Origin of the sequence: Streptomyces lancefieldiae, from assembly GCF_031845825.1 — a bacterium.
In the GTDB taxonomy this organism is placed as follows: domain Bacteria; phylum Actinomycetota; class Actinomycetes; order Streptomycetales; family Streptomycetaceae; genus Streptomyces; species Streptomyces lancefieldiae.
In genome coordinates this window covers 112,962-168,044 of sequence record NZ_JAVRFH010000014.1, presented here as the reverse complement: position 1 = coordinate 168,044, position 55,083 = coordinate 112,962, and the positions used below count along the sequence as shown (strand labels likewise).

Sequence of the window (55,083 nt, the reverse complement as noted above, 5' to 3'; positions counted from 1 at the left end):
TCGGCGGAGCTTCAGGTGCAGCAGGAGGAGTTGCAGCGCTCCAACGCCGAGCTGGAGGAGAAGGCGTCCCTCCTGGCGGCGCAGAACCGGGACATCGAGGCGAAGAACCTGCAGATCGAGCAGGCCCGGCAGGAGCTGGAGGCCCGGGCCCAGCAGCTTTCGCTGGCCTCGAAGTACAAGTCGGAGTTCCTGGCGAACATGAGCCACGAACTGCGCACACCGCTCAACAGCCTGCTGATCCTGGCCCAGTTGCTGGCCCAGAACCCGTCGCGCAACCTCACCCCGAAGCAGGTCGAGTACGCGGGCATCATCCACTCCGCGGGCTCGGACCTGCTCCAGCTGATCAACGACATCCTGGACCTGTCGAAGGTCGAGGCCGGGAAGATGGACGTCTCCCCGGAGCGCGTGACGCTGCGGCAGCTGATCGAGTACGTCGAGGCCACCTTCCGGCCCATGACCACGCAGAAGGGCCTGGAGTTCACGGTGTCGACGGCCGCCGGAGCGCCGGCGGACCTGCTGACCGACGACTCCCGGCTGCGTCAGGTGCTGCGCAACCTGCTGTCCAACGCGGTGAAGTTCACCGAGCGGGGCGGTGTGGAACTGACCGTCGAACCGGCGCCGGACGGCGAGGTGCCCCGGGGCGTGGTCCGGGGCGGTCCCGTGGTGGCCTTCCGGGTGAAGGACACGGGCATCGGCATTCCCGAGCAGAACCTGGAGTCGGTCTTCGGCGCCTTCCAGCAGGCGGACGGCACGACGAGCCGCAAGTACGGCGGCACCGGACTCGGCCTGTCCATCACCCGGGAGATCGCCCAGTTGCTCGGCGGCGCCGTCACGGTGGACAGCGCCCCCGGCCGGGGCAGCACGTTCACCCTGTTCCTGCCGGTGGCCCGCCCCGACTTCGAGGACCTGCTGCTCGGCCGGGGCACGGAGCAGGCACCGGCCGAGTCGCCCGCCGACGTGCTCACGCGACCGGCGCCGGCGCCCGAGCTCGCGGACGGTCGCCGGCGGCGTCCGCGACGCCTGCTCGTCGTGGAGGAGCGGCCGCGCGGACTGCTGACCCTCGTCGCGGAGAGCGTGGTCGCCGACCTGTCGCACGGACGGGACGACACGGGCGACCGGCCCCCGCTCGACGTCATCACGGCCGTCGGGGCGCAGGAGGCCGCGGGCGCGCTGGCGGCCGAGCCGTGCCACTGCGTCGTCCTGGACCTGGGCATGCCGCACGCCGAGGCGTCCCGCTTCCTCCAGGCCCTGGGGGGCGACCCGGCGCCGGCGAACGTGCCGGTGCTCGTGCACAGCGGACACCGCGCGGACGCGGCCCTGGAGGAGCGCCTGCGCTCCGGCGCGGCGGGCGGGGCGCTGGAGTTCCTGTCCGGCCTCGACGAGCTGCGCGAGCGCATCGCCCTGCACCTGGCCGCCGAGGAGCCCGGGGACGTGCTCTCCCTGGTCCGTCACGAGGAGCCGCGGCGCCCGGCGCCGCGCCCCGCGGACGAGCCGCGGGCCGGGCAGACCGTCCTCGTCGTCGACGACGACGCGCGCAATCTCTTCGCGCTCAGCGGGATCCTGGAACTGCACGGGTTCCGGGTGCTGCACGCGGAGAACGGGCGCCGGGGCATCGAGACGCTGGTGCACCACCCGGACGTCGCGCTGGTCCTGATGGACGTGATGATGCCGGAGATGGACGGCTACACGGCGACGGCCGAGATCCGCCGGATGCCGGCATACGCCGAGCTGCCGATCATCGCCGTCACGGCGAAGGCGATGCCGGGCGACCGGGAGAAGAGCCTCGCCTCGGGCGCCAGCGACTACGTGACCAAGCCCGTCGACACGCAGGACCTCATCGCCTGTGTCCGACGGTGGCTGCCCGCATGAGCGCGCCGCCCGTCCCGTACCCCGGTGGGCCGGGCGGTGCGCCGCGCGTCCCGTCGCGCACCGTGGCGGTCCCCAGTCGAGGAGCGTTCCCATCGTGACCATGTCCGAGCACACCCGCGAACCGGGCGACGGGGAGCCGCGGGACGCGTCCGCCGCGCCGCCCGCGGTGTCCGGGCCGCCGCAGTCCTGCGGGGTCGACGGTCCGGCCGCCGACCTGCGGGGGATGACTCCGCCGTCGCCCGTGGGCCGGCTGGCGGCCACGGTGGACCGGCTCGGCCGCGAGGTGCGGGCCGCCCAGGCGGAGGCCGAGGGCCGGGCGCTGGTCGAGCTCGCCAAGGGCGTCCTGGTCGCGCGGCTCGGGTGCGGCCCGGCGCAGGCCGCCCGGCAGCTCGCCGAGCTGGCCGAGCAGTCCCGGGTGACGCCCCTGGAGTTCGCGGTCGACGTCATCAACCAGGCGGCCCGGGACCGGATGTCGGAGGTGACGGACGCGTTCCTCGCGGCCACCGCGGCCGTGCGGGCCGCGGAGGCCGAGGACGGCACGGACGGCACGGGCACCCCGGACGGCACGGGCACCTCGGACGCCGGGGACGCGGTGGCCGGGTCGGCCGCCGTGCGCCTGCGGGCCGCCGAGAGCGGCGCGCTGGCCGCGGACGACACCCAGGCCGTCGCCGACGCCCTGCTGGAGCAGGCCCTGCGCCCGCTCGGCGCGGTCGCCGTGGCCATCTGGGCGGCCGGGTCCGACGGGTCGCTCTCGCTGGCCGGCAGCGCGGGGTTCGCGCCGGCCGAGGCCACCCGCTGGCGCTACGTGCCGCCGGACGTGGCGACGGTGGCCCGGTGCGGACTGACCGAACGGGCAGGGCAGTGGATCACGTCCCTGGCCCGGACCGGGCTGCCCAGCGTGGGCCGGCACCAGTACCCGGACGGCGGCAGGGTGGCCGTGCCCGCCCGTGCCGGGGGACGCGTCCACGGGGTGCTGGAGATCGCCTGGCCGACGCCCCTGGCCGCGCAGCCGCCCCAGGTGGTGCGCCAGGTGGAGGCCCTGGCGGAGCTGTGCGCGCACACCCTGGAGTCGTACACGCCGCCGCACGGCGCCGGGCAGGAGCCGCGGGTCGTGCCCGACGCGGCGGAGCTGATGGACCTGGCCGACGGGCTGCACGATCCCGCGCTGGTCCTGGTGCCGCACCTGGACGCCGCCGGGCATCTGGCGGACTTCCGCATCCAGCACGTGAACAAGCGCTTCCTGGACCCCGCCGGACGGCCGCGTGCCGTCGTGGGCGGTGCGCTGCTGCTGGAGGCCTATCCGATGGCCGCCGGGGACAGCGAGCTGTTCCAGAACGTCGAGCGGGTGTACGCGACAGGTGAGCCGTTCCGGGCCCGGCGGATGAACCTGACCGCCCTGGTGGACCAGGTCCCGCTCTCGGCGGTCGCGGACATGAGCATCAGCCGGCACGGCAACGCCGTCCTGCTCATCTGGCGCATCGAGGACGAGACGGCACGGCTGGCCGGCCTGCTCCAGCACGCCCAGCGACTCGGCCGCATCGGTGGCTTCGAGGAGAACCTGCTGACCGGCGACATCACGTGGAACGGGCAGCTCTTCGACCTCTACGGGCGTCCGCGGACGAGTGTCCCGGTGCCGCTGGAGGAGCTGACCGCGCACGCCCACCCGGACGACTCCGTCACCATCGGCCGGTTCCTGCGCACGCTCCTGCACCAGCGGCGGCCGGCGTCGGCGGCGTTCCGTCTCCAGCGGCCCGACGGGGTGACCCGGCACGTCCGGGTGGTGGCCGAGCCGGTCCTGGACACCGACGACCGTCTCCTCCTCGTACGGGGGGCCTACCAGGACATCTCGGCCCAGCACTGGACGGAGGTGGCGCTCGCCGCGACGCGCGACCAGCTGGCCCACACCGAGCAGCAGGCCGTCGAGCGCAACCGCCTGACCCTGCAGTTGCAGCACGCCATCATGCCGCCCGCCCAGACCCCGCTGAAGGTGCCCGACCTCCAGGTGGCCGTCCGGTACCGGCCCGCGGAGACGGAGCAGCTGGTGGGCGGTGACTGGTACGACGCCGTGATGCTGCCGAACGGGCGGGTGCTGCTCTGCGTGGGGGACGTGGCCGGGCACGGCATAGAGGCCGCGACCAGCATGGTCGTCCTGCGCAACGCGCTGCGCGGCCTGGCGGTGACCGGTGCCGGGCCGGGCCAGCTGCTGTCGTGGCTGAACATCGTGGCGCACCACCTGACGGGCGGGGTCACCGCCACGGCGGTGTGCGGCCTGTACGACCCGGAGCGGCGCACACTGCGCTGGGCCAGGGCGGGCCATATGCCGCCGGTGCTGGTGCGGGGTGGGGAGGCCGAGCCGCTGCCGCTGGTCAAGGGCCTGCTGCTGGGTGCGGCGGCGGAGGCGGCGTACGAGGAGGACGAGCTGCAGCTGGCCGGTGAGGACACGCTGCTGATGTACACGGACGGTCTGATCGAACGTCGCGACCGCTCGGTGGAGGAGTCGCTGACCCAGTTGCTGAGCACCGTCGGCCCGACGCCGCGCACCCTCGACCAGCACCTGGACCGGCTGCTGACCTACAGCAGGTCGGACACGGACGACGACACCTGTCTCGTGGGCATCCGGGTGGGCTAGGTCCTGTCTGACCATTCCCGCCTGCCTCGCGGGCGAGGACGGGAATGGTCAGAAAGGCCCTCTAGGGACACCGCGGGAGCCGGAGGCGGCCGGACAGGTATGGCGACCGGATTCGGGGGTATCCGCCCGGCGCGGTGGGACATCACGGTCCACCGCGCCGCCGCATTGTTGGAGGTACACGTGCCCATTGCCCAGAATCCGCTGTCCGTCGAGGTGACGCTGCCCCGGGAGGAGGTCGCGCTGCTCAAGGTGGAGGGCTATCTGGACGTCGACACCGCGACCGAGTTCCAGCACCACCTGGCCAACCAACTCCACCACGGCCGACGGCACTTCCTGCTGGACCTGTCCCAGGTCCCGTTCATGGACTCCTCCGGCATGAACATCATCCTCCGGGTCTACCAGGAGGCCCGCGAGCTGCCGGGCAGCGTGCACATCATCTCTCCCACCCCGGCGGTCCGGCGCATCCTGGACCTGACGGGCGTGAGCATCACGGTGCCGGTCTCGGAGAGCCTGGACGAGGCGCTCTCCCGCGTCGACGCGCAGCCGGAGGGGCCGCGGACACCGGACGCCTGAGGCTCCCTCCTCCCCGGCGCTCGTCCGGACCGCTCGTGCGGGAGCAGGTGTCGTACGAGGTCGACGGGTGGTTACAGTTGACGCCCGGCAAAGTCACGTCGCCCACACGTTGCCCACGGGTTCGGTGCGGCGCTACGCGGATGAGGAGTGGAACAGGTGCCGGATCAGGCGGAGGGAACAGCGGGATCGCCGACGCAGGAGGTCAGGGACTTCCTGCGGCGCCGCCGTGAGCAGATCGCCCAGCGATGGGCGGACGAGCCCTTGTTCCGGGCCGTGTTCACCGTCTCGCGCGACGAGGCGGTCGAGGCGGGCAAGGCCGTGGTGGACGCGCTCGCCCAAGTCGCGGACGCGGCCCGGGTGGAGGATCCGGACGCCGCCGGATTCACCACGGTGCGCGAACAGTTGGCACGGATGGGTGCGGCCCGCTCCCGCGCCGGACTGAGCACCGCGCAGGTGTCCAGCGAGCTGGCCGCCCTGCGCCCGCCCGTCGAGAACCTGCTCCTGGCCGATCTGCCGGATGCCCCGGCGGATCACGCCCGGGCCTGCGCGACCACGCTGAGCGTGCTGCTGGGCACCCTGCGGGTCGTGGTCATGCAGACGGCGCTCAGCGAGGGGCAGGCGCTCATCGACCGCCAGCGGCTGCAGCTGCTGGAGGTGGCCACCCCCGTCATCAAGCTGTGGGACGGCATCGTGGCCGTTCCGTTGATCGGAACGCTGGACAGCGCCCGCAGCCAGGTCGTCATGGAGACCCTGCTGGAGTCCATCGTCGAGCAGCAGGCGCGCTACGCGATCCTGGACATCACCGGGGTCCCGACCGTCGACTCGCTGGTGGCCCAGCACCTGATGAAGACGGTCGCGGCGGCCCGGCTGATGGGCGCCGAGTGCATCGTCTCCGGCATCCGGCCGGCGATCGCGCAGACCATGGTCCACCTCGGTCTGGACCTGGGCACCGTGGTCACCCGGGCGAGCCTCGCCGACGCGCTGGGGTACGTCCTGCACCAGCTGGGGGTCGGCATCGTGAACCCCGTCGCGAACGGCCCGGTCGCGCGGTGAGCGAGGTGTTCCCGGGGCCCCAGGGGGGTTCCGTGACAGGCCGTGTTCCCGTCCTCCGGCTCGGCGAGGTGCTGCTGGTCACCCTCCAGGGGGACCTGCACGACAGCACGGCGCAGCAGCTCCAGCAGGACCTCGCCGAGACCATCTCCCACAGTGGGGCCACCGGTGTGATCATCGACATCTCCGGTGTGGAGATCGTCGACTCCTTCCTCGGCCGGGTCCTGGCCGAGATCGCCGGGCAGACCGAGCTGCTGGCCGCGCGGACCGTGGTCGTCGGCATGCGGCCGGCGGTCGCCATCACCCTGGTGGAGCTGGGTCTGACGCTGCCGCGGGTGCACACCGCGCTCAGCACCGAGGTGGCCATGGAGCTGCTCACTCGGCACGCCCCGTCGTCCCGCTACGGCGGCCTGCGCCCGGAGCGTCGGTGATGCACACGGCCGCGGGCGCGCAGGCCCGCCTGCCGATCCGTTCGGACATGGATCTGGTGTGGGTGCGTCAGCACGTGCGGCAGGCGGCCGCCCAGCTCGGCTTCGGTCTGGTGGACCAGACCAAGCTGGTCACGGCGGCCAGTGAACTGGCCCGCAACACGCTCGTGTACGGGGGCGGGGGAACGATGGAGACGGAGGCCCTCACCGAGGGCGGTGCACGGGGACTTCGGCTGACCTTCAGCGACGAGGGGCCGGGCATCGCGGACCTGGAGCAGGCGCTCAGCGACGGCTTCACCTCGGGCGGCGGGCTGGGCATGGGACTGGGCGGCGCGCGGCGCCTGGTGCACGACTTCGCGATCGAGAGCAGTCCGGGGGCGGGCACCACCGTCCGGGTGACCTCCTGGGCGGGCCGGACCCCTCGCCCGCGTGAGGAGTCCTGATGCCTCGAGTGTGGGATGTGCCGGTGCACGACTCGACCCGGGTGCGCGACGCCCGGGTGGCCGCGGAGCACGCCGCGGCCCTGGCCGGGCTGGACGAGCAGCGCACCGCCACCGCGGCGCTGGTGGCGACCGAGCTGGCCACCAACCTGCTCAAGCACGCCGGGGGCGGCCAGGTCCTCATCGACGTCGTCCCTCCGCCCGTCCTCGCGGCAGGCCGGGAGGAGACCCTGCTCGTGCAGGTCGTCACGGTCGACCACGGCCCCGGCATCGCCGACGTGTCCGCCGCCCTGCGCGACGGTTTCACCACGACGGGCTCGCTGGGCGCCGGGCTCGGCACCTGCGCGCGCGTCGCCGACGACTTCGACCTGCACAGCGTCCCGGGCCGGGGCACCGTGGTGGTCGCCCGGATCGGCGCCGTGCCCGGCCGCCCGGACGCCGGGCCGGACCCGGTGGGCCGGGTGCGGGCCGGCGCGGTGAACGTCCCGTTCGGCGGCGCCGAGTACTCGGGCGACGCCTGGACCTGGGTCCGGTCCGGGGACCGGGTCACCCTGATGCTGGCCGACGGGCTGGGCCACGGCCCGGAGGCGGCCCGTGCCTCGACCGCCGCCGTGGAGGCGCTGCGCGGTGCGGCGCACCTCGGGCCCGCCGAGGCGCTGCGGCGGCTCGACACGGCGTTGACCGCGACCCGCGGCGCGGCCGTCGCACTGGCCCAGGTCGACACGCGTGCCGGAACACTCAGGTTCGCCGGCATCGGCAACGTCGGGGCGCGGCTGTGCGAGGGCGGCACCTGGCGGCACCTGGTGTCCCGGCCCGGCATCGTCGGCACCCACCGGCCCACGACACTGCGCGAGGAGGAGGCGGCCTGGGCGGACGACCGGGTGCTGGTCCTGCACAGCGACGGCCTGCCGAGCCGCTGGACACCGGCGTCCGACACCTGCCGCACGGCGACCGACCCGGCGGTGACGGCCGCCGTGACCGTCCGTGACGCCAGCAGTCCGGCCCGCCCGGTACGGGACGACACCGCCGTCGCCGTGCTGGCCCCGACCCCGCCGGACCGCCCATGACCCGAATCTGGCAGATCACCGACGTCCTCGACGCGGCGCGGGCGCGCATCGCCACGGCCCGCCTGGCCGCTGCGTACGGTGTGCCGCCCCTGGAGCGCACGCGGCTGGCGGCCTCGCTCAGCGCTCAGCTGCGGCTGTGCCTGGCCAAGGGCGGCACCTGGCGGCTCACCCTGGAGACGGGCGCGGCCGGCCGCGGTGCTCCGGCGGTCGGGGAGGGCGGCGTGCTGCACGCCGTGGTGACGCCCTCGCGCGACACCGCTCCCGCGGGGGAGCCGCCGTGGCGGGTCACCGTTCCCTGCCCCGAGGCGGCACCGGGCGCCGACGCCGACGCCGTGACGGACGACCCGGCCGCCCTGGCCGAGGCACTGCTGGGTGCCGACGAGGACACGGCGCTGGTGCTGGACCGGCTCGCCGAGCAGGAGAACCTGGTCGACTTCCACCGGGAGGAGCTGCAGCAGACCAACCAGGGCGTCGTGGCGCTGCACGCCGAGCTGGACGCCGCCGGACGGGCCCAGCGGGAGGCGTTCGCCGCCGAGCGCAAGGCGCGTACGGAGGCGGAGAACGCCCGTCGCAGGCTGACGTTCCTGGCGGATGCGAGCGCGGTGCTGACGGCGTCGCTCGACCACCACGAGATCGTGCGCCGCCTGCCGGAGCTGCTGGTGCCGGAGTACGCCACGAGTGTCGACGTCTGGCTGTTCGACCAGGAGGGCGACCGGCGGAGCCCCGCCCACCCGGCCGCCGCGGTGGTCGCGGCGCGCACCGGGCGGCCGCAGTACGCCGCCGCGCACCCGGGCGGCCTGCCCGGCGTCGACGACCAGCCGCCGTCGGCACTGGACCCGGACCGGCCCCTGCTCTGCATCCCGCTGCCGACGCGCCAGGCACCCCTGGGCGTGGTGACCCTGTCCCCGCCCGGCGAGCGCTGGGACCCGGACGACGCGGTCATGCTGATCGAGTTGACCCGGCGGGCCAGCATCGCGATCGATCACGCCCAGCGCTACCAGCACAACCGTGACATCGCCGAGACACTGCAGCGCGCCCTGCTGACGGAGCTGCCCGCGCCGCCGGGCCTCGCCCTGGCCGCGCGCTATCTGCCGGCCACCCACGGGCTCAACATCGGCGGCGACTGGTACGACGCGTTCCGCCAGCCCGACGGCGGTGTCATCGTCGTGGTGGGCGACGTGACCGGGCACGGGCTGCGGGCGGCGGTGATGATGAGTCAGCTGCGCACCGCGCTGCGCGCCTACGCGGTCGACGGCGGCAGCCCCGGCCGGCTGCTGACCCGGCTGCACACGTTCCTGCACCATCTCCAGCCCGATCTGTTCGCCACCGCCGTCATCGCTCGTTTCCACCCCGACGACCCCACCATGACGTGGGCCGCCGCCGGTCATCCGCCGCCGGTGCTGCGTACCCCGGACGGGCGGGTCCAGACCCTGGACGCCAAACCCGGCGCGATGCTCGGCATCCCGCTCCAGCAGGAGATCGCCGACCACACGGTGCGGCTGGCGCCCGGTTCGACCCTCGCGCTGTACACGGACGGCCTGGTGGAGCGGCGCGCCCGGGGCATCGACCCGGGCATCGCCCGGCTCGCCCGGGCACTCGGCTCGTTCGGCTCCGCGGAGCTGGAGGCGGACCTGGAGGGTTCCGCGGACGGGATCCTGCGCCCCCTGCTCAGCGACTCCGAGCGCGACGACGACGTGTGCCTGCTGCTGTGCCACCTCCGCGGTCCCGGGCGCGCCTGACGCGCCGGGTGTCCGGGGGAGAGTTCCGCGCCGTCGCCCCCCGCCCGGTGCGATCCGGGCCGGGACGGGGCATGGTGGTGATCAGGGTGTGTCGCCTGCCTGCCGCGTCCGGCTCGCCGGATCGCCGTGGGCGCGATGGGATCGGCAAGGTGCGAAGCAGCGATCCCCGGGCAGGCGAATGGCGTTCGCGGCAGACCGCCCGGAGCCGCAGAAAGGGATGAACACCGTGACACGACCCAGGATCCTGGTGGTCGGCGCAGGTTTCGCCGGCGTGGAGTGCGTCCGCCGTCTGGAGCGCAGGCTCTCCCCCGCCGAAGCCGACGTCACCCTGGTGACACCGTTCTCCTACCAGCTCTATCTGCCACTGCTGCCCCAGGTCGCCTCCGGGGTGCTGACGCCCCAGTCGATCGCACTGTCCCTGCGCCGCAGCAGCAAGTACCGGACCCGGATCATCCCGGGCGGCGCGATCGGGGTGGACCTCAAGGCGAAGGTCTGCGTCGTGCGCACCATCACCGACGAGATCGTCAACGAGCCGTACGACTACATCGTGCTGGCCCCCGGAAGCATCACCCGCACCTTCGACATCCCGGGGCTCACCGACAACGCGTTCGGCATGAAGACGCTGGCTGAGGCCGCGTACGTCCGCGACCACGTCATCTCGCAACTGGACCTCGCCGACGCGAGCCAGGACCCGGCGGAACGCGCCTCGCGGCTGCAGTTCGTGGTGGTCGGCGGCGGTTACGCGGGCACCGAGACCGCGGCCTGTCTGCAGCGGCTGACGCACGCGGCCGTCAAGCGCTACTCCCGTCTGGACCCGAGCCTGATCAGGTGGCATCTGATCGACATCGCGCCGAAGCTGATGCCCGAGCTGGGCGAGAAGCTCGGGCGCGACGCGCAGCAGATCCTGACCCGGCGCGGCATCGAGATCTCCCTGGGCGTGTCCATCGGCAAGGCCGGCCCCGAGGAGGTCACCTTCACGGACGGCCGGGTGGTGCCCACCCGCACGCTGATCTGGACCGCCGGGGTGGTCGCGAGCCCGCTCATCGCCACGCTCGGCGCCGAGACGGTCAAGGGGCGGCTCGCGGTCACCGCCGACATGTGCCTGCCGAACCACGACGGGGTGTTCGCGCTCGGCGACGCCGCCGCCGTCCCCGACCTCGCCAAGGGCCAGGAGGGAGCGGTCTGCCCGCCCACCGCCCAGCACGCCGGTCGGCAGGGGCGGCACGTCGCCGAGAACATCATCGCCACCCTGCGCAACCAGCCGATGCGGCCGTACACGCACAAGGACCTGGGGCTCGTCGTCGACCTGGGCGGCACCGACGCGGTCTCCAAGCCGCTCGGCGTCGAGCTGAAGGGCCTGCCCGCCCAGGCCGTGGCGCGCGGCTACCACTGGTCGGCGCTGCGCACGGGCGTGGCCAAGGCCCGGGTGGCGACGAACTGGGCGCTCAACGCGGTCGCCGGCGACGATTTCGTGCGCACCGGTTTCCAGGCCCGCAAGCCGGCCAAACTGAAGGACTTCGAGTACACCGACGCGTATCTGACACCGGAGCAGGTGCGCGAGCGCGTCGGGGAAGCCGGCCGGGCGGTGTGACCCCAGGTCGGGCGCCGGCTCGCGGCATGACATGCTGAGAAGTGGATCTCGGCGCGAACCGGCCGGGAGTCGACGGTGAATCGGGAGGGTGTACGGCGGCGTGAAGGCAGCGGGGCGCTCGGTGCGGACACGACTGCGGGACCGCCTCGCCGCGTCCGACCCCGGGCTGCTGCGGCTGGCGGCGGGGCTGCGGACGGTGGGCGCCATCGCCCTGACGCTGGCCGTGCTCGCCGTGTCCGGGGTGGACGTCACCCATCTGGTGGCGGGTGCCATGGCGGCCATGGTCGCCACCTTCGCCATCCGGGAGAAGGAGCGCGGCCCGCAGGCCGTCACCCTGGCGCTGGGCCTGCCCGTGGCCCTGGCCTCGGTGTCGCTCAGCGCGCTGCTCACCTCGCACGTCGTCATCGGTGACGCCTTCTTCGTCGTCCTGATCTTCTGCGCCGTCTTCGTCCGCCGGTTCGGCGACCGCGGCACCGCGCTGGGTCTGATCGGCTTCCAGGTCTACTTCCTGTCCCTGTTCGTCGGCGTGAAGGTGTCGGTGCTGCCGGAGCTGTGGGCCGCCATCGCCGTGGCGTTCGTGTGCAGCGCGGTGGTGCGCTTCGCGGTCGTGCCGGAGACACCGGCGGGCATCCTGCAACGGCTGCGGCAGGCCTTCCGCGCCCGGCTGGCCCAGCTGCTCTCCGCGCAGATCGACCTGCTGGACGCCGGTCCGGGCGGGATCGACAAGACGCTGGAGCACCTGCGCGAGGGCACCGCGCGCCTGCACGAGACGGCCCTGATGATCCAGTCCCGGCTGGAGGACGGCACTCCCGACGAGTCCACGGCGCGTCTGGTGCAGCGGCGCATCGCGGACGCGGAGATCGCCGCCGAACGGCTGGGCCTGCTGCTGCTGACCGCGCGCAGCGCCGAGCGGGCGGACACCCTGACCCTGCATCTGCCGGGCGCGCCGGCGCCCTCGGTGGGCCGCACACCGGCGCCCGGCGAGGCCACCGAGACCCTGCGCCGCGATCTCGGGGCGCTGCGCACCCTGGTGCTGCGTCCGCCCGCCGAGGCCCGCGGTACGGCGCTGTCCCACCTGCGCAACCGGCTGCTCGGCTACCGCGACGAGGAGAACCTGCCCGAGGCGACGCCGGCCGTGCAGGACGTGTTCCGGGGCATCGGTGAGGCCGCTCGTGCGGTCATGGGCCTCAGGATCGCCCTGGACGGGCCGCAGGACGAGTCGGACGACACGCCGGCGACCACCCGCTCGCGCGAGGAGCTGGACGCCGAGGACGCCGCCATCGACGCGGGTGAGGAGAGCGCGCCGCAGGAGGAGGCCACCGGGCTGCGGCGGCCCACCACGCGTGCCGCGGTGCAGGTCGCCGTGGGGTCCTCGCTGGCCATCGTGGGCGGGGAGTTCCTGTCCTCGCAGCGCTGGTACTGGGCGGTCCTCACCTGCTGGATCGTCTTCATCAACACCGCGTCCACCGGCGAGATCCTGGTCAAGGGCTACCGCCGCCTGCTGGGCACCGTGCTGGGGGTGGTGGCCGGCATCGTGCTGGCCGGTCTGGTCGGGAACCACACCTGGACCGCGTTCGGGCTGGTGCTGCTGCTCATCTTCGCGATGTTCTACACGGCGCCGCTGTCCTACACGCTGATGTCGTTCTTCGTCACCGCGATGCTCGGGCTGCTGTACACCCTGCTGCACACCTACAGCCTGTCGGTGCTGCTGCTGCGGGTGGAGGAGACGGCACTCGGCGCGGCCTGCGGGATCGTCGCGGCGGCGCTGGTGCTGCCGATACGCACCGACCGCCGTACGAACGAACTGCTCGGGACCGTGCTGGAGCGGCTCTCGGACGTCACCGAGGGCGCCGTCGACCAGCTCAGCGGCGGGCCCGCCGCCGACCTGCTGGACACGGCGCGGGACCTGGACCAGGCGCTGGGCGACCTGCGCGCCGCGACCCAGCCGCTCACGCATCCGATCACGCCGCTGCGGGCCCGGCGCGACACGGTCCAGTACGTGGTCGCGCTGCTGGAGACCTGCGCGTACCACGCGCGGTCCCTGGCCGCGACGGCCGAGCTGCTGCCGACCCATCCCTCGATCGCGGCCGACCCCCGGCTGCGGGGGGCGGTGCGACGCACGGTGCGCAACATCGAGGCGATCGCCGCCCGCGTCGCCGACGAGGACGCCGGGGCCGAGGTGGAGACCGGGCCGAGCATCGCGTCGCTGCTGGAACCGGACGCCGCCGGAGTGCCGCGGTACGGCCGCATCACCGGCCGGGTACTGCGGCACCTGGAGCGCCTGGACGAGGCGGTGGTGGGTCTTGCCCGGCCGCTGGGCGTGCCCGTCGGGGCGCCGAAGCGGTGACGGTCAGAAGTCGCTGGGCAGACCGCTCACCTCGGCGATGCCGCGCAGTTCCTCGTTCTGCCGGTGGCGTTCCTTGAGGTAGTCGGCGATCTCGCCGAGGCGTTCGGGGTCGGAGGCGGTGGTCGCGTCGGTGACGACCCGGACCGGGCCGGTCTCGTCGGTGCTGATCTCGACGACCTCGTTGTCCAGCCGACCGGTGACCGCGGTGGCGATGACCAGGGCGGCCTCGTCCCTGATCTCCTGGGGCAGTGCCTCGGCGTTGTCGCCGTCCAGGGAGAAGTCGATGGTGGGCATCTGGTGCTCGTCGATGGCCTGGAGGACGGGTTCCACCACGCTGAGCAGCAGCTGGTAGTCGTCGGTCTCCATGCGGATGCGCAGCAGGTCGAGGTAGACGTCCACGGGACGTCCGTCCGGCGGAGGAATCTCGTGTTCGTTCATGCGCCCCGTGTTCCCCGTGCCGCGCGGCTCAGACCCTGCGCCAGCGTGCGAGGGCGAAGGAGAACACGCCGAACAGCACGAGCCCCGCGGCGACGCCGACCAGCAGCCAGGGGCCGAGCGGGGTGTCGGCGAAGGAACGGAGCGTGTCGTCGAGCCCCTTGGCCCGCTCGGGCGCGTAGTCGACCGCCGCCCGCACGGCGAAGGCGCCCGCCGCCGCGAAGACGACCCCGCGTGCGGCGCCGCCCCCGACGCCGGTGACGTCGATCAGCCGGCGGGCGCGGGGACCGAGCTCACCGAGCTTCAGCTTCCTGTGATAGCGGCGGCGCAGCGCCTGTACGCCGATCACCACGCCGACGACGACGATCCCGGCGCCGGCCAGGCCCACGATCCACCGCCCGGCGGGTACCTCCATCACCCGCGCCGTGGTGTCCCGGGACTGCCGGTCGCTGGAGCCGCCGCCCCCGGAGCCGGCCGCGAAGGCCAGGACGGAGTAGGCGACGAACGCGTAGAAGACACAGCGGGCGGCGGCCGGCAGCCGCTTCCTCGCCGTGTGCCCGTCCTTCCCCACGGCGCCGAACAGCGCCTCGGACAGCCGCCACAGGGCCATGCCGACGAGCCCGAGCCCGAGCGCCCACAGCAGGACGGCTCCGAACGGCCGGTCCGACAGCTCGGCCAGGGCGCCGCCCCGGTCCGCCTGCCGGTTTCCGGTTCCGAAGGCGATCTGCAGGGCCAGGACACCGACCAGCAGGTAGATCACGCCGCGAGCGGTGAGCCCGGCCCGGGCCGCCCCCTCGGCGACGGATCCGTCCGCCGCCCGCCGGGCCCGACCGCGGCCGGTGCGTGCCATGACACGTACGTCCATCCGGACCTCCCCTCCCGGACTCCGGATGCCCCGGCATCCCGCGCGCACACCGGGCGGCGGGCACCCTGCTCCCCCGCACCGCGCACCGCGTGCCGTCGTCGTCCGGTGCCGTGGCGGGCCCGGCGGGGTCTCGATGGGCCCGCCGGGGTCCGGTCGGCCGACTGGTCGTCCGGCAGTACGAGCGCGGGAACCGCCCCGTCCGGCCCCCACCGCCCACCACGGCGTGGCACCCGGGGCGCCTCCCGGCGGGCGGCCTCCAGGGCCCGGGCCACGTCACGCGTGCCGGTCGACACGCACAGGGTGTACGCGAGGTCCCGGGTCCGCGGGCCCGGTCCGCCCGTGCCGTCGGGCGGTTCGGTCACCGCCACCGCCTCGTACTCGTCGACGAGTCGGCGCAGCACTGCGGGGTGAGGCATCAGCATCCGTGTCGTTCCTCCTTCGAGCTGGGACCGGCCGTTGCGGGTGCGCCCTCGTACCGACCGTCAGGTCCGCGTCGGCCGGCCGGTCGGCCGGTGGCCCGTCCGCTGCCCCATCGCCTCGTCGCGGACGCGGGCACAGCTGCGGCTGATGAGCCGCGAAACGTGCATCTGCGATATGCCCAGGTGGTCGGCTATACGGCTCTGCGTCATGTCCTCGAAGAAGCGCATGTAGAGAATGGCGCGCTCACGTTCGGGCAGCCTGCGCAGTCCCTCCTTGGCGGACTCGCGGTCGATCACGGTGTCGTACGAGGCGTCCGCCGCCCCGAGGGTGTCGGCGAGGCTGTAGCCGTCGTCGCCGGCCGACAGTTCGGCGTCCAGCGACAGGGTGCTGAAGCTCTCCAGCGCCTCCATCCCGGCGCTGACCTCCTCCTCGGTGAGCCCGGTGTGGGCGGCGAGGGCGGCCACCGAGGGTTCGGGGCTGCCCGGGCTCTGGGCGAGCTCGCGCCGCGCCACCCGCACCTTGTTGCGCAGTTCCTGGACCCGGCGGGGCACCCGCAGGGCCCACATCCGGTCCCGGAAGTGGCGCTTGACCTCGCCGGTGATGGTGGGCACGGCGTAGCTCTCGAAGGCTCCACGCTCCGGGTCGAAGCGGTCGATGGCCTTCACCAGGCCGAGCGCCGCGACCTGCCGCAGGTCCTCGATGGTCTCGCCGCGGTCCCGGAACCGCCCGGCGATCCGGTGGGCCATGGGCAGCCAGGCCGTGACGAGTTCGTCGCGGACGGCGTCGCGTTCGGGCCCTTCCTCCAGGCCGGCCAGTCGGCCGAAGAGGGCCATCGTGTCGGGGGCGTCGTCGTGCCGGCGCCGGGCGGGAGCGGCATTGGTGGTGGCTGTGGCGTCGGTGGGCTCGGGGGTAGCGGGCCGGGCGGGGGGTGTTTCGATGAGCATGCGGATTCGCTCCTGAACGGGGTCTCAGGGGACTTTCCACGGGAACGGCGCGTCCGGGTCATCCGGAGGGCCGGAGCAGTCATGCCGCTCCCGCTGCTGCGCCTCCGGTCCGAAGCACGAATCTGCGACTGCCCCCACCCCGGTGGAACAAACTCCGCTTTTCGAAAAGTACTCAGGACAGCGGAACGACCACGGTGATGCACTTGCCTCCCGAGGGAAGATCTGCCACCCGTACGTCACAGGCCAGCCGACAGACGATCGGCCAGCCCCGGCCGCCGACGCGACGGCGGCCCCGCGGGTCGGTCTGCGGCACGGCCACCGGAAGGTCGTGGCTGCGGTCGGACACCGAGACGCGCACCCCCGGGCCGACGACGTCGACCTGGAAGTCGGTGACGCCGCCGCCGTGCAGGATCGCGTTGGTGGTCAGTTCCGAGGCCACGAGCACGGCGTCCGACAGGGCGCCCGCGTCGCACGAGGCGTGGCCGTCGGTACCGCAGCACGCCGTGACGACGCGTTCCACGGTCCTGCGTGCCTCGGCGGGTTTGCAGGGCCGGTGCTGCCGGTGCCGGTCCGTACCGTACGGCTCGACGACGGGTTCGGTCGTGTGCCTGTCACGCATCCGTCGGCTCCCTGGTCGGTGAGATGTGCCGGATCCGGCCGGCCGCACGCCGTGCGCGCCGTGCGGCCTTGCGTTCGGCTTGTATTCGGCTTGTATTCGGCTTACATCCGGCTGACCTCTTCGGGTCCGCCCAAACCTTCGGCCCTCCTTGCGGACCAACGGCCATCCGGGCGCCGGGCCGGGGTACGCGGAGTGCATGACGGATGTTGTGGACTCGGACGAACTGCTGCGCCGTATGCACCGCGCGAGGGCCTGCGCGGTGGAACAGGAGCGGACCTGGCGGGCTCGGGAGGAGGAGTTGCGGCCGACCGACCCGGAGGGCTCGCGGGAGGCCGCCGTGCGGACGATGGCGTACGAGGCCGTCCTGCGGGTGCTGGACGAGGTGCTGACCCCGGGCCGGCGAGCGCGATGACGGGCTCCTGCCTCCCGGCCGGTGCGCGGTCGCCGGGCCGGCGGGGTCGGTCCGGAACGGATTGCCGGGATCGCGGTGGGGAAACCGGGTCGGCATGAGCGCCGACCACTCCCGAGCACCGGTCCTGGAAGCCCTCGTCGACTACCGCCGTGAGGGACGGTTGTCGTTCACGCCGCCGGGACACAAGCAGGCGCGTGGGGCCGACCCCGCGGTGCGCGAGGTGCTGGGCGACGCCGTGTTCTACGGTGACGTGCTGGCGACGGGCGGACTCGACGACCGGCTCACCCGGGGGCGGGTGCTGCAGCGTGCCCAGGAGCTGATGGCCGACGCCGTGCACGCCGATCACACGTTCTTCTCGACGTGCGGGAGCTCCCTGTCGGTGAAGGCGGCGATGCTGGCGGTCGCGGGGCCGCACGAGAAGCTGCTGATCGGCCGGGACGCCCACAAGTCCGTCGTGTCCGGGCTGGTCCTGTCCGGTATCGAGCCGGTCTGGGTCGAGCCGCGCTGGGACACCGAGCGGCATCTGGCCCATCCGCCGTCCGCCGGGGAGTTCGAGAAGGCGTTCGCCGCCCATCCGGACGCCAAGGGTGCCCTGGTCACCAGTCCGACGCCGTACGGCGCGAGCGCCGACCTGCGGGCCGTCGCCGAGGTCTGTCACCGGCGCTCGGCACCGTTGATCGTCGACGAGGCCTGGGGGGCCCATCTGCCCTTCCACCCCGACCTGCCGTCCTGGGCGATGGACGCGGGCGCCGACATCTGTGTGACCAGCATCCACAAGATGGGCAGCGGTCTGGAGCAGGGTTCGGTGTTCCACCTGCGCGGTGACCTGGTCCCGCCGAAGCTGCTCGGGATGCGGGCGGACCTGCTGGGCACCACCAGCCCCTCGGCGCTGATCTTCGCCGGGCTGGACGGCTGGCGCCGGCAGATGGCGCTGCGCGGACGCGAACTCATGGGCGGTGCGCTGGAGCTCGCGGCCGACGTCCGCACGGCCGTCGAGCAGATCGACGGGATGCACGTCAACGACCGGGACGACTTCTGCGGCCCGGGGCTGGCCCATGGTTTCGATCCGCTGCCCGTCGTCATCGACCTCGCCGGGCTCGGCGTCTCGGGTTTCCAGGCGGCCGACTGGCTGCGCGAGCACCGGAGCGTGGTCGCGCATCTCACCGACCACCGGCGCATCGGCGCGCAGATCACCCACGGCGACGACCGGGAGACCACCGGGGAACTCCTCGCCGCGCTCAAGGACCTCGCGCGTGCCGCCCCCGGCCTGGGCCCCGCTCCGCGCGTGGCGGTGCCCTCGCCGTCCGAGCTGCGCATGCCGCAGGCGGCGCTGCCCCGGGACGCGTTCTTCGGGCCCACCGAGGACGTGACGCACGACCGGGCCGCAGGCCGCGTCGCGGCGGAGATGATCACGCCGTATCCGCCCGGCATCCCGGCCGTCCTGCCGGGTGAGCGGCTGACCGAGCCGGTCCTGCGGTATCTGCTCAGCGGTCTGGAGGCCGGGATGTACCTCCCGGACCCCAGCGATCCGGAACTGCGGACGATCAGGGTCGTCGCGGACGACGGCGACTGAGGCCGTCGAGACGTACGGCGGGACCGCGCCGCGGGAGGTGCGGCGGGGCGTGCCGCGGGCAAGTGACACCGGTCACGTGCCCCGTGTCCGGTGTCACGGAACGCCGGAAGATGGTTTAGCGTTCATCCATAAGTGGCGACGGGGTCGACCGAGCGTCCTCCGTACGTCACCGCTTACGGCCCTGGCTGGCTTCCCCCGTCCAGCCAGGGCTTTTTAACACCCGCACACCGCCGTCCCCGGATCCGGCACGGAATCCGTACAGGATCCGCGATATGTCGAGGTGCTCAGGGCGCTGACAGCGACTGAAATGGGCATAGGGAAAGCCCCGGACCGAATCGCCGGTGAGGAGCCCCGTGTCATGACCAAAGCGATCAAACTGCTGACGGCCCTCCCCCAGCCCCAGCGCGGACGCCTGACGGCACTCGCCCGGGAGGTCTCCTTCGCGGAGGACACCCGGATCTTCGAGGCGGGCGGCCGGGCCGACCGCTTCTGGGTCATCCGCTCCGGCGCGGTCTCCCTGACCCAGCAGGTGACGTCCCTCCAGCGGGTCACGGTCGCCAGTCTGGGCGCGGGCGACCTGCTCGGCTGGTCCTGGCTGTTCCCGCCCTACGAGTGGGACTTCGGCGCCGAGGCCTTCAGCCCGGTGCGCGCCTACGAGTTCGACGCGGCCTCGGTGCTCGCCCTGTGCGAGGAGGACCCGCAGCTGGGCATCGTGCTGGTGCGGTCGGTCGCCGAGATCCTCGCGCACCGGCTGGAGACCACCAGGGGCCGGCTCATGGAGCACTACGCGCTGCACGGGCGCGGCTCCGTGTGAGGGGTCCTCGCCGGCCGCGGGGCCCGCGCCGCCGCTCAGGCTCGGGCGACGAGGGAGACGCCGAGCACGATCATGGTGGCGGCGACCAGTCCGTCGAGGACCCGCCAGGCCACGGGCCGGGCCAGGAAGCGGCCGAGGTAGCGGGCGCCGAAGCCGAGCGCGGCGAACCAGCACAGGCTCGCGGCCGCGGCCCCCAGGCCGAACGTCCAGCGCAGCGAACCCCGGTCGGCGGCGACCGAGCCCAGCAGGAACACGGTGTCGAGATAGACGTGCGGGTTGAGCCAGGTCAGCGCCAGGCAGGTGAGGACCGCCCGACGGCGTGAGCCCGCGGCGTCGCCGTCCGCCCGCAGCGCGCCGGCCGGCCGGAACACGCGCCGCGCGGCCAGTGCGCCGTAGCAGAGCAGGAAGGCACCGCCGATCCAGCCGACCGCGGTCAGCGCGCCCGGCCAGGCCACCACCACCGCGCCGACCCCGCCGACGCCCAGGGCGATCAGCAGGGCGTCGGACAGCGCGCAGATGCCGACGACGGCGAGGACGGCGTCGCGGCGGATCCCCTGGCGCAGGACGAAGGCGTTCTGGGCACCGATGGCGACGATGAGCGAGAGGCCGGTGCCGAAGCCGGCGGCCGCGGCGGTGAGGGCGTTGGTCATGCCATCGACGCTAAGTGAACGATCACTCGGCGTACAGCTAAAGATTCTTATGTATCCTTAGCAATTGTGATGCCAGGAGTTACGGGAATGACCACGGCGGCCTTCGCGGATCTTCCGCTCGACCAGGTACGGACCCTGCTGGCCGTGGTGGACGAGGGCACGTTCGACGCGGCCGCCGCCGCGCTGCACGTGACGCCGTCCGCGGTGAGCCAGCGGGTGAAGGCGCTGGAGCAGCGCACCGGCCGGGTGCTGCTGCTGCGCACCAAGCCGGTGCGGCCGACGGAGTCCGGCGCGGTACTGGTGCGTCTCGCCCGCCAGGTGGCCCGGCTGGAGCGGGACGCGTACGCCGAGCTGGGCCTGAGCGGGGCGGCCGGGGAGCCGACCCGGGTCTCGGTCGCCGTCAACGCCGACTCGCTCGCCACCTGGTTCCTCGGCGCCCTCACGCGTGTCCCCCAGGAGCCGCAGCTCTGTTTCGAGCTGCGCCGCGAGGACGAGGACCACACGGCGGCCCTGCTGCGGGAGGGCGTGGTGATGGCGGCGGTGACCTCGTCGCCCGACCCCGTACCGGGCTGCACCGTCCGGGCCCTGGGACGCATGCGGTACCTCCCCTGCGCCGGCCCCGGTTTCGCCGCACGGCACCTGGACGGTCCGCTGCGTCAGGTGCTGGTCGGGGCGCCGGTGGTGGTCTTCGACCGGCGGGACGACTTCCAGGACGGCTTCGTGCGGCGGCTCGGTGAGGCCGGCGCCAGTGCCGCGCGGCACTACGTGCCGACCTCGGAGGGCTTCGTCGAGGCCGTCGCCGCCGGCCTGGGCTGGGGCATGGTGCCCGAACCGCAGGCGGACCCGCTGCTGCGCTCGGGCCGGCTCGTCGGCTTCGCCCCGGACCTGGCGGTGGACGTACCGCTGTACTGGCAGCAGTGGAAGCTGGACTCCCCGGCGCTGGCGACGGTGGCCGACGCGGTGGTGACGGCCGCGGCCGAGGCGCTGCGGAGGTAGCCGGACGCCGCGAACCGAGGCACAGCGCCGGTTTCACCCCGCTGTCGACCGGTCACCCGCAACGGAGCAAGCCATTCTCGAGGGCGCGAACGATACCGATCGCAGGTGACTTTGATGGACAACTGGCGAGAGCACGCCGCATGCCGCACGGAGGACCCCGACCTGTTCTTCCCGATCGGCACCACCGGGCCGGCCGCGTTGCAGACCGAGCGGGCGAAGGCGGTCTGCCGGCGCTGTCCGGTCCGGGAGGAGTGTCTGCGCTGGGCGCTCGACACGGGGCAGTCCATCGGTGTCTGGGGCGGGACCGGCGAGACGGAGCGCCGTGCCCTCAAGCGGCGCGAGGCGGTGCGCAGGAGGTCCGGCTGACCCCGGCACCACGCGGAGGTCCGGCGGCACCGGCGGCAGCGCTCGTACGGCCGTACCGGCGGCACAACCCGTCGGGCGGCACCGGCCACCGGGCGGCGCCGCGCCCCGGTCCTCAGGGGCCCGTGCGGCGCAGTGACCCCCAGGGCTGCTCCTGGCGTTCCACCTCGGCCCGGGCCTCGTCGATGACGCCCGGGTCGATCCAGCACAGCGGCCGGGCGTCGGCCACCAGCGGTTCGTTGTCCGGGCCGCGGCCGGCCTCCCGGCCGGTGAGCACCCAGGGCCGTACGCCGGGGCCCTTGTCGTGCGGAAGGTGCGCGTAGTCGTACAGCCGGCGGGCCGCCCACAGGCGTACGGGGCGGTCCGCCCACCACGCCTCCACGCCGAGCGGGTTGGCGGACAGGCCCGGCATGGGCACACCGGTGAGCTCGTCAGTGCTCGACACCTTGGGGAGGTCGGTCTCGGGGCCGCGCGACCAGCGCACGTACAGGCCCCGGTGCCGTTCGACGAGGCCGGCGAGTTCGTCGAGGCTCCGCACGACCGGCAGCCCGCCCGATGCGCCCATGCGCCGACCTCCCTCGTCACGTCGTCAGAGCGACGGAGTACCCGAATGGCGCAGGCGGAAATCGGCCGCCGTCCCGAACGGCTCACGTGCCGCCGCCACCCCACCGGTGCCGGACGTAGGCTCGCGACACCGCAGTCCCCGTGGAAAGGACCGGCCATGAGCGTCCGTGTGCGCCGCATCTACGATCCGCCCGAGCCGGACGACGGCGTTCGGGTGCTGGTGGACCGGCTGTGGCCGCGGGGTGTGGCGAAGGACGCCGCACACGTGGACGAGTGGCCCAAGGGCCTGACCCCGTCGGCCGAGCTGCGCCGCTGGTACCACGCGGGCGAGGGCTCGTTCGAGGAGTTCGCCGAGCGGTACGAGGCCGAGCTGGCCGCCCCGGAGGCGGCCGAGCTCGTGGACCACGTACGGAAGCTGGCGCGAGAGGGGGACGTGACGCTGGTGACCGCCTCCAAGTCGCCCGACAAGGGCCACGCCTCCGTGCTGCTCCGCCTCCTCGACAGGGCGTGAGGAGGCGGATCGGCCGACGGGATCAGGACGGGATCAGGCGGTCTCCCGGGCCGCCGCCCGGCCCGCCGCACGCCCGGAGAAGAGGCAGCCGCCGAGGAAGGTGCCCTCCAGCGCGTTGTAGCCGTGCACCCCGCCGCCGCCGAAACCGGCCACCTCCCCCGCCGCGTAGAGGCCGTCGACCGGCGTGCCGTCCGCGCCCAGGGCGCGTGAGTCGAGGTCGGTCTGGATGCCGCCGAGGGTCTTGCGGGTGAGGACGTGCAGCTTGACCCCGATCAGCGGGCCCGCCGCCGGGTCGAGGATGCGGTGCGGCGTGGCGACCCGGCCCAGGCGGTCGCCGATGTAGCGGCGGGCGTTGCGGATGCCCTGGACCTGGGCGTCCTTGGCGTAGGGGTTGGCCATCTGGAGGTCGCGGGCCTCTATCTGGCGTCGGATTCCGGCGGCGTCCAGGAGCGGCTTGTCGGTCAGCCGGTTCATCCTGTCGACCAGTTGCTCCAGGTCCGGCGCGGTCACGAAGTCGGCGCCCCTGCGCAGGAAGGCGTCCACCGGTCCCGGTGCGCCCTTGCCGAGGAGGCGTTCGCGCAGGAACCCGGCGCGGTCCTTGGCGGTGATGTCCGGGTTCTGCTCGGAACCCGACAGCGCGAACTCCTTCTCGATGATCTTCTGGGTGAGGATGAACCAGGAGTGGTCGTGTTCCGCCAGGTCCGGGGCCGTGCGCAGGTGCCGGAGGGTGCCCAGGGTGTCGTAGCCGGGCAGGCAGGGCCCGGGCAGGCGGCGGCCCAGGGCGTCGAACCACATCGCGGACGGTCCGGGCAGGATGCGGATGCCGTGGCCGGGCCAGATCGGGTCCCAGTTGCGCACGCCCTCCGTGTAGTGCCACATCCGGTCGCGGTTGACCAGGCGGGCGCCGGCCTCGGCGCTGATGCCGAGCATCCGGCCGTCGACGTAGGCGGGGACGCCGGTGACCATCTCGGCGGGCGGGGTGCCGAGCCGCTCGGGCCAGTGGCGGCGGACGGTGTCGTGGTCGGCGCCGATGCCGCCGGAGGTGACGATCACGGCCCGGGCGGTGAGCTCGAACTCGCCGATCGCGTCGCGGTTGGATGCGACGCCGCGGGGCGAGTTGTCCTCGGCGAGGACCGTGCCGCGCACGCCGCGTGCGGTGCCGCCCTCGACGACCAGGTGGTCGACGCGGTGGCGGCGGTGGAAGGTGAGCAGCCCGTCGCGCGCGGCCTGCTTGGCGTACCGCACGAACGGCTCGACGACGCCCGTGCCGGTGCCCCAGGCGATGTGGAAGCGGGGCACCGAGTTGCCGTGCCCGCCGGCCCTGAGGTCGCCCCGCTCTGCCCAGCCGACGGTGGGCAGGAAGGTGATGCCGTGTCCGGCCAGCCAGGACCGCTTCTCCCCCGCCGCCCACTCGACGTACGCCCTCGCCCAGCGCACCGCCCAGGAGTCCTCGTCCTCGGTCCGGTCGAAGGCCGCGCTGCCCTGCCAGTCGCTCCAGGCCAGGTCGAAGGAGTCCTTGACGCCCAGGCGGCGCTGCTCCGGGGAGTCGACGAGGAAGAGGCCGCCGAAGGACCAGAAGGCCTGCCCGCCCAGGTTGGCCGCGTTCTCCTGGTCGACGAGGGCGACCCTGCGGCCCCGGCTGGTCAGCTCGTGCGCCGCGACCAGGCCCGCCAGGCCCGCTCCGACCACGATGACGTCGGCATCCATGGCGACCGTCCCTTCCTGTTCCGTGTCATGGGGGTTCAAGGGGTTCAAGGGTTCAAAGGGGTGCTGCCGCCCTCGGTGAGCAGCGCGGTGAGCAGGCGGCCCAGCCAGGCGCGGGCGTGTTCCACGTCCCGGTCGAGCAGCAGTTGGGTGGTGACTCCGTCGTACGCGGCGACCACGGCGCGCGCGGCGCCGTCGGCGTCGCCCAGGACGGCGGGGAGGGTGGCGGGGCCGCTCGCCCGGGCGAGGCGGTCGGCGATGGCCCGCCGCAGGCGCGCCCGGTGCTCCAGCAGGGTCCGCGCCACGGCCGGGTCGCGGGCGGCGTGCACCAGGAAGTCCGTCTTCACCAGGAGCCAGTCCCGGTCCAGCAGCAGCACCTCGGTGACGCGGTCCACGGCGGCGGGCACGTCCAGGTCCGGCCCGTCGAGAGCGAGGGCGCCGGACACCTGCTCCGCGATCAGCTCCGCCCGTTCGCGGTAGAGGGCGAAGAACAACTCGTCGAGGCTGTCGAAGTTCGAGTAGAAGGCACCCCGGCTGTAACCGGCCGCCTCGCAGACCTCCTCGATCGACACCCGGCCGAACCCCTTGGCGGCGAACACCGCGAACGCCGCGTCCAGGAGGTTCGCGCGGGTCCGCGCGCGCCGCCTGGTCACGCGCCCGGTCGTCACCTTCACCGCCATGGCCGCACCCGCCCTCCGTCCGATACGTGAATGTATCGGATACACCGGCGTATCCGAAGGCCTCGCGCCACACTCGGAGCGCGCGGCACCTGGAGGGCATCACACCCTGGAGCGCATCACGCTTAGAACGTATTTTCGAATAAGGAGTACGCTGGTCCCATGACCACGCACCTCCAGGGCTCGCTCTTCGACCAGACCGACGAGGTCCGGCTGGGCACGCTCGACGGACTGCGCCGCACCCACCTCGGCTCCGGGGCCTGGATCGACCTGCTCCCCGGCTGGCTGAGCGGGGCCGACGCGCTGTTCGAGCGGCTGGCCGCCGAGGTCCCCTGGCGCGCCGAGCGACGGGCCATGTACGACCAGGTGGTCGACGTCCCCCGGCTGCTCGCGTTCTACGGCGCGGGCGACCCGCTGCCGCACCCCTTGCTGGACGAGGCGCGCGACGCTCTGTCCGCGCACTACGCCGAGGAACTGGGCGAGCCGTTCACCACGGCCGGGCTGTGCCACTACCGCGACGGCCGGGACAGCGTCGCCTGGCACGGCGACCGGATCGGACGGGGCGCACGCCAGGACACGATGGTCGCCATCCTCTCCGTCGGCGCGCCCCGCGACCTGCTGCTGCGCCCTGCTGGTGGTGGCGGGGACACGGTGCGCCGCCCACTGGGTCACGGCGACCTGATCGTGATGGGCGGTTCCTGCCAGCGCACCTGGGAGCACTGCGTCCCCAAGAGCACCCGCGCCGCGGGACCCCGCATCAGCATCCAGTTCCGTCCGCACGGCGTGCGCTGACGGTCGGACACCCTTCCGCACACCGAGTCTGGTTGGCTGTCCCCCACCGGGCAGTCACCTGACATGCGGAGAGGCCCCATGAGCACGGACGTGCGGCAAGTCGCCGACGGCACCCATCTGGTCCACGGAAGCAACACCAACTGGGTCATCCTCACCGACGGCGACGCGGTGACCCTGGTGGACACCGGCTACCCCGGTGACCGACGGCAGCTGCTGGACTCCCTGGCCGCCGTCGGGAGTTCGCCCGAGGCGGTGGCGGCCGTACTGATCACCCACGCCCACAACGACCACCTGGGATCGGCCGAGTACCTGCGCGCCGCCCACGGCACCCCCGTCCTCCTCCACGAGGCCGAAGTGCCCCACGCCCGACGGGACTTCCTCCAGCAGGTGTCGGTCGGCACGGTACTGCGCAACGCCTGGCGGCCGGGCGTGCTGCCGTGGGGGGTGCACGTGCTCCGCTCCGGCGGCACCGAGCAGCATCCCGTGACCGCGCCGGCGCCCTTCCCCGGGGACGGCGCCCTCGACCTGCCCGGCCGGCCCGTGCCGGTGCACACCCCGGGGCACACCGACGGACACTGCGTCTACCACCTGCCGCACGCCGGGGTGGTGATCTCCGGCGACGCGTTGGTGAGCGGGCACGCCATCTCGCGGATCCAGGGCCCGCAACTGCTGCCCGACATGTTCCACCACGACCGGGCGCGCACGGTGGCCTCCCTCGACATCCTCGCCGGGCTGGACGGCGACGTCCTGCTCCCGGGGCACGGTCCCGTCCACCGCGGCCCGGTGAAGGAAGCCGCGCGACTGGCCCGGGAACGGGCGTTCTAGAGTCGGGGCATGGCCTTGCAGATCAGTGCCACCAATCCGGAGCACCCCGCCCTCCTGCTCGAACTGCCCTGGCAGCTGCCGCTGGAGCAGTGGCCCGAGAAGTACCTCGTGCCGCTGCCCCGCGGCATCTCCCGGCACGTCGTCCGCTACGCCCGGGCCGGGGACGAGGTGGTCGCCGTCAAGGAGCTGGCCGAACGGCCCGCGCTGCGCGAGTACCAGCTGCTGCGCGACCTGGACCGGCTCGCCATCCCCGCGGTGGACGCGCTGGGCGTGGTCACCGGCCGCACCGACACCTCCGGCGAGGCGCTGGAACCGGTGCTGATCACCCGGCACCTCGGTGGCTCGATGCCGTACCGGTCGATGTTCGAGACGACGCTGCGCCCGGCGACCATGCACCGCCTGATGGACGCCCTGGCGGTCCTGCTGGTCCGGCTCCACCTGGCCGGGTTCGCCTGGGGCGACTGCTCACTGTCCAACACGCTCTTCCGGCGCGACGCGGGCGCCTACGCCGCGTACCTGGTGGACGCCGAGACCGGGGAGCTGCACCCGCGGCTCAGCTCCGGGCAGCGCGACTACGACCTCGACCTCGCCCGCGTGAACATCAGCGGCGAGCTGCTCGACCTGGAGGCCTCCGGAGCGCTGCACCCCTCCGTCGACCCCATCGACTTCGGGACCGAGATCTGCGCCCGCTACGGGAGACTGTGGGAGGAGCTGACCCGTACCTCCGTCTATCCGGCGGGCAAGTACCACTACATCGAGCGCCGGATCCGGCGGCTCAACGACCTCGGCTTCGACGTGGCCGAGATGCAGATCGAGCACGCCTCCAACGGAGACACGGTCACCTTCGTGCCCAAGGTCGTCGACGCGGGCCACCACCAGCGCCAACTGCTGCGCCTGACGGGCCTGGACGCCGAGGAGAACCAGGCCAGGCGGCTGCTGAACGACCTGGAGAGCTGGATGGCCACCCAGGACGACTACGCCCCGGGCGACCCCCTCGGCGCCCGCCCGGAGGTCCTCGCCCACCGCTGGGTGCGCGAGGTCTTCCGGCCCACCGTGCGCGCGGTGCCGCTCGAGCTGCGCGGCGCGATGGACCCGGCCGAGATCTACCACGAGCTGCTGGAGCACCGCTGGTACCTGTCCGAGCGGGCGCAGCACGACATCGGCCTGGACACGGCCGTCGCGGACTACATCGCCACCATCCTGCCGAAGGCGCGGGAGACCCTGCAGCCCACCGCGGACTGAGTCACGTCACACGCGCGGGGTCAGGTGTGCGGGACCACCGCGACCGGGCAGCCCGCGTGGTGCAGCACGCCGTGCGCCACCGAGCCGATCCGGGCGCCGACGGCCGTACGGCGGGCACGGCGGCCGACGACCATCAGCTGGGCGCCGCCGGCCACCGACAGCAGCACCTGCCCCGCGCTGCCCATCTCCACGTGCTCGATCACCGGAACGTCGGGGAACCGCTCGCGCCACGGCGCGAGCGCCTCGCCGAGTGCCTTCCTCTCGAACGGTTCCAGGCCCCCGGCCTCGTCGGCGAGCCGCATCGAGCCCGGGCTGTAGGCGAACACCGGCGGCAGGGTCCAGGCGCGCACGGCCCGCACGGTGGCGCCCCGCGCGGCGGCCGCCTCGAAGGCGAAGCCGATCACGTCGGCGCTGTCCTCCGGGTCTCCCTGCTGGCCCACGACGACCTCGCGGCCGGCGGCCTCGGTGGCGGCCTCCGCCCCGGCCCGCACGAGGACGACGGGCCGGGTCGCCTCGGCGATCACCTGCCGGCCGACGGAGCCGAGCAGGAAGCCGACGACCGCGCCGTGACCGCGCGAGCCGAGCACCAGCGTCGCGGCGCCGGCCGCGGCGGCGAGCAGCGCGGCGACGGCGTCGTCGGCCTCGCGGACCTCCGTGGACACCGTGAGGTCGGGGTGCCGCTCGGTGACGGTCCGGACCGACTCGGCCACCATGTCCCGCGCCCACTGCTCCTGGGTGTCCCGGCCCCCCGCGTCGAGCGCGCCGTGCGGCTGGAACCGCCAGACGTGCACGACGTGCAGCGGTGTCCCGCGGCGGACCGCCTCCCTGGCGGCCCAGGCCAGTGCCGCCAGGCTCTCCTGCGAACCGTCCACCCCTGCCGTGATCGGGCGCGTCATGCGGGTCCCTCCCTGTGTCGCGGTCACATCCATGGGCCCAGTCTCCCCCACTGCCTCGTCCTCATGACCTTGGAGTGGGAGCGGCCGGCGGTCGCGCGGCCCACCCCGTGGCACCCGCACCGGTGGTCCGAGGCGCCCGACCGGTCGTGGTGAACGACGGTCCCGGCGCCTGCGCGTTCCGCCCGGCCGCCTGAGCGAAGCCCCGCGATCGAACATACGATGGGCCGCAGGCCGGTGCGGTGACGGGGACGCCGGACCGTGAACCCGGCCGCTCGACGTGGGGGACGTATGACACAGGCCGCCGAGACCGCGCGGACCGTCATCATGACCGTGGACGACGATCCGGGGGTCTCCCGCGCCGTGGCCCGGGATCTGCGGCGGCGCTACGGCGCCACGTACCGGATCGTGCGCGCGGAGTCCGGCGAGTCGGCCCTGGAGGCGCTGCGCGAACTGAAGCTGCGGGGCGACCTGGTGGCCGTGGTCCTCGCCGACTACCGGATGCCGCAGATGAACGGCATCGAGTTCCTGGAGCGGGCCCTGGACGTGTATCCGGGCGCGCGACGGGTGCTGCTGACCGCGTACGCGGACACCAACGCGGCGATCGACGCGATCAACGTCGTCGACCTGGACCACTACCTGCTCAAACCGTGGGACCCGCCGGAGGAGAAGCTCTACCCGGTGCTGGACGACCTGCTCCAGGCCTGGCGCACCGGCGACCACCGGCCGGTGCCCAGCACCAAGGTCGTCGGACACCGCTGGTCGGCGCGGTCCTCGGAGGTCCGGGAGTTCCTGGCCCGCAACCAGGTGCCGTACCGCTGGTACTCCTCCGACGAGCCGGAGGGGCGGCGGCTGCTGTCGGCCGCGGGGCAGGACGGCCGGCGGCTGCCGGTGGTGATCACGCCGGACGGGACGCCTCTGGTGGAGCCGGAGGCGCCCGACCTCGCCGCGCGCGTGGGCCTGGCCACGACGCCGACGGCCGACTTCTACGACCTGGTGGTGATCGGCGGCGGTCCGGCCGGGCTCGGCGCGGCCGTGTACGGGGCCTCGGAGGGGCTGCGGACGGTGCTGGTGGAGCGCTCGGCGACCGGCGGACAGGCCGGCCAGAGCTCCCGCATCGAGAACTACCTCGGCTTCCCCGACGGCGTGTCCGGCGGGCAGCTCACCGAGCGGGCCCGCCGGCAGGCGACGAAGTTCGGCGCCGAGATCCTCACCGCCCGGGAGGTGACCGCTCTGGACGCCCACGGGGCGGCCCGGATCGTACGGTTCTCGGACGGCTCGGCGATCGCCGCGCACAGCGTGATCCTGGCGACCGGCGTCTCCTACCGTCAGCTCACCGCCCCCGGCACCGACGACCTGACCGGCTGCGGCGTCTTCTACGGCTCGGCGCTGACCGAGGCGGCCTCCTGCCAGGGCCACGACGTGTACATCGTCGGCGGCGCCAACTCGGCCGGGCAGGCGGCGATGTACCTGTCCCGGGGCGCCAAGTCGGTGACGCTGCTGGTGCGCGGCGACTCGCTGACGGCGTCGATGTCGCACTACCTGATCCAGCAGATCGAGGAGACGCCCAACATCCACGTGCGCTGCGGCACGGTCGTCGACAGCGCGCACGGCGACGGGCACCTGGAGCGGCTGACGCTGCGCGACGCGCGGAGCGGGGCCACCGAACTCGTCGACGCGCAGTGGCTGTTCGTGTTCATCGGCGCGGCCCCGCGCACCGACTGGCTGGACGGCACGGTGCTGCGGGACGAGCACGGGTACATCCTCGCCGGGCCCGACCTCACCCCCGACGGGCGGCCTCCGGCCGGCTGGGAGCTGGACCGGCCGCCGTACCACCTGGAGACCAGCGTCCCGGGCGTGTTCGTGGCGGGCGACGCCCGCGCGGAGTCCGCGAAGCGGGTCGCGTCCGCCGTCGGAGAGGGAGCCATGGCCGTGATGCTCGTCCACCGGTACCTGGAGCAGTCGTGAGCGGGCGGCCGATGCCGTGCAGCCCCGGGGAGATCGGGGAGCTGTTCCTGTTCGAGAAGCTGACGCCCGAGCAGCTGGGACGGCTGTGCGCCGAGGGCCGGGTGGAGCTGTTCGAGCCCGGTCCGGTGTACGCCGAGGGCGAGCCCGCGACCTGCTTCTACGTGATGCTCGACGGCACGGTCGTGCTCTCCCGCCGGGTCGGCGGGGACGACGTGGAGACCAACCGCACCTCGCAGCGCGGGGTGTACGCGGGCGCGATGCAGGCGTACGTCGGTGACCGGGTGCCGCAGGTCTACAACAACTCCCTGCGGGTCACCGAGCCGACGCGGTTCTTCGTCCTGCCGGCGGACACCTTCGCGGCCGTCATGCAGGAGTGGTTCCCGATGGCGGTGCACCTGCTGGAGGGGCTGTTCTTCGGCTCCAAGAACACTCAGCGGACCATCGGGCAGCGGGAACGGCTGCTGGCCCTGGGCTCGCTGTCGGCCGGTCTCACGCACGAGCTGAACAACCCGGCGGCAGCCGCCGTTCGGGCCACCTCGACGCTGCGGGAGCGGGTGGCGAAGATGCGGCACAAGCTGGCCGTGATCGCCGAGGGACCGTTCTCCCGCGACGCGCTCGCGGGGCTCATCGAGATACAGGAGCGCACGGCGGAGCGGGTCGCCAAGGCGCCCTCGCTCAGCCCGCTGGAGGCCAGCGACCGGGAGGACGCCCTCACCGACTGGCTGGACGACCACGGCATCGAGCACGGCTGGCAGCTCGCGCCGACCTTCGTGCAGGCCGGTCTGGACACCGAGTGGCTGGAGCAGGTCGCGGCGGCCGTGGACGAGGAGATCCTGCCGGGGGCGGTCGGCTGGCTCAACTACACCGTCGAGACCGAGCTGCTGATGAACGAGATCGCGGACTCCACGGCCCGTATCTCGCACCTGGTGGACGCGGCCAAGCAGTACGCGCAGCTCGACCGGGCGCCCTATCGGACCGTCGACGTGCACGAACTCCTCGACAGCACCCTGCTGATGCTGTCCGCGAAGATCGGCTCCCGGATCGAGGTCGTCAAGGAGTACGACCGCACGGTGCCGGACATCCCGGCGTATCCGGCCGAGCTGAACCAGGTGTGGACCAACCTGATCGACAACGCGGTCTCCGCGATGAACTCCGCGGGCGGCAACGGCGACGGCACGCTGACCGTGCGGACGGCGCTCCACCACGACCGGCTGCTGGTGGAGTTCCGCGACACCGGCACCGGGATCGCACCGGAGATCCGGGAGCGCATCTTCGACCCGTTCTTCACCACCAAGCCGGTGGGCGAGGGCACCGGGCTCGGCCTGGACATCTCCTGGCGGATCGTGGTCAACAAGCACCACGGCACGCTCCAGGTGGAGTCCGTGCCGGGCGACACCCGTTTCCAGGTGCTCCTCCCGCTCACCGCCGCCCCGTCCGAACCGACCGAGGAGCCGGCATGACCAGTGACACCGGAATCGATCCCACCGTTCCCCCGAGCGGCACCGGCTGCGCCGAATGCGAACCGGCCGGCGGCTGGTGGTTCCATCTGCGGCGCTGCGCGAGCTGCGGGCACGTCGGCTGCTGCGACAGCTCGCCCGGGCAGCACGCGACCGGTCACTACCGGTCCACCGGGCATCCGGTGGTGCAGAGCTTCGAACCGGGTGAGGACTGGTACTGGGACTACGCCACCAACGAGGTGCGCGAGTCGGGGCCGGAACTCGCCCCGCCGGACAGCCACCCCACCGACCAGCCGACCCCCGGACCGGCGGGGCGGGTCCCGGCCGACTGGGCCAGTACGCTGCGGCGCTGAGCGCGCACGTGCCGGTGCGGCGGTCCCGCGCCGGCGCGCAGGGGGCGGTGCGGCGGTCCTCCGCCGCGCGGAAGGGCCGGTGCGACAACCTGCGCCCGCGCGCAGCGGCCAGTGCGGCAGTCCCGCACCCACGCACAGGGGCCGGCGCGGCGGTCCCGCGCCGCACGGAAGGGCCGGTGCGGCGACCTGCGCAGTGCGGCAGTCCCACACCCGCGCACAGGGGCCGATGCGGCGGTCCCGCGCCGCACGGAGTGGCCGGTGCGACAACCTGCGCCCGCGCGCAGGGGCCGACGTTCGGCGGTGGGCCGGCCTCGGCGGGACGCCGGTCGGCTGTCCGGCGGTCCTGCACCCGCGCGCGGCAGCCGGGGGGGGGCGGTCGTGCACCCGCGTGCAGGGGCCGGTTGTCGGACCCGCGTGCCAGGATGGGCGTCGTGCCGCAGACCTCACTCACCAGCCCACTCGTCGGCCGCGAGGCCGAACTCGCGCGTCTCACCGGCGTACTGGAACGCGCCCGCGCCGGCGAGGCCCGCGCCGTCCTCATAGCCGGGGATGCCGGGGTCGGCAAGACCCGGACGCTGGACGAGGTCGCCGGGCGGGCCGTCGCGGCGGGGACGACCGTCCTCACCGGTCACTGCGTCGACCTGGGCGACGTCGGCCTGCCGTATCTGCCGTTCACCGAGATCCTCGGTGTGCTGGCCGCCGACGAGCGGTTCGCCCCCGTCCTGGCGGCGCATCCGGTGGCCGACCGGCTGCTCGGCGGCGGTCCGGACGACGGGAGCGCGCCCGCGCGTGCGGACGGTGGGAGAGGGCGACTGCGGCTCTTCGAGGGCGTTGCCGCCCTGCTGACCGAGCTCGCGGCACTCGCTCCCCTGCTGCTGGTCCTGGAGGACCTGCACTGGGCCGACCAGTCCTCCCGGGACCTGCTGCGGTTCCTGCTCAGCCGGGGAGTCCTGCAACGGCCGGCGGGCGGGGCGCCCGGTCACCGGCTCGCCGTGCTCGCCTCGTACCGGGCCGACGACCTGCACCGCCGCCACCCCCTGCGCCCGCTGCTGGCCGAGCTGGTGCGCCTGCCGGCCGTGGAGCGGCTGGAGCTGCGGCCCCTGCCCGACGCCGACGTGGCCCGGCTGGTGCGCTCCCTGCGGGACCGCCCGCTGCCGGACGCCACCGTGCACCGGATCGTCGAGCGCGCCGAGGGCAACGCCTTCTACGCCGAAGAGCTGGTCGCGGCCACGGACGCGCCCGTCGAAGGCGTGCCCAGTGGTCTGGCCGACGTCCTGCTCATCCGGTTCGAGCAGCTGTCCGACACCGCCCAGCAGGTGCTGCGCACGGCCGCCGTGGCCGGGCGCCGCGTGGGGCACGATCTGCTGCGGGACGCCGTCGGGCTGCCCGACGAGGAGCTGGAGCCGGCGCTGCGCGAGGCCCTCGGGCGGCAGTTGCTCGTGGCCGGCGACGACGGCGCCTACTCCTTCCGGCACGCCCTCGCGCGGGAGGCCGTCTACGCCGATCTGCTTCCCGGTGAACGGTCCCGGCTGCACGGCGCGTTCGCCCGACTGCTCGCCGGACCCGGCCGCCGGTCCGACAGCGCGGCCGAGCGCGCCCACCACTACCGCGAGAGCCACGACCTGCCGGAGGCGCTCGCCGCCTCGTTGGAGGCCGCCGACCACGCGCAGCGCGTCGGGGCGCCCGCCGAGGAACTGCGGCACGTCGAGGCGGCCCTCGACCTGTGGGGTGCGGTCGACGCCTGCGCACGGCCCGTCGGCCCCGACGTCGTGACGCTCACCCTGCGTGCCTCGGCGGCCGCCGCGCACGCCGGGGAGCTGCACCGCGCGGTCTCCCTCACCCGGTCCGCGCTGGCCGGGCTCGGTCAGGACGCGGATCTGGAACTCGCCGCCCGCGTCCGCTACACGCTCGCCGGGAACCTGCTGGACGTCGACAACCTGTCGGCCGCCTTCGCCCACAGCAGCGAGGCGCTCGACCTGATCCCGGCCGAACCTCCGTCGTCGACGTGGGTGTGGGCCGCGGCCACGCATGTGATGACGGCCCGTCAGGTCGGGGAGAGCGAGACCGCGCTTCGGGTGGCACGCCGGGCGCTGCGCGTCGCGGAGGAACTGGGGGTGCCGGACGCCCGGGCGGACCTGCTGATATCCCTGGCCGGTCTCGGGGGCGGCAGCGGCAGCCGGAGCACCTCCGTGGGCCGGGAGCGGTTGCGGGAGGCGCGGGAGCTGGCGCGGCGGGCGGGCAACGCGCCGGTGGAGATGCGCGCCCTGTTCAATCTCGCCATCGGCTGCTTCGAGTCCGGTGACCTGGAGGAGTGTCTGCACTGGGCGGCCGAGGGACTGGACCGGGCCCGCCGCTCCGGGCTGCTGTCCTCGCCGTATCCGCGGGAGATGCGGTATCTGCGGCTGCTGGTGCAGTACACGCTGGGCCACTGGGACGAGTGCGTGCGCGAGGCCGCGGACGACACCGGTGTGCTGCCCGCCGCGGGCTCTCACGAGCTCGGTCCGGGGTTGTACGTGGCGCTGGCCCGGGGGGACCTCGGGGCCGCCGAGCGTGCCCGCGCGCTGCTGCAGGAGCCGTTCGACTGGATGGGCACGCTGGTCGCGGGCATCGTGCTGACGGACGCCGCGGTGCTGCGCGGGGACGCGGAGGACGCCGTGCGGTGGGCGCGGTCCACCGTCGAGACGCTCACCGACGACGCGGGCACGCCGCCCGCCGTCACCGTCCGGCTCACGACCCTCGCGCTGTCGTCGGTCGCCGACGCCGTCGTCGAGCGGCGGGGGGCCGGCGACGAGGCGGAGGTCCGCCGCTGGACGGACACCGCGGCCCGACTGCTGGAACAGGCCCGGTCGTCCGCCGGACACAGTTTCGACGGCATACCCCAGGGCCCGGAGGGGCAGGCGTGGCTGTCGCGCGCCGAGGCGGAGTGGGCGCGGATCGTCTCCGGGCCGGACCCGGCGGCCTGGGAGAAGGCGGTGGCCGCCTTCTCGTACGGCGACGCCTACGAGCGCGCGCGGTGCCGGCTGCGGCTGGCCGAGGCCCTGCTGGCGGCCGACCGCCGCGAGGAGGCGGCCGCCGAGGCCGACACCGTACGGCGGGAGGCCGACCGCCTCGGCGCGACGCTGCTGCGCGAGCGCATCAAAGACCTGGTCCGCCGCGGGCGGCTGACGGACGCCGTGCCCGGGAGCGACCGTACGGCGGTACTGACGGCCCGCGAGCAGGACGTGCTGCGGCTCCTCGCCCTCGGCCGCAGCAACCGCCGGATCGGCGAGGAGCTGTACATCAGCGCCAAGACGGCGAGCGTGCACGTCTCCAACATCCTCGGCAAGCTGGGCGCGGCGAGCCGCACGGAGGCGGTGGCGGTCGCCTACCGGCAGGGCCTGGTCACCTCGGAACCGTCGCCTTCCGAGTGACCGGGGCCCCGGAGACGACCCCACGAAGCAACGGCCACGCCCCGGGCTGCCCCCTGCGACCCCGGCCGGCCCGGCCCCGCCCCCGCCCGGGCCTGCCCCCGTCGGTCCGACCCGGCCCCCGGCCCCCCGGCCCACCCCGGCACGGGCCCGGCCCTCGACTGCCGTGTGGTCGTGGGGCAGCCGGGGCTGTATACCGATCCCGGCCTTCGGGCCGAGCCCCACCCCGGACCGGGTCTCGGCTCCTCGGGCGCGTCGGGAACCCCGGCTGCCCGGCGGACGTTGACCCGGCACCGACATCCGACCGGAGCGCGGACCACGACACAGGGCGGCAGGATGAGCGAGTTGGTCCCCGGGGGCAACGTCCCCCTGCCGGGCGGCCCCGTCCGCGTACGGGTGCCCGGTGGCTTCGACGTGTCGGCGCTCATCACGGACGACGGCGGCAAGGTGGGCGGTGACGACGACTTCGTCTTCTACAACCAGCCGGACGCGCCCGGCGCCCGGCTGCGGGGCGACACGCTCACCGTCGATCCGTCGCGGCTGCGCCCCGGTGCCGCCCGGGTGACGGTGGCGGTCAGCCCCTCGGACCCGGGGACCACCCTGGGCGCTCTCCCCTCCCCCACGCTCCATGTCACCGACGCCGGCGGTCGCGGACTCGCCCGGTTCACGCCGACGCGCCCCCGGCAGGAGACCGTCCTGCTCCTCGCGGAGCTCTACCGGCGCGGCGCGGGGTGGAAGCTGCGCGCCCTCGGTCAGGGATACGCCGACGGACTCGCCGGACTCGCCCGGGACTTCGGCGTGGAGGTCGTCGACGACACGTCGGCACCCGACCCCGCGCCGCCCACCGCGCCGAAGGCCGAGGCCGACGGCTTCCTGGCACTGGTCAACGCCGCCCGGACGGCGGCCGGTTCACGCCCCGTCTCCGCCGACCCCCGCCTGGTCTCCGCGGCCCGTGCCCACGCCGCCGCCATGGCCGCCGCGGGCACGCTGAGCGTCGAGACCCGGGACGGCGTCTCGGTCCACCAACGTGTCGTCTCCGCCGGGTACGCCTACCTCACCGTCGGCGAGCACCTGGTCTCCGGCCCGCGCACGCCGACCGAGTTCGTCGCGTACTGCCTGCGCGCCGAGCGGACCCGGCGCACCCTGCACCACACTGCCTACACCCACGCCGGGTGGGCCCACGTCACCGGAGGCCCCTCGGGCGACACCTACTGGACCGCCCTGTGGGCCGTGCCGCTCACCGCGGACGGCCTGGACCGCACGACGTCCGAGGTCGTCGACCTCACCAACCGGGAGCGGTCCCGGGCCGGTCTGCCCGCGCTGGGCGTCGACGCCCGGCTGACCCGCGCCGCGCAGGCGCACAGCGCCGACATGGTGGCCCGCGACTTCTACTCGCACACCGACCCGGACGGTGGCAAGCCCAGGGACCGGGCCGCCGCCGCGGGCGCCACGCGGCGCACGGTCGGTGAGAACATAGCCTGCGGCCAGCGTTCCCCCGCCGACGTGGTGGAGGGCTGGATGAACAGCCCGGGGCACCGCGCCAACATCCTCAAGGCCGACTTCACCCACATCGGGGTCGGCCTCGCCGGCGGCGGCCGGGCGGGTACGTACTGGACTCAGCTCTTCGGCGGCTGACCGCGGACTTCGGCGGCGATCTTGGCGGAGCCCAACCCTCCGGGGAGGATGCCTATATGAAGGGTGACCTCTTTTCCAGCGAGCACATGGTGCGGCCCGCCACGGCGCCGGGCATGACCGTCGAGAACTCCAAGTGCATCCGGTACACGGTGACCGGCGACATGCTGGCCCGGCAGGGCGCGATGATCGCCTACCGCGGCAGCCTCCAGTTCGAGCGCAAGGGCCAGGGCGTGGGCGGCATGCTCAAACGCGCGGTCACCGGTGAGGGCCTGCCCCTGATGGCGGTGCGCGGGCAGGGCGAGGCCTGGTTCGCGCACGAGGCTCAGAACTGCTTCATCGTGGAGGTCGAGCCCGGCGACGAGTTCACGGTCAACGGCCGCAACGTCCTGTGCTTCGACTCGTCGTTGTCGTACCGCATCTCCACCGTCAAGGGCTCGGGCATCGCGGGCGGCGGGCTGTTCAACAGCGTCTTCACCGGCCACGGCCGGCTGGGGCTGGTGTGCGAGGGCAGCCCGCTGGTCATCCCCGTCTCGCCCCAGTACCCGCTCTACGTCGACACGGACGCGATCGTCGGCTGGTCCGCGGGACTGGGGACCTCCCTGCACCGCTCGCAGTCCATCGGCTCGATGCTGCGCGGCGGCTCCGGGGAGGCCGTGCAGCTGATGCTCCAGGGCGAGGGCTTCGCCGTCGTACGGCCGAGTGAGGCGACAGCGCAGAAACCGCAGCAGCACTGACCCCGGCCGCGCCCTCGGGGAACCGTGTTGACCTCGGGCGCGTCGCGCGAAAGGGTGCCAGGGGCGCGGATCACCGCCCGCGCCGGAAGGATGACTGCCTTGATCGGGATCACGGAGATCGAAGCCGCGGCCGAGCGGATCGCCGGACATGTCGTACGCACGCCGACCGTGCCGAGCCCCGGGCTGTCCGCACTGCTCGGTGTCCCGGTCACCGCGAAGCTGGAACTGCTCCAGCGCACCGGCTCGTTCAAGGCACGCGGCGCGACGGCGAAGCTGCTGTCGCTGACCGAGGCCGAGCGGGCCGCCGGTGTCGTCGCGGTCAGCGGCGGCAACCACGGGATCGCCGTGGCGGTCATGGCCGCCGCCCTCGACGTGAAGGCCACGGTGGTCATGCCGCGCACGGCACCGGCCCGCTCCGTGGAGATCGCCGAGGAGGCGGGCGCCCTGGTGCGGCTGACCGACGGCATGGACAGCGCGTTCGCACTGGTGACCCGGCTGCGGGAGGAGGGGCTGACCCTGGTCCACCCCTTCGACGACCCCGTGGTGATCGCGGGGCAGGGCACCGTGGGCCTGGAGTTCGCCGAGGACGCCGGAGAGCTCACCGACGTGCTCGTGAGCATCGGGGGCGGCGGGCTGATCGCGGGCGTGGCGGCGGCGCTGCGGGCGCTGCGGCCCACCGTGCGGATCTGGGGCGTGGAGACAGAGGGCGCCGAGGCCATGTCCCGGGCGCTGGCGGCGGGCGGACCGCTGCCGGTCGCACTGTCGTCCATCGTCACCACGCTCAGCGCCCCGTCCGTCTCGCAGTTGACGTACGACCATGTGTCGTCGCTGGTCACCGAGGTACTCGTGGTATCCGACCGGGAGGCGGTCGAGGGTTCGCTGGCGCTCGCCGAGCACGCGAAGGTGTGGACCGAGCCGGCCGCCGGCTGTCTGCTGCCCGCGGCCCGGCGCGTGGTGGAGCGGGTCGGCGACGGTGCCCGGATCGGGCTGGTGGTGTGCGGCGGCAACGCCACGACCGCCGACATGGCGGCCTGGGCGGAGCGCTTCGGGGATCGCTGACGGCCGTCGCGCGCCTTGGGACGCGGCTCCCTCCTCGACGGCTGACACGGCTCCTCGCCACGTTCCGCGGGACTCGTCCCCACGGCGACCACAGATGTCCGCGGGCGGGCGTTTTCGCTCCGCCCGGACGGGGACCCGCACCATATGGTGCAAATCGGATACACGATGATGACCGAGCAGGCCGGTCCCCGCGATCTCGTCGACCATCTGGTGCGGGCCGAGGGGGTCGGCTTCGACTTCTCGGTGACGTCGGACCACTACTTCCCGTGGCTGCGCTCGCAGGGCCATTCGCCGTACGCCTGGAGTGTGCTGGGCGCCGCGGCGCAGGCGACCTCCCGCATCCCGCTGATGACGTACGTGACGTGTCCGACGTTCCGTTACCACCCGGCGGTGGTGGCGCAGAAGGCCGCGACGCTCCAGTTGCTGTCCGAGGGGCGGTTCCGGCTCGGGCTCGGCTCCGGCGAGAACCTCAACGAGCACGTGGTGGGCGCGGGCTGGCCGACCGTCGACGTGCGGCACGAGATGCTCCATGAGGCGGTGCAGATCATCCGGGCGCTCTTCGAGGGCGGCCACGTGAACCACCGCGGCACGCACTTCGACGTGGAGTCGGCCCGCCTGTGGGACCTGCCGGACAGTCCGCCGCCCATCGGCATCGCCGTCTCCGGGGAGCGCTCCTGCGCGCTGGCGGGTGCACACGCCGACCTGTTGATCGCCACCGAGCCCAAGCCCGGGCTGGTGGAGTCCTTCGACCGGCACGGCGGCGAGGGCAAGCCGCGCGTCGGCCAGCTTCCGGTGTCCTACGACCCCGACCGGGACACGGCGATCAAACGCGCCCACGCGCAGTTCCGCTGGTTCGGCAGCGGCTGGAAGGTCAACTCCGAACTGCCCCACCCGGATTCCTTCGAGGGGGCCACCCAGTTCGTGACCCCCGACGACGTCGCCGAGTCGATCCCGTGCGGCGACGACCCGGACGCCTTCGTGGAGGCCGTACGCCCTTACGCCGAGGCCGGGTTCACCGAGATCGCCCTGGTGCAGATAGGCGGCGAGACGCAGCCCGCGTTCCTGGACTGGTCGGAGAAGACCCTGCTGCCCGCGCTGCGCGAGGCGCTCGGCAGTTCGTAGCACCGGGTGGCGGGGCGAATCGCCCGGTCGCGTGAGCATCTTGCGGACGGGCGGGGTACTGGAGGGCTCTACGTCCGTTCCCCCGGAGGCCGTTGTGAACTCTCTCGTGCGCAAGACCCTCGTCGTGCAGCTCCAGACGGGCGGCGCCGATCGCTGTCCCGTCCTCGCCCATCTGAGCTACGACGCCGCGGACCCGTTCGCGCTCACCGTGGTGTTCAGCCATGACGGCCGTGTGCTCGCCCGCTGGTCGCTGGACCGGGAGATGGTGCGCGAGGGACTCGCCCGCCCGGTCGGCGTGGGCGACGTGCGGCTGCGCCCCGAGTCGCGGGGCGTGTGGGACGAGTTGCGCGTCGAACTGCTCGGCGACGTCCGGCCCGACGGGGGGCGCCACCGCGCCGTGGTCTTCGTGTGGGCGGCGGCCGTGGAGGCCTTCCTCCGCGAGACCCACGCCGTGGTCCGGCCGGGGAAGGAGGAGGTGGACGTCGACGACTTCCTCGCGGAGATCATGGCCGAGGGCTGACGGGGCGCCGGGGTCTCGCGGCGGAGGCTCACCGGGTGCCGGGGCTCGCGCGCGGAGCCCCGGGCTCAGCGAGACGCCCCGCGGTACCGGGTCCAGAGCGGGATCCCGAACCAGCACAGCAGGTACCAGCACACCACGCCGGTGACGAGGTAGGGCACGAAGCCGTCGTGGGTCGCGACGCGCAGGATCAGCAGGAGCGACGCGGCCATCGTGGCGAGCAGCAGCACGAGGCCGAGCACGGTCAGCCGGGAAGCCCACCGCACCGCCTGCGGTTTCACGCGCCGCCCGGAGACGAGGCGGTGCAGGGACACCGGCCCGATCAGGGCGCCGGTCGTCACGGCGCCGAGGACCACCGTCACCAGATAGATCATCTGATTGGTCTCCGAGAGCTCCTCGTACTTCGGTGTGAACACGACGGTGAGCAGGAAGCCGAACAGGATCTGCACGCCCATCTGCGCGACGCGAACCTCCTGGATCAGCTCCGTCCACATCCGGTCGGCCCGCTCCTCCGCGGTCTCGTTGCGCCCCCTGCGTCGGCCCGAACCCTCAGCCGTCTCCGTCACAGTTCCTCCCGGTTGCCGCGGCCTGCGTCCTCTTCCCTCTTCCCGGGTTTCCCACGCACAGGCGCCCCGGCGGGGCCGCGACGGCCCGTTTGAGCGCACGGCGGACGGTTACACGGGCCGGGACCGACACCGGCCCAGGAGGAGGACGCAGGATGTCCGACACTCAGCTCACCGTGACGCTCAGCGGTGGCGGCATCGACGACGCACGGGCGATCGTCCGCGCACTGGAGGGTGTCTTCGGAGCACCCGACGCCCTCCCGGCCGACGAGCGGGCGACGGTGCGCACGGCGACCTTCGACTCGCCGGCCACCCCGGAGGCCGGCACGGCACCGCAGGGGGCGGGCGGCCGGCTGTCCGCGCCGGTGGAGGTCACCGTTCAAGGCAGCCCGCAGGCCGTGGAGGCGGCGAGCGAGACGCTCTCCCACGCCTTCACCCTGCGCGACGAAGGGGCGGCCTCCGGGGACCAGGAGCGGGAACGGCAGCTGCTCCTGGTGCCGTGAGGTCCGGAGGAAGCGTCTACCAGCGGCCCTCGACCTGGTCCTTGACCCGACGGTCGTAGAGGTCGCGGACGGCCGCGAGCGTGTCCTCGGACAGCTCGGGCAGCCGTGCCGCCTCCGTGTTGGCACGGGCCTGCTCGGGCGAGCGGGCGCCGGGGATCACGGTGGTCACACCGGGCTGCTGGATGATCCAGCGCAGCGCCAGCTGGGCCGGGGTGTATCCCTCGGGGGCGAGCGCGGCGAACTCCGCGGCGGCCTCCACGCCCGTGGCGAAGTCGACGCCGGAGAAGGTCTCGCCCTGGTCGAAGGCCTCCCCGTGCCGGTTGAAGGAGCGGTGGTCGTTCTCGGCGAAGACCGTGTCCTTGGTGTACTTGCCGGACAGCAGGCCCGAGGCCAGCGGCACCCGGGCGATGATGCCGACGCCGGCCTCCCGGGCCGCCGGGAGTACCTTGCTCAGGGGCTTCATCCGGAACGGGTTGAGGATGATCTGCACGCTCGCCACGTTGGGCCGGGCGATCGCGGTCAGCGCCTCCTCGCAGGTCTCCACGCTGACGCCGTACGCGGCGACGCGCTCCTCCTCGACCAGGGTGTCCAGGGCGTCGAACACCTCGTCGGTGGAGTAGACGGCGGTCGGCGGGCAGTGCAGCTGCACCAGGTCGACGACGTCCACGCCGAGGTTGCGCCGGGAGCGGTCGTTCCAGTCCCGGAAGTTGTCGAGGACGTAGTTCTGCGGGATCTGCTCGACCCGGCGGCCCATCTTGGTGGCGACCAGCACGTGCAGGTCGGGCCTGCCGCGCAGGAAGGTGGCGATGGTCTCCTCGCTGCGCCCGTCGCCGTAGACGTCCGCCGTGTCGAAGAAGGTCACCCCCGATTCGGCCGCCGCCTCCAGCACCGCGAGGGCTTCCTTGTCGTCGACGTCTCCCCAGTCGGCACCCAGTTGCCAGGTGCCGAGGCCGACCACCGAGGCGTGCTGGTTCGACCTGTCGAATGTGCGCTCGTCCATGCCGCCAGTCTGTCACCCGGAGCTCGCCCGCACCGCGTCGGGACGGTCGAGGTCGCCGGACACGGGCCGACGGCGCCCTTCGCCCCCGACCGACGGGTGAGCGGTGGCTAGCCGGCCACCGCCGTGCGGCAGTCCGGGTGGCCCCAGCCCTGGTCGTTCTTGGCGATGGGCTCCCCGGCCGCGTACGAACGGCCGCACAGGCAGCGTCCGGGGAACTTCGCCTTGATGGTGCGCGCGGAGGCACCGCCGCTCTTCGTGCCCGACCCACGGCGCGGCGCCTTGCGGGCCGCCGGGACGTCCGGCGCGGGCGGCGGCTCCGGTGAGCCCAGGGCGCTGCCCGCGGGCTCCTGGGCGGTGGCCGCCTGGCTGGCGGCGCGATCGGCGAAGTCGTTGAGCCGGTCGCCGTCGATCTGGTGGGCGGGCACGTAGCGGAACTCGACCGAGCGGCCGCCGAGCAGCTCGTCGATGCGCACGACCAGCTCCTGGTTGGCGACCGGCTTGCCGGCGGCCGTCCGCCAGCCGTTGCGTTTCCAGCCGGGCAGCCAGGTGGTGACGGCCTTCATGGCGTACTGCGAGTCCATGCGGACCTCGAGCGGCACGTCCGGGTCGGTCGACGCCAGCAGGCGCTCCAGCGCCGTGAGTTCGGCGACGTTGTTGGTGGCCCTGCCCAGCGGCCCCGCCTCCCAGCGGACCGGACGCTCCGCCGCGTCGGCGACCACCCAGGCCCAGCCGGCCGGACCCGGGTTTCCCTTCGAAGCCCCGTCGCACGCGGCCACCACACGTTCACGCATGGGCCCGATCATGCCATGGTGCGACGGGGAGCCGGGACGGGGCTCAGGAGACGTCCGTGAGCTTCGGCATCTCCCCTCGGTCTTCGTGACGTCGGTCACCGCCTCGCGGATCCGCGCCGCGGTCGCCGCCGCGACCCGGGACACGAAGGAGAGGCACCACTGCGACTGGCCCTCCCGGCCGGGCGCGGGGCGGGACCACGGCGGCACCGCCCTGCCGTTCGCGCAGCACTGCGTGCAGTCGCCGTACTCCGTCGACTGCCGAGCGAAATGTCTGTTTCATCACGCCAGTCAGCCCCTGCCGGCCCCGCGCGCCGGCGGGCGGCTCACTGCCCCGCGTACGCCTTCTCCAACGCGGCGATGTCGAGCTTGCGCATCGACATCATCGCCTGGTTCGCGCGCGCCACCTTCGCGGGATCCGGGTCGCGGAACATCTCCTCGAGCCGACTCGGGACGACCTGCCAGGACACACCGAACCGGTCCTTGAGCCAGCCGCAGGGGCCGTCCTCGCCGCCGCCCTCGGTGAGCCTGGTCCAGTAGTGGTCGACCTCGTCCTGGTTCTCACAGGTGATCTGGAAGGAGATCGCCTCGTTGAACCGGAACTCCGGGCCGCCGTTGAGGGCGACGAACTTCTGGCCGTTGGCCGTGAAGTCGACGGTGAGCACCGTGCCGGCGGGCCGGTGCCCTCCCTCGGGGTAGCGGGTGACGGCGCCGATGCGGCTGTTCTCGAAGAGCGAGACGTAGAAGTGGGCGGCCTCCTCCGCCTGGCCGTCGAACCAGAGACACATGGTGAATCCGTCGCTGCTCATGAGCACCTCCTGGGCATGGAACACGGTCACCACTGTCGACCGGCGCGGGCCGCGGAACTCATCGGTCGCGGCGACCGGTCCCGCGGATGGCCGCACCGCGTACCCCGCCCGGTGGCACGCGTACGGCCGGCGGGCCACCGGTCGGCGGGCGACCGGCCGCCGGCTCCACGCGTGGCCGCGGTCCACCACCACGACCGGCACGGCCCGGCCCCTTCCCGGGCGAAGTCCGCTCGCCCTTCCGGCAGTTGGGCGGGAGGGCGGCCGGCGGCCGCTCTGCCCTCGGCGAATCTGCCACCGGCAGAGAAGCGCCCGCAGGGCACTCCGGCGGGCCGAGAGTGGAGGAACCGCGGCGCCGTCAGCCGCGTACGGCTTCCCCGACCACTCGACAAGGAGCGCCGATGTCTCCACTCATCGCCGGCCCGGCCCCGGCCACGCCGCCCCGGGCCCAGGAGGGCGACACCACCCCGACCCGGTTCGACGACCATCTGGCCGCGCAGTTGCTCGCGCAGCGGATCGTGCTGCTGGGCACCCAGGTCGACGAGGTCTCCGCGAACCGGGTCTGCGCCCAGTTGCTGATCCTGTCCGCGGAGGACCCGCGCACCGACATCAGCCTGTACATCAACAGCCCCGGCGGGTCCGTGCACGCGGGGCTGGCCATCTACGACACGATGCGGCTGATCCCCAACGACGTCTCGACGCTCGCCATGGGGTTCGCCGCCAGCATGGGGCAGTTCCTGCTGAGCGTCGGCGCGGCGGGCAAGCGGTACGCCCTGCCGAACGCGCGGGTCATGATGCACCAGCCGTCGGCGGGCATCGGGGGCACCACCGCCGACATCGAGATCCAGGCGGACAACCTCGAGTTCACCAAGCGGACCATCGAGCGGATCACCGCCGAGCACACCGGTCAGAGCCCGGAGACCATCTCCCGGGACGGTGACCGCGACCGCTGGTTCACGGCCGAGGAGGCCAGGGAGTACGGAATGGTGGACCGGGTCGTCCAGTCCCTCGCGGACGTGCGGCCGGCCGCGACCAGGCGACGGATGGGGCTGTGACATGGGGACCTACACGATTCCGAACGTCGTCGAGCGGACCCCGCAGGGCGAGCGGTCCTACGACGTGTTCAGCCGGCTGCTGTCGGAGCGGATCATCTTCCTGGGCACCGAGATCGACGACGGCGTGGCCAACGTGGTCATCGCCCAACTCCTCCATCTAGAGTCGTCGGCCCCGGAGAGCGAGATCGCCGTCTACATCAACTCCCCCGGCGGCTCGTTCACGTCGCTGATGGCGATCTACGACACGATGACGTTCGTGCAGGCGCCGATCTCCACCTTCTGCGTCGGGCAGGCGGCCTCCACGGCGGCCGTGCTGCTGGCCGGCGGGGACCCCGGGCGGCGGTTCGTGCTGGAGCACGCGCGGGTCCTGCTCGGGCAGCCGGCCAGCGGCGGACGGCAGGGCACCGTATCCGACCTGGCGCTCCAGGCAAAGGAGATGGTGCGGATCCGCTCCCAGGTGGAGGAGGTGCTGGCCCGGCACACGCGCCACGACGTCGCGACTCTGCGCGCGGACATGGACCGCGACAAGGTGTTCACGGCCCAGGAGGCGGTGGCGTACGGGCTGGCCGACGAGGTGCTGAGCCGACGCCTGGCAAGGGTGTGAGTGCCGGGGCCGGCGCCCAGCGGGGCGCCGGCCCCGGCGGGCGGTCAGGCGGCCAGGCACATCCCGTCGTAGCGGGCACCGGACGTACCCCGGCCCCGGCCGGCACCGGTGTGCTGCCGCGAGGTGAGGCGGACCAGCTCTCCCTGGGCCCGCACCAGCAGGTCGCCCAGGCCCAGCCCGAGGGCGCCCGCGGCGGCGGCCAGCACCTCCGAGGACGCCTCCTTGCGGCCGCGCTCCACCTCCGACAGATACGGCATGGAGATCCGGGCGGCCTGGGCCACCTCCTTCAGCGTGCGCTCCTGGGCGAGGCGTTCACGCCGCAGGACGTCGCCCACCAGATCGCGCCAGAGGGGCTCTCTGACGGCGGGGCGGTCCTCCGGGCGCGCTGCCTGCGGGGGCGCTGCCTGCGGGCGCAGAGGAATGACGCGGGCTTCGTTCGACACGTGGCTGGTCACCTCCTCAGGTTAGGAGCCGGAGCATCCGGCGGAAGGGTCCGGCGTTCCGCCCAGAGGGAAATCCGCGGATGCCCCGCACCGTGCCCGGGACTACGCTGAGAGATGACACATCGCCGAGAGACTCGCCGAGAGACGACGCATCACCCCGCGACGACGCTGCGGCACCGAGTTCGCACCCCCCGTGAAGACGGGAGGTATGGGCCGCCGCGCCCCGGGTACCCGCATGCGGGAAGAACCTAGGGAGACGTCCAACCGTGACTTTCGTGGGAGAGGCAATGGAGACCGCCGTGATCCGGCCGGGTGCGCAGGTCGTCGAGGAGACCACCGGGAACAGGGCGGGTGCCGGATCGCTGCCTGGGGTCGTGGACCCCCGCACCGTGGCGCCGCGTGACGCGCGGCACCTGTCCCGCGATTTCTTCCAGCGCCTCGCGGAACTCGAGGAGGGCACGCACGAGTACCAGTACGCGCGCAACACGCTGATCGAGATGAACATGTCGCTCGTGCGGTTCGCCGCCGGCCGGTTCCGCGGTCGCGGGGACGACATGGAGGACATCGTCCAGACCGGCATGATCGGCCTGATCAAGGCCATCGACCGGTTCGAGCTGTCGCGCGAGGTCGAGTTCACGTCCTTCGCGCTGCCGTACATCGTCGGCGAGATCAAGCGCTTCTTCCGCGACACCACCTGGGCGGTGCACGTGCCGCGACGGCTCCAGGAACTGCGCGTGGAGCTGGCCAAGGCCCGCGAGGAACTCTCCTCCCGCCTGGACCGCGAGCCCACCGTCAAGGAACTCGCCACGCTGATGAACATCGGCGAGAGGGAGGTGGTCGAGGGCCAGATCGCTTCCAACGGCTACAACTCCTCGTCGCTGGACGCCGCGCTGACCGGGGACGGCGCGGAGAGCGGCGAGTCGGTGCTCGCCGACTTCATCGGTGTGGAGGAGAACGGACTGCGGCTCGTCGAGGACTTCCATTCGCTCGCCCCGCTGATGGCCGAGCTCAGTGAGCGGGACCGGCGGATCATCCACATGCGGTTCGTGGAGGAGGCCACGCAGGCGGAGATCGGCGAGCGGCTCGGCTGCTCGCAGATGCACGTCTCCCGGTTGATCAAGCGGATCATCGCCCGGCTGCGCGAGGGCATGCTGGGCGAACTCGGGTGCGCCTGACGGCGACCGCCGTACGTGTTGTCGCCCCGCCCGGGAGGGGCGGCACCGGCTTCACTCTTCGGTGAGGCGCACCACCGCGCGGACCCGCTTGCCCACCGGCACGCGTTCGACGACGACCGTCTCGGCCAGGGCGTGGACGATCTCCAGTCCGTGCCGGCCGACGCGTTCCGGGTCGCGGGGGAAACGACGGGGCACCGCGCCGCTGCTGTCGTAGACGGTCACCGCCACGGTGGCGTCCGTGCCCTCCAGCTCCAGGATGTACGGTCCCGCGCTGTGCCGGTCGGCGTTGGTGACCAGCTCGCTCACCACCAGCAGCACCGCGCCGTCGGCACGCCGGCCGACCGTGGCGCACCACTCGGTCCTGAGCTGGTCGAGGAAGAGCGAGGCGAAGGAACGGGCCTGCGCGATGCAGCCCGGCTCACCGGAGTAGTGTGCCGCCCGCCTCAGCGGGTCGACGGGTACGTCGAAACCAATCGGTATCACTGCCCCGCCCAGGTACTCGGTCATGCGTTTCTCTCTCGGAAGCCGGGCTGGCCGGACGCTGCTGCACGTGTCCTCGTACCCCGTCCCCGGCCCCGCAGTCCCCGTGCCCCCGTACTGCGGGCATCGTCACAGTGGTGCGGGGAACCCGAGGGGTGCGGGAAGGGTGTGCGATGAACGAACTGATGGCCGCACGGAGCCTCACCACCCGGCCGGTGGTCACCCTCGGCGGCGACGCCGTCGCCCACGTCAAGGACACCGTATGCGACGCCGAGGCGGCCCGGATCACCGGTTTCACCCTGACGGGCCGGGGCCTGTTGTCCGGCCTGCTGAAGGAGGGCCTGCCGTGGCCGGCCGTGTACGCGCTGGGCCACGACGCGGTGATGATCCGCGACCGGCGCGGCCTGGTGAGCGCCGCCGCCATGATGGCGCACCAGCAGGCCCTGCGGGGCCGGGTCCTGGGAGCGAGGGTGCTCACCGAGTCGGGCGCCGAGATCGGCACGGTGCTCGACGTCGTGGTGGAGGGCGGCACCGGCGGCCGGGTCGTCGGCTTCCGGGTGGCGGCGAGCAAACGGTTCGTGCCCGGGCCCACCCGGCATCGGCGCAGGGTGTACGTGCCCCGCGGCGAGACGCTCACGGTCGTCGGCCGGGCCCTCGTCCTCCCCGACCTCGCGGTGCGGCAGGTCGCCGACGACCTGTCCGGCTTCACCGCCCTGGTCGGTGGCGTTCCCGGACGCTGGAGGGGCTCACCGCCGTGATGCTGTTCACCGAGGTACGGGGCCTGCCGGTGGTGCTGCCGGCCGAGGCGCACCCGCTCGGCACGGTGACGTCCCTGACCGTCGACCCGGCGTCCGGGGTGGTGAGCCACCTCCGGCTCCGGGGCCGCCGCTGGGGCAGGGAGACCGTGCTGGCCTGGGACGCGGTGCACGCGATCGGCCCGGCCTCCGTCCGGGTCCGTACCGCCACCGCCCCCGACACGGTTCCGCCCCGTCACGATCTGCTGGGCCGCCGGGTCCTGACCGACGCGGGCGCCGAGCACGGCACCGTGCTGGACGTGGCGTTCGCTCCGGAGACCGGCCGGGTCCTCGCGGTCCTCACCACCCGGGGCGAGGTGTCGGCCGACCGCGTACTGGGCCTCGGCGACTACGCGCTCGTCGTACGGGCGGGGTGAACCACGGTCACCCTCCGGTGCGGTGCTCCGCCGCGGTCGTGGCGCGCGGCGACGCGGACGGCCCCGGCCGACGGGCGCGCCGCCCCGGTGCTGCCTAGCGTGGCGGCGTGAGCTCACGAACCCCGTCCGACCGGGCGGCCACCCGTCAGAGCTGGCTGCAGGCCCTGGTGACGGTGCTGGCCGCTCTGGTCGCCATGGGAATCGTGGCCGCGCTCGGACTGTGGGCGGCCGGGGCCACGGACCTGCCCGACAACGCCTTCCCCCGGGTCGTCACGGCGACCGTCGTCACCGCCGTGGGCGGCTCGCTGGAGCTGTCCGGGGACGCGGGAGGGTTCGCCGACACGGACGCGGGTCTGACCGTGCTCCCGCTGTCCGTCACGCTGGCCGGCGCACTCGTGATCGCCCGGGGGTTTCTGCGGCCGCTGCGCCACCGTGCCGTCGTCGGCGCCCCGGAGCTGGCCGGCTGGGCCGGGCGGATCGCCGTTCTGTGGCTGCTCGCCCTCCTCGGGCTGGCCTTCGCCGCGCGCCGGACCTTCGAGGTCCCGCTCGGGGAGGGCGTGCTGAACGACCTCGGTGACCTGTTCGACATCGCTCCGGAGGTCGGCTTCACCACGGACGTGCCGCTGACGGTCCTCTTCGGGCTGCTGTGGCTGGCGGGCGTGCTGGTACTGGCCCTGCTGGTGAGGCGCGCGGCGCCACTGCCGGGGCGGCTGCCGCGTCCGGTGACGTCGATGCGGCCGGCCGCGTACGCGATGGTCGCGCTGCTGCTCGCGTACGTCGTCATCGGCCTCGTCGTCGGCCTGGTCGTCGCCGGGACGCGGGGGCACCCGGCGGACACCTTCGCCGTGCTGCTGCTCGGCCTGCCGAACCTCGCCTGGCCGGCGTTCACGATCGGCCTCGGTGCCACCTGGAACGGGCGCGTGGAGGGGCCGTTCGGGTTGCCGATGCCGCATGTGCTCGACGAGGTGCTGCGTGCACCGGACGTCTCGACGCTGAATCTGGGCACGTTCACCGAGCGCGACGGGCGGATGTGGTGGCTCCTGGTCGTCGCGGCGGTTCTGCTCCTGGCGGCCGGAGTCGTGGCCGCGGCCCGCTCCCCGGCCGGGATGCCGGCCTGGCGGCACGCCGTGCGCATGGCCGTGGCACTGGCGCTCACGGTGCTGATGATCGGCCTCGTCGGCCGGATCTCCGCGCACTACGGCCTGTCGGTGCTCGGCATCGGCGACCTGGGCGGCGGGCTGTCGGGACGGTTGTACCTGCGCCCGCGTCTGTGGGGGGCGGTCGGTCTCGCCCTGCTGTGGGGACTGGTCGCCGGGTTCCTCGGCGCGCTGCTCGCGCGATGGGCGGGGCGGCGGAGCGGGCCTGCCCGGGGCCCGTCCGACGGATCCGGTCACGGAAAACCGGTGGTACCGGAGTGGCGTGGGTGAGCGGGGCCCGGTGCGTGGGGCCGTGAGGTGGCGGTGTCGGTGCACATCGGCCACTGCCGCGGCGGCGACGTGATGCGGGGCCGCCCGCGGCGAGGTCGAGCGTGGCGAACCGGCGAGTGTCCCCGCGCGCGGACGGGATCCCGGTCCCGCGTCCTCGGCCGGATGCGCCGAACAGGCCCCCCGGGGGCACGGCAGAACGGTTCCGGCACGTCTCGTCCGGTCGGACACCCCACGTTCAGGCGACGGGGACGACGAGGGGTGGAGAGGCCCGCTGCATGCGCAGCGCGTCCACGGACTCGGCCAGCAGTTCGTACTCGGTGGTGTCGTCGCTGGTGGCGATGCGCACCAGGCGCCCTGCTGCCAACTCGTCGGCGACCAGCTCCTGTTGGAGGGCGTCGGCGCACCAGGTGCGCAACACGCGCGGCACGTCGGGCGCGTCGTCGGCGACCGGGGTCAGGGCGCCGCGCGGTAAGTGGGGGGTGTCGGGCTGCGGGTCCAGCCGCTCGGCGATCCAGGACGCACGGTCGCGCAGCCACCACAGGGCCAGGGCGAGGGTGGGGGCCCGGTAGGTCCCCAGGGGTACTCCGATGCGCCGGCCGTCGCAGACACCGTAGGCGGTGACATGGCACAGGAACTCGTCGTGCACTGCTCCCCTCCCCCGTCGCGCAGCCGCCTGCCGGTCCGGCATGGCGTCCGTGCGGCGTGTGTGCTGTGCGTGAGGGCGCTGTCGCGTGGTGTGAGAGGCCCTAGAGGTGAGTATGTTCACCGCTGAACCACTGTCACCATGAATTTCCGGCCAGTCTCTTGGCATATTCACCGCCGCTGTTGGCCGAAACTCGCCATCCGTCCGACGCCGCCCTCAGGCCCTGGGCCACGCGGTCCCGAGGGGCGGGCCGTCGCATGACCCGTCGGGTAATCGACGGTCCGCGAGGGCGCGGGCATGGTTGCGGTACCGGGTCGCCGTGACCGGGATCCGGGTCCTGACCAGTGCGTCCGACCTCGATGGAGGCTGATCGACCATGACCGCGCCCACCACCCGTTACGAGGATGCCGTCGCCCGCTACTTCGAGGCCTGGAACGCCGGGCCGGACGCCCGGGCCAAGGCGGTCGCCGCGGCCTGGACCACTGACGGCGGTTACACCGACCCCCTGGCCGACGTGCACGGCCACGACCAGATCGCGGCCGTGATCGCGGCGGCGCGCGAGCAGTACCCCGGCTTCGCCTTCCGGCTGTCCGGCTCCGTGGAGGGGCACCACGACACGGCACGCTTCTCCTGGGAGCTGGTGAGCGAGGCCGACGGATCGGCGCCCGCGGCCGGGTCCGACGTGGTCGTGCTGGACGGCGAGGGGCGGATCCGGGCGGTGTTCGGCTTCCTGGACCGGGTACCCACGGGGGCCTGACCGTCCGCGGCGCGGCACCGGCGCAGGCGAAGGTCCCGGAGGCGGCCGCCCGCCTCCGGGACCTTCGCTCGTCCTACCCGTGTCCCGCTGTCCTACTTCGCGACGATCCGGTCGATCCGGGCCAGGTCGTCGGCGTCGAAGTCGAGGTTGCGGACGGCCGAGACGCTGTCCTCCAGTTGCCGCGCGCTGCTCGCGCCGACCAGGGCGGAGGTCACGCGGCCCGCGCGCAGCACCCACGCCAGCGCCATCTGGGCCAGCGACTGGCCGCGGGACTCCGCGATCTCGTTGAGCGCGCGCAGCTTGCCGACGAGTTCTTCGGTGACCGCGTCGGAGCTCAGGAACGGGCTGTCGCTCGCGGCCCGCGAGTCCTCCGGGATGCCGTCGAGGTACCGGCCGGTGAGCAGGCCCTGCTCCAGCGGGGAGTAGGCGATGGAGCCGACCTGGAGCTCGTCGAGGACGTCCAGCAGGCCCCCGACCTCCGGGCGGCGGTCCAGCATGGAGTAGCGCGGCTGGTGGATCAGGAGCGGGGTGCCCAGTTCGGCGAGGATACGGGCGGCCTCGCGGGTCTGCTCCGGCGAGTAGTTGGAGACGCCGACGTAGAGCGCCTTGCCCTGCTGCACCGCCGTGTGCAGGGCGCCCATCGTCTCCTCCAGCGGAGTCTCCGGGTCGGGGCGGTGCGAGTAGAAGATGTCGACGTGGTCCAGGCCCATGCGGGCGAGGCTCTGGTCGAGGGAGGACAGCAGGTACTTGCGCGAGCCCCACTCCCCGTACGGGCCGGGCCACATCAGATACCCGGCCTTGGTGGAGATGACCAGTTCGTCGCGGTACGGCGCGAAGTCGGCCCTGAGGGCCTCGCCGAGGGCGGACTCGGCGGCGCCGGGCGGCGGGCCGTAGTTGTTGGCGAGGTCGAAGTGGGTGACGCCGAGGTCGAACGCGCGGCGCAGGATGGCTCGCTGCGTCTCGACGGGGCGGTCCGGGCCGAAGTTGTGCCACAGGCCGAGCGAGAGCGCGGGGAGCTTCAGGCCGCTGCGTCCGGTGCGCCGGTAGGGCATGTCCGCGTAGCGGTCGGGGTGTGCGGTGTACAACGCGACTCCAGGAGGTCGGCACCCGAGGTGCGGGTCTTGGGTGGAACGGCTTCCCACTCTGTCGTGACCTGCGGGCAGTGGTCCAACAGAAGAATCCGATGGGATTCAGCGGTTACGCTTCTCAATCATGGAACTGCGCCATCTCCAGCACTTCGTGGCGGTCGCCGAGGACCAGCACTTCACCCGCGCGGCGGAACGGCTGCTGGTTTCCCAGTCCGGCCTGTCGGCGTCCATCCGGGCACTGGAGCGGGAGTTGCAGACGCCGCTGTTCGTGCGTACCACCCGCCGGGTGACTCTGACGGAGGCCGGGCGGGCGCTGCTGGGCGAGGCGCGACGGATCCTCGCACAGGTGCGGTCGGCGCACGAGGCGGTCGCCGCGGTGCAGGGCGTGCTGCGCGGCACGCTCTCCCTGGGCACCGAGCAGTGCATCGCCGGGGTGCCGGTGGCGGGGCTGCTGGCCGCGTTCCGGCGCCGGCATCCGGACGTGGAGATCCGGTTGCGTCAGGCGGGCTCGGGCGAGCTGGCCGAGGAGGTCGCGGCCGGGCGGCTCGACCTGGCCTTCGCCTACCGGACGCAGGCGGACACCGACCAGTTGCGTTCGATCTCGCTGGCCGGCGAGCCGATGACGGTGCTGTGCCACCCCGACCACCGGCTCGCGGCGAACGGCGCGGTGCTCACCCCGCACGACCTCGCCGACGAGGTCTTCGTCGACTTCCACCCTGACTGGGGGCCGCGCCGCGTCACCGACGCCGTCTTCGCCGCGGCGGGCGTGCGGCGGACCGTCCCGCTGGAGGTGAACGACGTGCACGGCCTGCTCGACCTGATCGACGAGAACCTCGGTATCGCGGTCGTACCACGGCACTTCCGGCACAAGCGGGCCTCCCTGACCTCGCTGCCGCTGAAGGACTCCGGCGGGACGGAGTACGAGACCATCGCGCTGCTGCCGCCCGCACCGGCCACCAGCCCGGCGGCGCGGGCGCTGATGGGACTGCTGGAGACGGGGAGCGCCTGAGGCCGGACTGCGCGATGGTGGAGGTATGCATGCGAAGGACATCCTCATCGAGGGCTACGGCCGCATCCAGGAAGAAGTCCACGCCGTCGCCGAGGGCCTGGACCCCGACGACCTGAACGCCCGCCCCACCGACGACGCCAACTCCGTCAGCTGGCTCCTGTGGCACCTCACCCGGGTCCAGGACGACCACATCGCGGACGCCTTCGGGCTGGATCAGGTGTGGCTGAACGGCGAGTGGGAGAAACGCTTCGGCCTCGGACTGCCCCGCCACGACACCGGCTACGGCC

General features: G+C 73.5%; 55 protein-coding genes and 1 pseudogene (2 of these 56 running past the window's edge). 38 read left to right on the top strand and 18 right to left on the bottom strand.

Going from position 1 to position 55,083, the window contains the following annotated elements; genetic code table 11:
- The 10 genes from RM812_RS17095 to RM812_RS17050 form a co-directional block, all read left to right on the top strand.
- A protein-coding gene (locus RM812_RS17095) for a HAMP domain-containing protein (RefSeq protein WP_311573415.1) crosses the window boundary here: on the top strand, positions 1-1,869 show its 3' end. 2,130 nt of this gene lie to the left of the window's left edge; 1,869 of the gene's 3,999 nt are visible here — the last part of the coding sequence; the start codon falls outside the window, past its left edge; its stop codon occupies positions 1,867-1,869.
- A 94-nt stretch (positions 1,870-1,963) separates the two neighbouring features.
- On the top strand, positions 1,964-4,498 hold the full coding sequence (locus RM812_RS17090) for a SpoIIE family protein phosphatase (RefSeq protein WP_394816462.1): 2,535 nt from the start codon (positions 1,964-1,966) through the stop codon (positions 4,496-4,498).
- Between the two features lie 180 nt (positions 4,499-4,678).
- A complete protein-coding gene (locus RM812_RS17085) occupies positions 4,679-5,071 on the top strand; it encodes an STAS domain-containing protein (RefSeq protein ID WP_311573414.1) in 393 nt (130 codons plus the stop codon).
- A gap of 156 nt (positions 5,072-5,227) precedes the next feature.
- A complete protein-coding gene (locus RM812_RS17080; protein ID WP_311573413.1) occupies positions 5,228-6,124 on the top strand; it encodes an STAS domain-containing protein in 897 nt (298 codons plus the stop codon).
- Positions 6,121-6,552, top strand: coding sequence for an STAS domain-containing protein (locus RM812_RS17075; protein ID WP_311573412.1), 432 nt, complete (start codon positions 6,121-6,123; stop codon positions 6,550-6,552). The genes RM812_RS17080 and RM812_RS17075 overlap by 4 nt, the downstream gene beginning before the upstream one ends.
- The gene (locus RM812_RS17070; protein WP_311573411.1) at positions 6,552-6,992 is read left to right on the top strand and encodes an anti-sigma regulatory factor; all 441 of its coding nucleotides are present in this window, start codon (positions 6,552-6,554) and stop codon (positions 6,990-6,992) included. Before RM812_RS17075 ends, RM812_RS17070 begins: the two co-directional genes overlap by 1 nt.
- Positions 6,992-8,056 carry an ATP-binding protein/SpoIIE family protein phosphatase gene (locus RM812_RS17065; protein ID WP_311573410.1) on the top strand — a complete coding sequence of 355 codons (1,065 nt, stop codon included), beginning with the start codon at positions 6,992-6,994 and terminating at the stop codon, positions 8,054-8,056. The genes RM812_RS17070 and RM812_RS17065 overlap by 1 nt, the downstream gene beginning before the upstream one ends.
- Complete coding sequence (locus RM812_RS17060; protein WP_311573409.1) at positions 8,053-9,795, top strand: PP2C family protein-serine/threonine phosphatase; 1,743 nt, start codon at positions 8,053-8,055, stop codon at positions 9,793-9,795. The genes RM812_RS17065 and RM812_RS17060 overlap by 4 nt, the downstream gene beginning before the upstream one ends.
- Positions 9,796-10,012: 217 nt before the next feature.
- A complete protein-coding gene (locus tag RM812_RS17055; RefSeq protein WP_311573408.1) occupies positions 10,013-11,386 on the top strand; it encodes an NAD(P)/FAD-dependent oxidoreductase in 1,374 nt (457 codons plus the stop codon).
- 100 nt (positions 11,387-11,486) lie between these two features.
- Positions 11,487-13,733: an FUSC family protein gene (locus RM812_RS17050; RefSeq protein WP_311573407.1), complete on the top strand. Its 2,247-nt coding sequence runs from the start codon at positions 11,487-11,489 to the stop codon at positions 13,731-13,733.
- Between the two features lie 3 nt (positions 13,734-13,736).
- Here the strand turns inward: RM812_RS17050 and RM812_RS17045 are convergent, their stop codons facing one another.
- The 5 genes and pseudogenes from RM812_RS17045 to RM812_RS17025 all read right to left on the bottom strand — a co-directional run bounded on the left by RM812_RS17045 (position 13,737) and on the right by RM812_RS17025 (position 17,016).
- Positions 13,737-14,171 carry a hypothetical protein gene (locus RM812_RS17045; protein WP_311573406.1) on the bottom strand — a complete coding sequence of 145 codons (435 nt, stop codon included), beginning with the start codon at positions 14,169-14,171 and terminating at the stop codon, positions 13,737-13,739.
- Positions 14,172-14,199: 28 nt separating this feature from the next.
- Positions 14,200-15,033, bottom strand: coding sequence for a DUF1206 domain-containing protein (locus tag RM812_RS17040; protein ID WP_311573405.1), 834 nt, complete (start codon positions 15,031-15,033; stop codon positions 14,200-14,202).
- A 224-nt stretch (positions 15,034-15,257) separates the two neighbouring features.
- Positions 15,258-15,455: pseudogene (locus RM812_RS17035) on the bottom strand (DUF5133 domain-containing protein); the annotation flags it as partial.
- A 60-nt stretch (positions 15,456-15,515) separates the two neighbouring features.
- Positions 15,516-16,397 carry a SigB/SigF/SigG family RNA polymerase sigma factor gene (locus RM812_RS17030; protein WP_311573404.1) on the bottom strand — a complete coding sequence of 294 codons (882 nt, stop codon included), beginning with the start codon at positions 16,395-16,397 and terminating at the stop codon, positions 15,516-15,518.
- A 172-nt stretch (positions 16,398-16,569) separates the two neighbouring features.
- The gene (locus RM812_RS17025) at positions 16,570-17,016 is read right to left on the bottom strand and encodes an ATP-binding protein (protein ID WP_311573403.1); all 447 of its coding nucleotides are present in this window, start codon (positions 17,014-17,016) and stop codon (positions 16,570-16,572) included.
- A 196-nt stretch (positions 17,017-17,212) separates the two neighbouring features.
- Between RM812_RS17025 and RM812_RS17020 the strand changes: the two genes are divergently transcribed.
- The 3 genes from RM812_RS17020 to RM812_RS17010 all read left to right on the top strand — a co-directional run bounded on the left by RM812_RS17020 (position 17,213) and on the right by RM812_RS17010 (position 19,815).
- A complete protein-coding gene (locus tag RM812_RS17020; RefSeq protein ID WP_311573402.1) occupies positions 17,213-17,428 on the top strand; it encodes a hypothetical protein in 216 nt (71 codons plus the stop codon).
- 94 nt (positions 17,429-17,522) lie between these two features.
- Positions 17,523-19,001, top strand: a complete 1,479-nt coding sequence (locus tag RM812_RS17015; RefSeq protein WP_311573401.1) for an aminotransferase class I/II-fold pyridoxal phosphate-dependent enzyme — start codon at positions 17,523-17,525, stop codon at positions 18,999-19,001.
- 358 nt (positions 19,002-19,359) lie between these two features.
- Positions 19,360-19,815 carry a cyclic nucleotide-binding domain-containing protein gene (locus tag RM812_RS17010; RefSeq protein WP_311573400.1) on the top strand — a complete coding sequence of 152 codons (456 nt, stop codon included), beginning with the start codon at positions 19,360-19,362 and terminating at the stop codon, positions 19,813-19,815.
- Positions 19,816-19,850: 35 nt separating this feature from the next.
- On the opposite strand, the gene RM812_RS17005 is transcribed toward RM812_RS17010, so the two are convergent.
- Complete coding sequence (locus RM812_RS17005; protein WP_311573399.1) at positions 19,851-20,465, bottom strand: LysE/ArgO family amino acid transporter; 615 nt, start codon at positions 20,463-20,465, stop codon at positions 19,851-19,853.
- 87 nt (positions 20,466-20,552) lie between these two features.
- Between RM812_RS17005 and RM812_RS17000 the strand changes: the two genes are divergently transcribed.
- Positions 20,553-21,461: a LysR family transcriptional regulator ArgP gene (locus tag RM812_RS17000; protein ID WP_311573398.1), complete on the top strand. Its 909-nt coding sequence runs from the start codon at positions 20,553-20,555 to the stop codon at positions 21,459-21,461.
- Positions 21,462-21,575: 114 nt separating this feature from the next.
- Positions 21,576-21,827: a WhiB family transcriptional regulator gene (locus tag RM812_RS16995; RefSeq protein ID WP_311573397.1), complete on the top strand. Its 252-nt coding sequence runs from the start codon at positions 21,576-21,578 to the stop codon at positions 21,825-21,827.
- Between the two features lie 112 nt (positions 21,828-21,939).
- Here RM812_RS16995 and RM812_RS16990 read toward each other — a convergent pair whose 3' ends face one another.
- The gene (locus RM812_RS16990; RefSeq protein ID WP_311573396.1) at positions 21,940-22,389 is read right to left on the bottom strand and encodes a DUF6098 family protein; all 450 of its coding nucleotides are present in this window, start codon (positions 22,387-22,389) and stop codon (positions 21,940-21,942) included.
- A gap of 156 nt (positions 22,390-22,545) precedes the next feature.
- On the opposite strand from RM812_RS16990, the gene RM812_RS16985 reads away from it, so the two are divergent.
- Positions 22,546-22,899 (top strand): DUF488 domain-containing protein, encoded by a 354-nt coding sequence (locus tag RM812_RS16985; RefSeq protein ID WP_311573395.1) that lies wholly within the window; start codon positions 22,546-22,548, stop codon positions 22,897-22,899.
- A gap of 33 nt (positions 22,900-22,932) precedes the next feature.
- Here the strand turns inward: RM812_RS16985 and RM812_RS16980 are convergent, their stop codons facing one another.
- Both RM812_RS16980 and RM812_RS16975 read right to left on the bottom strand, forming a co-directional pair.
- Positions 22,933-24,606, bottom strand: a complete 1,674-nt coding sequence (locus tag RM812_RS16980; protein WP_311573394.1) for an FAD-binding dehydrogenase — start codon at positions 24,604-24,606, stop codon at positions 22,933-22,935.
- Between the two features lie 44 nt (positions 24,607-24,650).
- The gene (locus tag RM812_RS16975) at positions 24,651-25,283 is read right to left on the bottom strand and encodes a TetR/AcrR family transcriptional regulator (RefSeq protein WP_311573393.1); all 633 of its coding nucleotides are present in this window, start codon (positions 25,281-25,283) and stop codon (positions 24,651-24,653) included.
- 159 nt (positions 25,284-25,442) lie between these two features.
- On the opposite strand from RM812_RS16975, the gene RM812_RS16970 reads away from it, so the two are divergent.
- From RM812_RS16970 to RM812_RS16960, 3 genes are all read left to right on the top strand, one after another.
- Positions 25,443-26,072 carry an alpha-ketoglutarate-dependent dioxygenase AlkB gene (locus RM812_RS16970; RefSeq protein WP_311573392.1) on the top strand — a complete coding sequence of 210 codons (630 nt, stop codon included), beginning with the start codon at positions 25,443-25,445 and terminating at the stop codon, positions 26,070-26,072.
- A gap of 78 nt (positions 26,073-26,150) precedes the next feature.
- Positions 26,151-26,897, top strand: coding sequence for an MBL fold metallo-hydrolase (locus RM812_RS16965; protein ID WP_311573391.1), 747 nt, complete (start codon positions 26,151-26,153; stop codon positions 26,895-26,897).
- 9 nt (positions 26,898-26,906) lie between these two features.
- Complete coding sequence (locus RM812_RS16960; RefSeq protein ID WP_311573390.1) at positions 26,907-28,139, top strand: DUF4032 domain-containing protein; 1,233 nt, start codon at positions 26,907-26,909, stop codon at positions 28,137-28,139.
- 20 nt (positions 28,140-28,159) lie between these two features.
- Here the strand turns inward: RM812_RS16960 and RM812_RS16955 are convergent, their stop codons facing one another.
- Positions 28,160-29,035, bottom strand: coding sequence for a universal stress protein (locus RM812_RS16955; protein WP_311573389.1), 876 nt, complete (start codon positions 29,033-29,035; stop codon positions 28,160-28,162).
- 288 nt (positions 29,036-29,323) lie between these two features.
- On the opposite strand from RM812_RS16955, the gene RM812_RS16950 reads away from it, so the two are divergent.
- From RM812_RS16950 to RM812_RS16910, 9 genes are all read left to right on the top strand, one after another.
- On the top strand, positions 29,324-31,000 hold the full coding sequence (locus tag RM812_RS16950) for an FAD-dependent oxidoreductase (protein WP_311573388.1): 1,677 nt from the start codon (positions 29,324-29,326) through the stop codon (positions 30,998-31,000).
- A gap of 11 nt (positions 31,001-31,011) precedes the next feature.
- Positions 31,012-32,460: an ATP-binding protein gene (locus RM812_RS16945; protein WP_394816465.1), complete on the top strand. Its 1,449-nt coding sequence runs from the start codon at positions 31,012-31,014 to the stop codon at positions 32,458-32,460.
- A complete protein-coding gene (locus tag RM812_RS16940; protein ID WP_311573386.1) occupies positions 32,457-32,810 on the top strand; it encodes a UBP-type zinc finger domain-containing protein in 354 nt (117 codons plus the stop codon). Before RM812_RS16945 ends, RM812_RS16940 begins: the two co-directional genes overlap by 4 nt.
- A 422-nt stretch (positions 32,811-33,232) precedes the next feature.
- Positions 33,233-36,220, top strand: a complete 2,988-nt coding sequence (locus RM812_RS16935; RefSeq protein WP_311573435.1) for a helix-turn-helix transcriptional regulator — start codon at positions 33,233-33,235, stop codon at positions 36,218-36,220.
- A 333-nt stretch (positions 36,221-36,553) separates the two neighbouring features.
- The gene (locus RM812_RS16930; protein ID WP_311573385.1) at positions 36,554-37,852 is read left to right on the top strand and encodes a CAP domain-containing protein; all 1,299 of its coding nucleotides are present in this window, start codon (positions 36,554-36,556) and stop codon (positions 37,850-37,852) included.
- Between the two features lie 56 nt (positions 37,853-37,908).
- Positions 37,909-38,586, top strand: coding sequence for an AIM24 family protein (locus tag RM812_RS16925; protein ID WP_311573384.1), 678 nt, complete (start codon positions 37,909-37,911; stop codon positions 38,584-38,586).
- Between the two features lie 99 nt (positions 38,587-38,685).
- A complete protein-coding gene (locus RM812_RS16920; RefSeq protein ID WP_311573383.1) occupies positions 38,686-39,645 on the top strand; it encodes a threonine/serine dehydratase in 960 nt (319 codons plus the stop codon).
- A 144-nt stretch (positions 39,646-39,789) separates the two neighbouring features.
- Entirely contained in the window at positions 39,790-40,767 is a 978-nt protein-coding gene (locus RM812_RS16915; protein WP_311573382.1) for an LLM class F420-dependent oxidoreductase, read from the top strand.
- 94 nt (positions 40,768-40,861) lie between these two features.
- The gene (locus tag RM812_RS16910; protein ID WP_311573381.1) at positions 40,862-41,287 is read left to right on the top strand and encodes an SsgA family sporulation/cell division regulator; all 426 of its coding nucleotides are present in this window, start codon (positions 40,862-40,864) and stop codon (positions 41,285-41,287) included.
- 65 nt (positions 41,288-41,352) lie between these two features.
- Here RM812_RS16910 and RM812_RS16905 read toward each other — a convergent pair whose 3' ends face one another.
- Positions 41,353-41,778, bottom strand: a complete 426-nt coding sequence (locus RM812_RS16905) for a DUF6328 family protein (RefSeq protein ID WP_311573434.1) — start codon at positions 41,776-41,778, stop codon at positions 41,353-41,355.
- A gap of 224 nt (positions 41,779-42,002) precedes the next feature.
- Between RM812_RS16905 and RM812_RS16900 the strand changes: the two genes are divergently transcribed.
- Positions 42,003-42,350, top strand: coding sequence for a hypothetical protein (locus RM812_RS16900; RefSeq protein ID WP_311573380.1), 348 nt, complete (start codon positions 42,003-42,005; stop codon positions 42,348-42,350).
- A 16-nt stretch (positions 42,351-42,366) separates the two neighbouring features.
- Here RM812_RS16900 and RM812_RS16895 read toward each other — a convergent pair whose 3' ends face one another.
- The 3 genes from RM812_RS16895 to RM812_RS16885 form a co-directional block, all read right to left on the bottom strand.
- Positions 42,367-43,350, bottom strand: a complete 984-nt coding sequence (locus RM812_RS16895; protein ID WP_311573379.1) for an aldo/keto reductase — start codon at positions 43,348-43,350, stop codon at positions 42,367-42,369.
- Between the two features lie 107 nt (positions 43,351-43,457).
- Positions 43,458-44,153 (bottom strand): ribonuclease H family protein, encoded by a 696-nt coding sequence (locus RM812_RS16890; protein WP_311573378.1) that lies wholly within the window; start codon positions 44,151-44,153, stop codon positions 43,458-43,460.
- Positions 44,154-44,464: 311 nt separating this feature from the next.
- On the bottom strand, positions 44,465-44,947 hold the full coding sequence (locus tag RM812_RS16885; RefSeq protein ID WP_311573377.1) for a VOC family protein: 483 nt from the start codon (positions 44,945-44,947) through the stop codon (positions 44,465-44,467).
- 398 nt (positions 44,948-45,345) lie between these two features.
- On the opposite strand from RM812_RS16885, the gene RM812_RS16880 reads away from it, so the two are divergent.
- Complete coding sequence (locus RM812_RS16880; RefSeq protein WP_311573376.1) at positions 45,346-45,999, top strand: ATP-dependent Clp protease proteolytic subunit; 654 nt, start codon at positions 45,346-45,348, stop codon at positions 45,997-45,999.
- A 1-nt stretch (position 46,000) separates the two neighbouring features.
- Positions 46,001-46,603 carry a ClpP family protease gene (locus RM812_RS16875; protein WP_311573375.1) on the top strand — a complete coding sequence of 201 codons (603 nt, stop codon included), beginning with the start codon at positions 46,001-46,003 and terminating at the stop codon, positions 46,601-46,603.
- 44 nt (positions 46,604-46,647) lie between these two features.
- Here RM812_RS16875 and RM812_RS16870 read toward each other — a convergent pair whose 3' ends face one another.
- The gene (locus tag RM812_RS16870; RefSeq protein ID WP_311573374.1) at positions 46,648-47,058 is read right to left on the bottom strand and encodes a helix-turn-helix domain-containing protein; all 411 of its coding nucleotides are present in this window, start codon (positions 47,056-47,058) and stop codon (positions 46,648-46,650) included.
- Positions 47,059-47,333: 275 nt separating this feature from the next.
- On the opposite strand from RM812_RS16870, the gene RM812_RS16865 reads away from it, so the two are divergent.
- Positions 47,334-48,221, top strand: coding sequence for an RNA polymerase sigma factor SigF (locus RM812_RS16865; RefSeq protein ID WP_311573373.1), 888 nt, complete (start codon positions 47,334-47,336; stop codon positions 48,219-48,221).
- Positions 48,222-48,272: 51 nt separating this feature from the next.
- On the opposite strand, the gene RM812_RS16860 is transcribed toward RM812_RS16865, so the two are convergent.
- Positions 48,273-48,728, bottom strand: coding sequence for an ATP-binding protein (locus tag RM812_RS16860; RefSeq protein ID WP_311573372.1), 456 nt, complete (start codon positions 48,726-48,728; stop codon positions 48,273-48,275).
- 146 nt (positions 48,729-48,874) lie between these two features.
- Here RM812_RS16860 and RM812_RS16855 point away from each other — a divergent pair, with 146 nt between their 5' ends.
- The 3 genes from RM812_RS16855 to RM812_RS16845 all read left to right on the top strand — a co-directional run bounded on the left by RM812_RS16855 (position 48,875) and on the right by RM812_RS16845 (position 51,299).
- A complete protein-coding gene (locus tag RM812_RS16855; protein ID WP_311573371.1) occupies positions 48,875-49,459 on the top strand; it encodes a PRC-barrel domain-containing protein in 585 nt (194 codons plus the stop codon).
- A complete protein-coding gene (locus tag RM812_RS16850) occupies positions 49,456-49,872 on the top strand; it encodes a PRC-barrel domain-containing protein (protein ID WP_311573370.1) in 417 nt (138 codons plus the stop codon). Before RM812_RS16855 ends, RM812_RS16850 begins: the two co-directional genes overlap by 4 nt.
- A gap of 107 nt (positions 49,873-49,979) precedes the next feature.
- Complete coding sequence (locus RM812_RS16845; RefSeq protein ID WP_311573369.1) at positions 49,980-51,299, top strand: streptophobe family protein; 1,320 nt, start codon at positions 49,980-49,982, stop codon at positions 51,297-51,299.
- A gap of 235 nt (positions 51,300-51,534) precedes the next feature.
- Here RM812_RS16845 and RM812_RS16840 read toward each other — a convergent pair whose 3' ends face one another.
- The gene (locus RM812_RS16840) at positions 51,535-51,945 is read right to left on the bottom strand and encodes a hypothetical protein (RefSeq protein ID WP_311573368.1); all 411 of its coding nucleotides are present in this window, start codon (positions 51,943-51,945) and stop codon (positions 51,535-51,537) included.
- 373 nt (positions 51,946-52,318) lie between these two features.
- On the opposite strand from RM812_RS16840, the gene RM812_RS16835 reads away from it, so the two are divergent.
- The gene (locus tag RM812_RS16835) at positions 52,319-52,699 is read left to right on the top strand and encodes a nuclear transport factor 2 family protein (RefSeq protein WP_311573367.1); all 381 of its coding nucleotides are present in this window, start codon (positions 52,319-52,321) and stop codon (positions 52,697-52,699) included.
- 92 nt (positions 52,700-52,791) lie between these two features.
- On the opposite strand, the gene mgrA is transcribed toward RM812_RS16835, so the two are convergent.
- Entirely contained in the window at positions 52,792-53,784 is a 993-nt protein-coding gene (mgrA, locus tag RM812_RS16830) for an L-glyceraldehyde 3-phosphate reductase (protein WP_311573366.1), read from the bottom strand.
- A gap of 127 nt (positions 53,785-53,911) precedes the next feature.
- Between mgrA and RM812_RS16825 the strand changes: the two genes are divergently transcribed.
- Both RM812_RS16825 and RM812_RS16820 read left to right on the top strand, forming a co-directional pair.
- Positions 53,912-54,796 carry a LysR family transcriptional regulator gene (locus RM812_RS16825; protein WP_311573365.1) on the top strand — a complete coding sequence of 295 codons (885 nt, stop codon included), beginning with the start codon at positions 53,912-53,914 and terminating at the stop codon, positions 54,794-54,796.
- Between the two features lie 25 nt (positions 54,797-54,821).
- Positions 54,822-55,083, top strand: partial view of a mycothiol transferase gene (locus RM812_RS16820; RefSeq protein ID WP_311573364.1) — the 5' portion only. It continues 254 nt past the right edge of the window; only the first 262 of its 516 coding nucleotides appear in the window; its start codon is at positions 54,822-54,824; the stop codon falls past the right edge of the window.

What these genes read in the sequence shown, in the direction of transcription:
- RM812_RS16875 (WP_311573375.1), top strand. Translation starts at nt 46,001, where the DNA reads ATGGGGACCTACACGATTCCGAACGTCGTCGAGCGGACCCCGCAGGGC.
- RM812_RS16885 (WP_311573377.1), bottom strand. Translation starts at nt 44,947, where the DNA reads ATGAGCAGCGACGGATTCACCATGTGTCTCTGGTTCGACGGCCAGGCG.
- RM812_RS17005 (WP_311573399.1), bottom strand. Translation starts at nt 20,465, where the DNA reads ATGACCAACGCCCTCACCGCCGCGGCCGCCGGCTTCGGCACCGGCCTC.
- RM812_RS17055 (WP_311573408.1), top strand. Translation starts at nt 10,013, where the DNA reads ATGAACACCGTGACACGACCCAGGATCCTGGTGGTCGGCGCAGGTTTC.
- RM812_RS16900 (WP_311573380.1), top strand. Translation starts at nt 42,003, where the DNA reads ATGTCCGACACTCAGCTCACCGTGACGCTCAGCGGTGGCGGCATCGAC.
- RM812_RS16955 (WP_311573389.1), bottom strand. Translation starts at nt 29,035, where the DNA reads ATGACGCGCCCGATCACGGCAGGGGTGGACGGTTCGCAGGAGAGCCTG.
- RM812_RS16965 (WP_311573391.1), top strand. Translation starts at nt 26,151, where the DNA reads ATGAGCACGGACGTGCGGCAAGTCGCCGACGGCACCCATCTGGTCCAC.
- RM812_RS16925 (WP_311573384.1), top strand. Translation starts at nt 37,909, where the DNA reads ATGAAGGGTGACCTCTTTTCCAGCGAGCACATGGTGCGGCCCGCCACG.
- RM812_RS16930 (WP_311573385.1), top strand. Translation starts at nt 36,554, where the DNA reads ATGAGCGAGTTGGTCCCCGGGGGCAACGTCCCCCTGCCGGGCGGCCCC.
- RM812_RS16980 (WP_311573394.1), bottom strand. Translation starts at nt 24,606, where the DNA reads ATGGATGCCGACGTCATCGTGGTCGGAGCGGGCCTGGCGGGCCTGGTC.
- RM812_RS16960 (WP_311573390.1), top strand. Translation starts at nt 26,907, where the DNA reads ATGGCCTTGCAGATCAGTGCCACCAATCCGGAGCACCCCGCCCTCCTG.
- RM812_RS17045 (WP_311573406.1), bottom strand. Translation starts at nt 14,171, where the DNA reads ATGAACGAACACGAGATTCCTCCGCCGGACGGACGTCCCGTGGACGTC.
- RM812_RS16895 (WP_311573379.1), bottom strand. Translation starts at nt 43,350, where the DNA reads ATGGACGAGCGCACATTCGACAGGTCGAACCAGCACGCCTCGGTGGTC.
- RM812_RS17070 (WP_311573411.1), top strand. Translation starts at nt 6,552, where the DNA reads ATGCACACGGCCGCGGGCGCGCAGGCCCGCCTGCCGATCCGTTCGGAC.
- RM812_RS16975 (WP_311573393.1), bottom strand. Translation starts at nt 25,283, where the DNA reads ATGGCGGTGAAGGTGACGACCGGGCGCGTGACCAGGCGGCGCGCGCGG.
- RM812_RS16890 (WP_311573378.1), bottom strand. Translation starts at nt 44,153, where the DNA reads ATGATCGGGCCCATGCGTGAACGTGTGGTGGCCGCGTGCGACGGGGCT.
- RM812_RS17000 (WP_311573398.1), top strand. Translation starts at nt 20,553, where the DNA reads ATGACCACGGCGGCCTTCGCGGATCTTCCGCTCGACCAGGTACGGACC.
- RM812_RS17010 (WP_311573400.1), top strand. Translation starts at nt 19,360, where the DNA reads ATGACCAAAGCGATCAAACTGCTGACGGCCCTCCCCCAGCCCCAGCGC.
- RM812_RS16945 (WP_394816465.1), top strand. Translation starts at nt 31,012, where the DNA reads ATGCCGTGCAGCCCCGGGGAGATCGGGGAGCTGTTCCTGTTCGAGAAG.
- RM812_RS16835 (WP_311573367.1), top strand. Translation starts at nt 52,319, where the DNA reads ATGACCGCGCCCACCACCCGTTACGAGGATGCCGTCGCCCGCTACTTC.
- RM812_RS17040 (WP_311573405.1), bottom strand. Translation starts at nt 15,033, where the DNA reads ATGGACGTACGTGTCATGGCACGCACCGGCCGCGGTCGGGCCCGGCGG.
- RM812_RS16880 (WP_311573376.1), top strand. Translation starts at nt 45,346, where the DNA reads ATGTCTCCACTCATCGCCGGCCCGGCCCCGGCCACGCCGCCCCGGGCC.
- RM812_RS16990 (WP_311573396.1), bottom strand. Translation starts at nt 22,389, where the DNA reads ATGGGCGCATCGGGCGGGCTGCCGGTCGTGCGGAGCCTCGACGAACTC.
- RM812_RS16995 (WP_311573397.1), top strand. Translation starts at nt 21,576, where the DNA reads ATGGACAACTGGCGAGAGCACGCCGCATGCCGCACGGAGGACCCCGAC.
- RM812_RS16860 (WP_311573372.1), bottom strand. Translation starts at nt 48,728, where the DNA reads ATGACCGAGTACCTGGGCGGGGCAGTGATACCGATTGGTTTCGACGTA.
- RM812_RS16985 (WP_311573395.1), top strand. Translation starts at nt 22,546, where the DNA reads ATGAGCGTCCGTGTGCGCCGCATCTACGATCCGCCCGAGCCGGACGAC.
- RM812_RS16935 (WP_311573435.1), top strand. Translation starts at nt 33,233, where the DNA reads ATGGGCGTCGTGCCGCAGACCTCACTCACCAGCCCACTCGTCGGCCGC.
- RM812_RS17030 (WP_311573404.1), bottom strand. Translation starts at nt 16,397, where the DNA reads ATGCTCATCGAAACACCCCCCGCCCGGCCCGCTACCCCCGAGCCCACC.
- RM812_RS16855 (WP_311573371.1), top strand. Translation starts at nt 48,875, where the DNA reads ATGAACGAACTGATGGCCGCACGGAGCCTCACCACCCGGCCGGTGGTC.
- RM812_RS17065 (WP_311573410.1), top strand. Translation starts at nt 6,992, where the DNA reads ATGCCTCGAGTGTGGGATGTGCCGGTGCACGACTCGACCCGGGTGCGC.
- RM812_RS16970 (WP_311573392.1), top strand. Translation starts at nt 25,443, where the DNA reads ATGACCACGCACCTCCAGGGCTCGCTCTTCGACCAGACCGACGAGGTC.
- RM812_RS16915 (WP_311573382.1), top strand. Translation starts at nt 39,790, where the DNA reads ATGGTGCAAATCGGATACACGATGATGACCGAGCAGGCCGGTCCCCGC.
- RM812_RS17025 (WP_311573403.1), bottom strand. Translation starts at nt 17,016, where the DNA reads ATGCGTGACAGGCACACGACCGAACCCGTCGTCGAGCCGTACGGTACG.
- RM812_RS17020 (WP_311573402.1), top strand. Translation starts at nt 17,213, where the DNA reads ATGACGGATGTTGTGGACTCGGACGAACTGCTGCGCCGTATGCACCGC.
- RM812_RS16940 (WP_311573386.1), top strand. Translation starts at nt 32,457, where the DNA reads ATGACCAGTGACACCGGAATCGATCCCACCGTTCCCCCGAGCGGCACC.
- RM812_RS17060 (WP_311573409.1), top strand. Translation starts at nt 8,053, where the DNA reads ATGACCCGAATCTGGCAGATCACCGACGTCCTCGACGCGGCGCGGGCG.
- RM812_RS16950 (WP_311573388.1), top strand. Translation starts at nt 29,324, where the DNA reads ATGACACAGGCCGCCGAGACCGCGCGGACCGTCATCATGACCGTGGAC.
- RM812_RS16825 (WP_311573365.1), top strand. Translation starts at nt 53,912, where the DNA reads ATGGAACTGCGCCATCTCCAGCACTTCGTGGCGGTCGCCGAGGACCAG.
- RM812_RS16905 (WP_311573434.1), bottom strand. Translation starts at nt 41,778, where the DNA reads ATGTGGACGGAGCTGATCCAGGAGGTTCGCGTCGCGCAGATGGGCGTG.
- RM812_RS17015 (WP_311573401.1), top strand. Translation starts at nt 17,523, where the DNA reads ATGAGCGCCGACCACTCCCGAGCACCGGTCCTGGAAGCCCTCGTCGAC.
- RM812_RS16865 (WP_311573373.1), top strand. Translation starts at nt 47,334, where the DNA reads ATGGAGACCGCCGTGATCCGGCCGGGTGCGCAGGTCGTCGAGGAGACC.